50 protein-coding genes and 6 tRNA genes (1 of these 56 cut by a window edge) are annotated in these 50,418 nt (G+C 63.5%); 23 read left to right on the top strand and 33 right to left on the bottom strand.

Annotated features, from left to right (window positions below; all coding sequences use genetic code 11):
- Window positions 1–192: 192 nt before the first annotated feature.
- Window positions 193–1,002 (bottom strand): tetratricopeptide repeat protein, encoded by an 810-nt coding sequence (locus ASD80_RS04740; RefSeq protein ID WP_162247317.1) that lies wholly within the window; start codon window positions 1,000–1,002, stop codon window positions 193–195.
- A gap of 378 nt (window positions 1,003–1,380) precedes the next feature.
- A complete protein-coding gene (locus ASD80_RS19000) occupies window positions 1,381–1,560 on the bottom strand; it encodes a hypothetical protein (protein ID WP_210168426.1) in 180 nt (59 codons plus the stop codon).
- 112 nt (window positions 1,561–1,672) lie between these two features.
- Here ASD80_RS19000 and ASD80_RS04735 point away from each other — a divergent pair, with 112 nt between their 5' ends.
- Window positions 1,673–3,409 carry an ABC transporter ATP-binding protein gene (locus tag ASD80_RS04735; RefSeq protein WP_244488936.1) on the top strand — a complete coding sequence of 579 codons (1,737 nt, stop codon included), beginning with the start codon at window positions 1,673–1,675 and terminating at the stop codon, window positions 3,407–3,409.
- Window positions 3,410–3,558: 149 nt separating this feature from the next.
- Here the strand turns inward: ASD80_RS04735 and ASD80_RS04730 are convergent, their stop codons facing one another.
- From ASD80_RS04730 to ASD80_RS04700, 7 genes are all read right to left on the bottom strand, one after another.
- Entirely contained in the window at window positions 3,559–6,474 is a 2,916-nt protein-coding gene (locus ASD80_RS04730; RefSeq protein ID WP_056229667.1) for a valine--tRNA ligase, read from the bottom strand.
- Window positions 6,475–6,639: 165 nt separating this feature from the next.
- Window positions 6,640–6,927 carry a GIY-YIG nuclease family protein gene (locus ASD80_RS04725; protein ID WP_082555056.1) on the bottom strand — a complete coding sequence of 96 codons (288 nt, stop codon included), beginning with the start codon at window positions 6,925–6,927 and terminating at the stop codon, window positions 6,640–6,642.
- A gap of 94 nt (window positions 6,928–7,021) precedes the next feature.
- Complete coding sequence (locus tag ASD80_RS04720; protein ID WP_056229662.1) at window positions 7,022–7,729, bottom strand: PopZ family protein; 708 nt, start codon at window positions 7,727–7,729, stop codon at window positions 7,022–7,024.
- A 259-nt stretch (window positions 7,730–7,988) separates the two neighbouring features.
- Complete coding sequence (locus ASD80_RS04715; protein WP_162247316.1) at window positions 7,989–9,344, bottom strand: TolC family outer membrane protein; 1,356 nt, start codon at window positions 9,342–9,344, stop codon at window positions 7,989–7,991.
- A 136-nt stretch (window positions 9,345–9,480) separates the two neighbouring features.
- A complete protein-coding gene (locus ASD80_RS04710) occupies window positions 9,481–10,137 on the bottom strand; it encodes a protein-L-isoaspartate O-methyltransferase family protein (RefSeq protein WP_056229657.1) in 657 nt (218 codons plus the stop codon).
- Window positions 10,138–10,267: 130 nt separating this feature from the next.
- Entirely contained in the window at window positions 10,268–10,825 is a 558-nt protein-coding gene (locus ASD80_RS04705) for an SH3 domain-containing protein (protein WP_162247315.1), read from the bottom strand.
- A 51-nt stretch (window positions 10,826–10,876) separates the two neighbouring features.
- Window positions 10,877–10,950, bottom strand: a tRNA-Cys gene (locus tag ASD80_RS04700).
- Window positions 10,951–11,113: 163 nt separating this feature from the next.
- Between ASD80_RS04700 and ASD80_RS04695 the strand changes: the two genes are divergently transcribed.
- From ASD80_RS04695 to ASD80_RS04685, 3 genes are all read left to right on the top strand, one after another.
- Window positions 11,114–12,325: a benzoate/H(+) symporter BenE family transporter gene (locus ASD80_RS04695; RefSeq protein WP_244488934.1), complete on the top strand. Its 1,212-nt coding sequence runs from the start codon at window positions 11,114–11,116 to the stop codon at window positions 12,323–12,325.
- Window positions 12,322–12,927 carry a molybdenum cofactor guanylyltransferase gene (locus ASD80_RS04690; RefSeq protein WP_056229652.1) on the top strand — a complete coding sequence of 202 codons (606 nt, stop codon included), beginning with the start codon at window positions 12,322–12,324 and terminating at the stop codon, window positions 12,925–12,927. The genes ASD80_RS04695 and ASD80_RS04690 overlap by 4 nt, the downstream gene beginning before the upstream one ends.
- Window positions 12,928–13,025: 98 nt before the next feature.
- Window positions 13,026–13,101: transfer RNA gene (locus ASD80_RS04685), tRNA-Asn, on the top strand.
- A 34-nt stretch (window positions 13,102–13,135) separates the two neighbouring features.
- Here ASD80_RS04685 and ASD80_RS04680 read toward each other — a convergent pair.
- Window positions 13,136–13,399, bottom strand: a complete 264-nt coding sequence (locus ASD80_RS04680; RefSeq protein ID WP_056229649.1) for a hypothetical protein — start codon at window positions 13,397–13,399, stop codon at window positions 13,136–13,138.
- A gap of 123 nt (window positions 13,400–13,522) precedes the next feature.
- Between ASD80_RS04680 and ASD80_RS04675 the strand changes: the two genes are divergently transcribed.
- The 5 genes from ASD80_RS04675 to ASD80_RS18685 all read left to right on the top strand — a co-directional run bounded on the left by ASD80_RS04675 (window position 13,523) and on the right by ASD80_RS18685 (window position 18,925).
- Window positions 13,523–14,737, top strand: coding sequence for an MFS transporter (locus ASD80_RS04675; RefSeq protein WP_056229646.1), 1,215 nt, complete (start codon window positions 13,523–13,525; stop codon window positions 14,735–14,737).
- A complete protein-coding gene (locus tag ASD80_RS04670; RefSeq protein ID WP_056229643.1) occupies window positions 14,734–15,204 on the top strand; it encodes an SRPBCC family protein in 471 nt (156 codons plus the stop codon). The genes ASD80_RS04675 and ASD80_RS04670 overlap by 4 nt, the downstream gene beginning before the upstream one ends.
- A gap of 270 nt (window positions 15,205–15,474) precedes the next feature.
- Window positions 15,475–16,518: a cysteine synthase A gene (locus ASD80_RS04665; protein WP_056229641.1), complete on the top strand. Its 1,044-nt coding sequence runs from the start codon at window positions 15,475–15,477 to the stop codon at window positions 16,516–16,518.
- A gap of 223 nt (window positions 16,519–16,741) precedes the next feature.
- A complete protein-coding gene (gene cls / locus ASD80_RS04660) occupies window positions 16,742–18,196 on the top strand; it encodes a cardiolipin synthase (RefSeq protein WP_056229638.1) in 1,455 nt (484 codons plus the stop codon).
- A gap of 12 nt (window positions 18,197–18,208) precedes the next feature.
- Window positions 18,209–18,925 carry an alanyl-tRNA editing protein gene (locus tag ASD80_RS18685; protein WP_056229635.1) on the top strand — a complete coding sequence of 239 codons (717 nt, stop codon included), beginning with the start codon at window positions 18,209–18,211 and terminating at the stop codon, window positions 18,923–18,925.
- On the opposite strand, the gene ASD80_RS04650 is transcribed toward ASD80_RS18685, so the two are convergent.
- The 5 genes from ASD80_RS04650 to ASD80_RS04630 all read right to left on the bottom strand — a co-directional run bounded on the left by ASD80_RS04650 (window position 18,926) and on the right by ASD80_RS04630 (window position 24,433).
- Complete coding sequence (locus ASD80_RS04650; RefSeq protein WP_200950231.1) at window positions 18,926–19,957, bottom strand: amino acid ABC transporter substrate-binding protein; 1,032 nt, start codon at window positions 19,955–19,957, stop codon at window positions 18,926–18,928.
- Window positions 19,958–20,172: 215 nt separating this feature from the next.
- Window positions 20,173–20,973 carry an amino acid ABC transporter ATP-binding protein gene (locus tag ASD80_RS04645; protein WP_056229633.1) on the bottom strand — a complete coding sequence of 267 codons (801 nt, stop codon included), beginning with the start codon at window positions 20,971–20,973 and terminating at the stop codon, window positions 20,173–20,175.
- A gap of 5 nt (window positions 20,974–20,978) precedes the next feature.
- Window positions 20,979–22,106, bottom strand: coding sequence for an amino acid ABC transporter permease (locus tag ASD80_RS04640; protein WP_056229630.1), 1,128 nt, complete (start codon window positions 22,104–22,106; stop codon window positions 20,979–20,981).
- Window positions 22,107–22,114: 8 nt separating this feature from the next.
- The gene (locus tag ASD80_RS04635) at window positions 22,115–23,305 is read right to left on the bottom strand and encodes an amino acid ABC transporter permease (protein WP_056229627.1); all 1,191 of its coding nucleotides are present in this window, start codon (window positions 23,303–23,305) and stop codon (window positions 22,115–22,117) included.
- Window positions 23,306–23,416: 111 nt separating this feature from the next.
- Window positions 23,417–24,433 carry an amino acid ABC transporter substrate-binding protein gene (locus ASD80_RS04630; protein WP_056229623.1) on the bottom strand — a complete coding sequence of 339 codons (1,017 nt, stop codon included), beginning with the start codon at window positions 24,431–24,433 and terminating at the stop codon, window positions 23,417–23,419.
- A 221-nt stretch (window positions 24,434–24,654) separates the two neighbouring features.
- Here ASD80_RS04630 and metC point away from each other — a divergent pair, with 221 nt between their 5' ends.
- Window positions 24,655–25,842, top strand: a complete 1,188-nt coding sequence (gene metC, locus ASD80_RS04625; RefSeq protein WP_056229620.1) for a cystathionine beta-lyase — start codon at window positions 24,655–24,657, stop codon at window positions 25,840–25,842.
- On the opposite strand, the gene ASD80_RS04620 is transcribed toward metC, so the two are convergent.
- On the bottom strand, window positions 25,824–26,561 hold the full coding sequence (locus ASD80_RS04620) for a phosphatase PAP2 family protein (protein ID WP_056229618.1): 738 nt from the start codon (window positions 26,559–26,561) through the stop codon (window positions 25,824–25,826). The genes metC and ASD80_RS04620 overlap by 19 nt on opposite strands.
- A gap of 103 nt (window positions 26,562–26,664) precedes the next feature.
- Here ASD80_RS04620 and ASD80_RS04615 point away from each other — a divergent pair.
- The 3 genes from ASD80_RS04615 (at window position 26,665) to ASD80_RS04605 (ending at window position 27,902) form a co-directional block, all read left to right on the top strand.
- A tRNA-Pro gene (locus ASD80_RS04615) sits at window positions 26,665–26,741 on the top strand.
- 41 nt (window positions 26,742–26,782) lie between these two features.
- Window positions 26,783–27,088, top strand: a complete 306-nt coding sequence (locus ASD80_RS04610; RefSeq protein ID WP_056229615.1) for an ETC complex I subunit — start codon at window positions 26,783–26,785, stop codon at window positions 27,086–27,088.
- Window positions 27,089–27,158: 70 nt separating this feature from the next.
- Complete coding sequence (locus ASD80_RS04605; RefSeq protein ID WP_056229612.1) at window positions 27,159–27,902, top strand: sulfite exporter TauE/SafE family protein; 744 nt, start codon at window positions 27,159–27,161, stop codon at window positions 27,900–27,902.
- 106 nt (window positions 27,903–28,008) lie between these two features.
- On the opposite strand, the gene ASD80_RS04600 is transcribed toward ASD80_RS04605, so the two are convergent.
- The 8 genes from ASD80_RS04600 to ASD80_RS04565 all read right to left on the bottom strand — a co-directional run bounded on the left by ASD80_RS04600 (window position 28,009) and on the right by ASD80_RS04565 (window position 36,908).
- A complete protein-coding gene (locus ASD80_RS04600; RefSeq protein ID WP_056229611.1) occupies window positions 28,009–29,160 on the bottom strand; it encodes a Gfo/Idh/MocA family protein in 1,152 nt (383 codons plus the stop codon).
- A 166-nt stretch (window positions 29,161–29,326) separates the two neighbouring features.
- Complete coding sequence (locus tag ASD80_RS04595; RefSeq protein WP_056229608.1) at window positions 29,327–30,382, bottom strand: sugar phosphate isomerase/epimerase family protein; 1,056 nt, start codon at window positions 30,380–30,382, stop codon at window positions 29,327–29,329.
- Window positions 30,383–30,532: 150 nt separating this feature from the next.
- Window positions 30,533–31,672, bottom strand: coding sequence for a Gfo/Idh/MocA family protein (locus tag ASD80_RS04590; protein WP_056229605.1), 1,140 nt, complete (start codon window positions 31,670–31,672; stop codon window positions 30,533–30,535).
- A 5-nt stretch (window positions 31,673–31,677) separates the two neighbouring features.
- Window positions 31,678–32,427, bottom strand: a complete 750-nt coding sequence (locus ASD80_RS04585) for a sugar phosphate isomerase/epimerase family protein (protein ID WP_056229603.1) — start codon at window positions 32,425–32,427, stop codon at window positions 31,678–31,680.
- 190 nt (window positions 32,428–32,617) lie between these two features.
- A complete protein-coding gene (locus ASD80_RS04580) occupies window positions 32,618–33,700 on the bottom strand; it encodes an ABC transporter ATP-binding protein (RefSeq protein WP_056229600.1) in 1,083 nt (360 codons plus the stop codon).
- 4 nt (window positions 33,701–33,704) lie between these two features.
- Window positions 33,705–34,634 carry a carbohydrate ABC transporter permease gene (locus tag ASD80_RS04575; protein ID WP_056229597.1) on the bottom strand — a complete coding sequence of 310 codons (930 nt, stop codon included), beginning with the start codon at window positions 34,632–34,634 and terminating at the stop codon, window positions 33,705–33,707.
- A complete protein-coding gene (locus ASD80_RS04570; protein WP_082555059.1) occupies window positions 34,631–35,572 on the bottom strand; it encodes a carbohydrate ABC transporter permease in 942 nt (313 codons plus the stop codon). Before ASD80_RS04570 ends, ASD80_RS04575 begins: the two co-directional genes overlap by 4 nt.
- Window positions 35,573–35,666: 94 nt before the next feature.
- A complete protein-coding gene (locus ASD80_RS04565) occupies window positions 35,667–36,908 on the bottom strand; it encodes an ABC transporter substrate-binding protein (protein WP_056229595.1) in 1,242 nt (413 codons plus the stop codon).
- Window positions 36,909–37,136: 228 nt separating this feature from the next.
- Here ASD80_RS04565 and ASD80_RS04560 point away from each other — a divergent pair, with 228 nt between their 5' ends.
- From ASD80_RS04560 to ASD80_RS04550, 3 genes are all read left to right on the top strand, one after another.
- Window positions 37,137–38,213, top strand: coding sequence for a LacI family DNA-binding transcriptional regulator (locus ASD80_RS04560; RefSeq protein ID WP_082555053.1), 1,077 nt, complete (start codon window positions 37,137–37,139; stop codon window positions 38,211–38,213).
- A 56-nt stretch (window positions 38,214–38,269) separates the two neighbouring features.
- Window positions 38,270–38,346 (top strand) — tRNA-Arg (locus ASD80_RS04555).
- 105 nt (window positions 38,347–38,451) lie between these two features.
- Window positions 38,452–38,733 carry a PilZ domain-containing protein gene (locus tag ASD80_RS04550; protein WP_056229590.1) on the top strand — a complete coding sequence of 94 codons (282 nt, stop codon included), beginning with the start codon at window positions 38,452–38,454 and terminating at the stop codon, window positions 38,731–38,733.
- On the opposite strand, the gene ASD80_RS04545 is transcribed toward ASD80_RS04550, so the two are convergent.
- Window positions 38,730–39,122, bottom strand: a complete 393-nt coding sequence (locus ASD80_RS04545) for an ArsR/SmtB family transcription factor (RefSeq protein ID WP_056229587.1) — start codon at window positions 39,120–39,122, stop codon at window positions 38,730–38,732. The genes ASD80_RS04550 and ASD80_RS04545 overlap by 4 nt on opposite strands.
- A 203-nt stretch (window positions 39,123–39,325) precedes the next feature.
- On the opposite strand from ASD80_RS04545, the gene trhA reads away from it, so the two are divergent.
- Window positions 39,326–39,997, top strand: a complete 672-nt coding sequence (gene trhA / locus ASD80_RS04540) for a PAQR family membrane homeostasis protein TrhA (RefSeq protein ID WP_244488933.1) — start codon at window positions 39,326–39,328, stop codon at window positions 39,995–39,997.
- Here trhA and ASD80_RS04535 read toward each other — a convergent pair whose 3' ends face one another.
- Both ASD80_RS04535 and ASD80_RS04530 read right to left on the bottom strand, forming a co-directional pair.
- Window positions 39,998–40,480: a DUF192 domain-containing protein gene (locus tag ASD80_RS04535; RefSeq protein ID WP_056229582.1), complete on the bottom strand. Its 483-nt coding sequence runs from the start codon at window positions 40,478–40,480 to the stop codon at window positions 39,998–40,000.
- Window positions 40,481–40,490: 10 nt separating this feature from the next.
- Window positions 40,491–41,111 carry a cold-shock protein gene (locus ASD80_RS04530; RefSeq protein ID WP_082555051.1) on the bottom strand — a complete coding sequence of 207 codons (621 nt, stop codon included), beginning with the start codon at window positions 41,109–41,111 and terminating at the stop codon, window positions 40,491–40,493.
- Window positions 41,112–41,285: 174 nt separating this feature from the next.
- On the opposite strand from ASD80_RS04530, the gene ASD80_RS04525 reads away from it, so the two are divergent.
- The 4 genes from ASD80_RS04525 (at window position 41,286) to ASD80_RS04510 (ending at window position 42,590) form a co-directional block, all read left to right on the top strand.
- Window positions 41,286–41,702 carry a VOC family protein gene (locus tag ASD80_RS04525; protein ID WP_056229579.1) on the top strand — a complete coding sequence of 139 codons (417 nt, stop codon included), beginning with the start codon at window positions 41,286–41,288 and terminating at the stop codon, window positions 41,700–41,702.
- A gap of 140 nt (window positions 41,703–41,842) precedes the next feature.
- Window positions 41,843–42,319 (top strand): YcbK family protein, encoded by a 477-nt coding sequence (locus tag ASD80_RS04520; RefSeq protein ID WP_162247314.1) that lies wholly within the window; start codon window positions 41,843–41,845, stop codon window positions 42,317–42,319.
- A gap of 72 nt (window positions 42,320–42,391) precedes the next feature.
- Window positions 42,392–42,466 (top strand) — tRNA-Glu (locus ASD80_RS04515).
- A gap of 49 nt (window positions 42,467–42,515) precedes the next feature.
- Window positions 42,516–42,590 (top strand) — tRNA-Glu (locus ASD80_RS04510).
- Window positions 42,591–42,733: 143 nt separating this feature from the next.
- Here the strand turns inward: ASD80_RS04510 and ASD80_RS04505 are convergent.
- Window positions 42,734–43,483 (bottom strand): GntR family transcriptional regulator, encoded by a 750-nt coding sequence (locus ASD80_RS04505; RefSeq protein WP_156460325.1) that lies wholly within the window; start codon window positions 43,481–43,483, stop codon window positions 42,734–42,736.
- Between the two features lie 126 nt (window positions 43,484–43,609).
- Between ASD80_RS04505 and ASD80_RS04500 the strand changes: the two genes are divergently transcribed.
- Window positions 43,610–44,578: a tripartite tricarboxylate transporter substrate-binding protein gene (locus tag ASD80_RS04500; protein WP_056229574.1), complete on the top strand. Its 969-nt coding sequence runs from the start codon at window positions 43,610–43,612 to the stop codon at window positions 44,576–44,578.
- A 54-nt stretch (window positions 44,579–44,632) separates the two neighbouring features.
- Entirely contained in the window at window positions 44,633–45,709 is a 1,077-nt protein-coding gene (locus ASD80_RS04495; RefSeq protein WP_056229571.1) for a tartrate dehydrogenase, read from the top strand.
- Between the two features lie 136 nt (window positions 45,710–45,845).
- Here ASD80_RS04495 and ASD80_RS04490 read toward each other — a convergent pair whose 3' ends face one another.
- The 5 genes from ASD80_RS04490 to ASD80_RS04470 form a co-directional block, all read right to left on the bottom strand.
- Window positions 45,846–46,661: an ABC transporter ATP-binding protein gene (locus tag ASD80_RS04490; protein WP_056229569.1), complete on the bottom strand. Its 816-nt coding sequence runs from the start codon at window positions 46,659–46,661 to the stop codon at window positions 45,846–45,848.
- Between the two features lie 17 nt (window positions 46,662–46,678).
- Window positions 46,679–47,731: a FecCD family ABC transporter permease gene (locus ASD80_RS04485; RefSeq protein WP_056229566.1), complete on the bottom strand. Its 1,053-nt coding sequence runs from the start codon at window positions 47,729–47,731 to the stop codon at window positions 46,679–46,681.
- On the bottom strand, window positions 47,731–48,762 hold the full coding sequence (locus ASD80_RS04480) for a FecCD family ABC transporter permease (protein ID WP_056229563.1): 1,032 nt from the start codon (window positions 48,760–48,762) through the stop codon (window positions 47,731–47,733). Before ASD80_RS04480 ends, ASD80_RS04485 begins: the two co-directional genes overlap by 1 nt.
- Window positions 48,763–48,764: 2 nt before the next feature.
- A complete protein-coding gene (locus ASD80_RS04475) occupies window positions 48,765–49,715 on the bottom strand; it encodes an ABC transporter substrate-binding protein (RefSeq protein WP_056229560.1) in 951 nt (316 codons plus the stop codon).
- 383 nt (window positions 49,716–50,098) lie between these two features.
- Window positions 50,099–50,418, bottom strand: partial view of an SAM-dependent methyltransferase gene (locus ASD80_RS04470; protein WP_082555050.1) — the 3' portion only. Its footprint extends 916 nt past the window's final position; only the last 320 of its 1,236 coding nucleotides appear in the window; its start codon lies off the right edge, out of view — the gene reads right to left on this strand; its stop codon occupies window positions 50,099–50,101.

Raw genomic sequence — 50,418 nt, 5'->3', positions numbered from 1 at the left:
GAGGACGGTCGATGTCTGCCCGGGAGCGCGGATGCGACCGCCTCCCGGGACATCTTAATCAGATTTCGTCGATACAAGCCCGAGGGTGACGGCCGGTGGGTGGGGAATTCTCCTGCCCGCCACTCGACCGTAGGTCTCGTGGCCTTCTTCGCTCAAATCGCTCCACTGGAGCGATTTGTCCCTGCGGGCCGCTCAGAAGCCAGCGAATTGCGGGGCGATGCTGTCGGCCAGGGCGAAGGCTTCGGTGCGCTGTTCGGGCGTGGCTATGGAAACGGCGCGGTTGAGCAGTTCATCGACCCAGGCGGCATCGGCGGTGCCAGCGCAACGTTCATGGGCAACGGCGAGCCACATCAGGCCCTCGACCGGCTGAGCTTCGATGCCTTCGACGCCGTTGAACACCATATCGCCGAGATGGGCCTGGGCTGGGCAATGGCCCTTGCGGGCGGCCAGCGAGAACCAGCGGGCGCTTTGCAGAGGGTTCACGCCCATTTCGTTTTCCTGGGTATAGAGCAGGCCGACGCGATATTGCGCATCGGCATCGCCGAAATAGGTGGCGGCATGCAGCAGCAAAGCGTGCGAGCGCTCGGCATCAGCAGGAATGCCGGCATCGGGCAGGCCTTCCTTGTAGTAATCGCCGACCTTGACGAAGGACTGGGCCACGATGTCGGCCTCGACGCCCCGCGGCGCGGCATCGGCATGTTGATTGGCAATCTGGGCGAAATAGCCGAAGGCCTTGACCGGGTCCTTGTCGACGCCTTCGCCATTCTCATACATCGTGCCGAGCTGCCACATGGCCATGGGCTGGCCGGCGCTGGCGGCATCTTCAAGCGCCAGAAGCAGATCGTCGCCGGACACACCGCCACCTGCCCCATCGAGCATATTGGCCATGTTCAGCGCCGCATCGGCTGCCGTCTGGGCGTGTACGGGCATCGCCGCCGCCGCGAGGGCGAAGATCGCTGCCGTCGTAACGGAAATCAGGGAATGGTCCCTAATGGTCCGCATCTTGCTCCTTCTTGCCCGCGCGGTGGCGGGCGAACCGTGTCGTCCGGTTCTCCCGGATCGGCTGATCGGGACGGCGGACGTTAAGATTTCGGTAAACCCCGTTTGTGACCGCATTCGGCCGACCGCGTGGCGATCGAGAGGTATGATGCGGGCACGGCGTCGTTCACCCCGAGAGAGCCAAGCCAAGAGCTTCGCCGTCGGTTCGACATTTAGAGGGAGAAAACGCGCAAGCGTGCAGGCCAACGCCCACCACTTACAGGTCATCCGCCCCCAGATGCCTATGCCGTCTCGTTTAGGGTGAGATTGTGGCGACAAATATCGCCAAATCGTTGCGATGGCCGGCGGTGAAATCGATTCACACGCGCTGTTGCGGAATCGTCACAGAGTCGCCGCCAAAATGTTTCCCAACAGCAACGGATTGCCGCCGTTTGCCTGCGGGGCGGTTGTTCCCGATCGCTCTATCGGCATACTCGGCGCCATCGCGAATCCAAGGAGCGCAGAATGAAAGCCCTGTCCAACGTGAAAGGAAACAAACATCAACAGGACGTGATCATTCATGCAGTCTCAACATTCGTGGACGGAGCAGCGCAGCGACGCCGGCCGTAACCACCGCTTCTTCAAACTTCTCGCCAGGCTGACGGGAAACCGGGATAGCGATCCCGGTCGCGCGATGGCGCGCGCCCGAAAGTTCGTCGGCTATTATCGCCCCTATGTGCCGCTGCTGCTGGCGGACCTGGCCTGTGCGATGCTGGTCGCGGCCAGTGCAATCGCCCTGCCGCTTTGCGCCAGCTACATCACCACGCGCCTGCCGGCGCTGGCCGAGGCCGACGACGCGCTGACGCAAATCCTGGGCATGGGCAGCATCATGCTCGCCGTGTTCCTCGTGCAGTCGCTGGCCACCTATTTCGTCGACTACCGGGGCCACGTGATGGGCGCGCGGATCGAGGCCGATGTGCGCAAGGAACTGTTCGAGCACTGCCAGAAGCTGTCGTTCAGCTTCTATGACCGGCAGCGCGTGGGGCAATTGATGAGCCGCATCAGCAACGATTCGCTGTGGCTGGGCGAATTGTTCCACCACGGCCCGGAAGACCTTGCCATCAGCGTGCTGAAATTCGGCGGCGCGATGACGGTGCTGACGATCATCGATCCGGTGCTGGCAGGGCTGATCGCGCTGCTGGTGCCGCCGGCCGTGCTCTATGCGCGGCATTTCAACCGGCGGATGAATGTGGCGCTCAAGACCACCAAGGAGCGGATAGCGGCAATCAACGAGCGGGTAGAGGGTGCGCTGGGCGGAGTGCGCGTGGTGCAATCCTTCGCCAACGAGTCGATGGAACTGGAGCGGTTCGAGGTCGAGAACCGGAACTTCCTGCGCAGCCGCAGCGACGGCTATCGCAGCGAGGCCCTGCTCTGGGTCGGCATGGACGGCTTTGCCCAATTGGTGACTATCATGGTCATCGTGGGCGGGGCCATTCGCATCCTGCATGCCGAATTGACGGTGGCGGAGATGCTGACCTTCCTGCTCTGCGTGGGGGTTTTGGTCGACCCGGTGCGGCGGCTGGATAACTTCATCCGGCTCTGGCAGGAGGGGGCAACCGGCTTCGTACGCGCCATGGAGTTGCTGGAGGAGCAGCCCGACATTGCCGACGCGCCTGATGCGTTGGATATCGGCCCGGTTCGCGGGGCGATTTCGTTCCGCGATGTGGATTTCGGCTATGGCGATGGGGGAGCGCCGGTGTTCGCCGGGCTGTCGCTCGATATCAAGCCGGGGGAATTCGTGGCCCTGGTGGGATCATCGGGCGTCGGCAAGAGCACGCTTTGTGCGCTGATCCCGCGGTTTTACGAGGTGAGCGGCGGGGCCATCAGTATCGACGGCAAGGATGTGCGCGATGTGACGCTGGACTCGTTGCGGCGCAGCGTCGGCGTGGTGCAGCAGGATGTGTATCTGTTCAGCGGCACGGTGGCGGAAAACCTGCGCTATGGGCGGCCGGAGGCCAGCGACGCGGCGCTGGTCGCTGCCGCGAAGGCGGCCAATGCGCATGAGTTCATCATGGACCTGCCGGATGGATATGACACCGATATCGGGCAACGCGGGGTGAAGCTGTCGGGCGGGCAGAAGCAGCGGCTGACTATCGCAAGAGCGTTTCTCAAGAACCCGGCGGTGCTGATCTTCGACGAGGCGACCAGCGCGCTGGACAATGAGAGCGAGCGGGCGGTGCAGCAGGCGCTGCTGACGCTGGCGGCGGGGCGGACGACATTGGTGATTGCCCATCGGCTGTCGACGGTGCGCCATGCGGACCGGATTCTGGTGCTGACGCCGGAGGGGATCGGCGAGGAAGGGACGCATGAGGCGCTGATGGCGGCGGATGGGCTTTATGCCGGGCTGCATCGGGTGCAGGGGCGTATTTGAGCGGCGGGAGGGGTGGACGCGATGGCGCCCACCCACCACACGTCACCCTCGGGCTTGACCCGAGGGCTCTATACTTGCTGTGCTATCGTCAAGTGCAGCGCCCTCGGGTCAAGCCCGAGGGTGACGATCGCGTTTGGGGAAACTCGCCCTCAGCTCAGGCGCTTCAGCGCTTCGAGAATATGATGCCGCCGTTCCACGGCGGCTTCGCGGCGGGCTTTTTGTTCCTCGATGACCTCTTCGGGGGCCTTGGCGACGAATTGCTCGTTGCCGAGCTTCTTGTCGATCTGGGCGATTTCGGCGTCGAGCTTGGTCACTTCCTTTTCGAGGCGGACCTTTTCGGCAGCGATGTCGATGACGCCCGCCAGCGGCAGGGCAAAGGTGGCTTCGCCGACGACGAACTGGGCGGATTCGCCGGGGACCTCTGATTGCGGCGAGATTTCCTCGAGGCGGGCTAGGCGCGTGATCAGCGAGGTGCCGGCGACGAGGCGGCGCAGGGTCTCTTCCCCTGCCCCGACGACGACCATTTGCAGCTTGGCGCCGGCGGGAACGTTCATCTCCGAGCGGACCGAGCGGACATTGGTGATGACGTCGATGAGCCAGGTGAGGTCGGCATCGGCGGCAGCATCTTCGAGGCCGGACAGGTCGGGCCAGGAGCTCAGGATCAGCATGGACTGGCGCGGGGCGCCGAATTTGCCGGTTTCGGCCCACAGCTCTTCGGTGACGAAGGGCATGAAGGGGTGGAGGATGGCGAGGATCTGGTCGAGGGCCCAGGCCGCGGTGGCGCGGGTTTCGGCCTTGGCGGCCTCGTCCTCGCCCATCAGCACAGGCTTGGCGAATTCGACATACCAGTCGCAGAAGGTGCCCCAGGTGAAATCATAGGCGGCATTGGCGGCTTCGTTGAACTTGTAGTCGACAATGCCCTGGGTGACGGCGGCGGCGCCACGCGCGGTGGCGCCAACGATCCAGCGATTGAGCGGGAGCTTGTTGGTCTTGGGATCGTACCCCTCGACGCGGCGGCACTCGTTCATTTCGAGGAAGCGGGCGGCGTTCCAGATCTTGGTGACGAAGTTGCGATAGCCTTCCACACGCTGGATCGAGAGCTTGAGATCGCGGCCCTGTGCGGCCATGGCGGCGAGGGTGAAGCGGGTGGCGTCGGCGCCGTATTGATCGATGAGCTGGAGCGGGTCGATGACGTTGCCCTTGGTCTTGCTCATCTTCTGGCCCTTCTCGTCGCGGACCAGAGCATGCATGTAGACCGTGTGGAACGGCTCTTCATCCAGAAATTCAAGACCCATCATCATCATCCTGGCAACCCAGAAGAAAATGATGTCGAAGCCGGTGACGAGAACGTCGGTCGGATAGTAGCGGCGGAGCGCCTCGGTATCGTCCGGCCAGCCCAGAGTGGAGAAGGGCCAGAGGGCGGAGGAGAACCAGGTGTCGAGCACGTCTTCGTCGCGCCAGAGAGCGATGGTTGTGTCGGGGCGTCCAACTCGTAACGATGCAGCCCGATCCCCACCGCCGCCGAAGAGAGGTGAAGACGAACCAACGATGACGTCTGCACCGGGCGCATATTTGGCATAATACTGACGTGCTTCAGCCAAAGCCTCGTCTGCACTATGAGCGACGAATGGCTTTGTCTTCATCTGCAAGCCCCCGGAGCCTAGCGACTCCAACGTTTGCATACCGTCCTCAAGGTCCGGCCCGTACCAGGCCGGAATCTGGTGGCCCCACCAGAGCTGGCGGGAAATGCACCATGGCTTGATGTTTTCCAGCCAGGCGAAATAGGTGTTCTGGTATTGCTCGGGCACGAATTTGGTGCGGCCTTCGCGGACGGCGGCGAGGGCCGGCTGGGCGAGGACGTCGGCCTTGACCCACCACTGGTCGGTGAGGAAGGGCTCGATGACGACGAGTTTGGACTTCTCGTCATGCGGGACCATGATCTTCTTGTCCTCGATGTGATCGAGGCCGCGGGTGGGTTCGGCTTCTGCCAGGGCGGTCAGGTCAGCGACGATGGCCTTGCGGGCGGCGAAGCGGTCGAGGCCGCGATAGGCCTCGGGGATGAAATCGGCCGAGATGATGGCGCCGCCGGTTGTGAAGACGTTGATCTGGTCGAGATTGTTGCGGGTGCCGACTTCGAAGTCGTTGAAATCGTGGGCCGGCGTGATCTTGACGGCGCCGGTGCCCAGGGTGGGGTCGGCATATTCGTCGGCGACGATGGGGATGCGGCGACCGACCAGCGGCAGGGTGACGAACTTGCCGACCAGCGGGGCGTAGCGCTCGTCTTCGGGGTGAACGGCGATGCCGCTGTCGCCCAGCATGGTTTCGGGGCGGGTGGTGGCGACGATGATGTAATCGCGGGTCTCCCACTCGGTGGGCTTGCCGTCTTCATCATGGGCGATGGGGAACTGGTAGGTGACGCCATCGGCGAGCGGATAGCGCAGGTGCCACATGTGGCCCTTGATCTCGATATTCTCGACTTCGAGGTCGGAAATGGCGGTTTCGAGGCCGGGATGCCAGTTGACCAGGCGCTTGGCACGATAGATCAGGCCGCGCTGGTGCAGCTCGACGAAGACCTTGGTGACGGCGCGGACCATCTGGTCGTCGGCAGCGCCGTTCTGGCCCATAGTGAAGCGTTCGCGGCTGAAATCAGCCGAGGCGCCGAGGCGCTTGAGCTGGTTCATGATGGTGCCGCCGCTTTCGGCCTTCCATTCCCACACGCGCTCGACGAATTTCTCGCGGCCCATCTCGCGGCGGCCCGGCTGCTGGCGCTCCATCAACTGGCGTTCGACGATCATCTGGGTGGCGATGCCGGCATGGTCGGTGCCGGGCTGCCAGAGCACGTCCTTCTTCAGCATGCGATTGAAGCGGACGAGAATGTCCTGGATCGTGTTGTTCAGCGCGTGGCCGATATGGAGCGAGCCGGTGACATTGGGCGGGGGAATGACGATGGTGAAGGTCTCGGCGCCGGGCGCGGCCCCTGCCCCGGCGGCAAAGGCATTGGCCTTGAGCCAATCGGCATAGACGCGGTTCTCAACCGCGCCGGGCTCATAGGACTTTTCAAGCATTGGTCACTCGCAACAGCAGCAGCCCGCCGAGAGGTATCTGGCGGGCCGGATAGACAGGTTGGCAGACTTCAAGCAAATGCGGGATGCGGGGTCAACTGGAACTGCGCATGGCAGATGGGCGGGACAACCACTACACGTCACCCTCGGGCTCGACCCGAGGGTTCTTCACTTGACGATTTCGTCCCAAAGGTCGCGCCAGTCCGGATTGTTCTCCTCGATCAGGGCTTCCTTCCACGGCCAATACCAGCGTTTGAGTGTCTTCTCGCGCTGAATCGCGAGCTCGATACCGTCATGGGTCTCGAAATAGACCAAGCGTTTGATGTTATTTTTCTTGGTGTAGCCTTCCACAACGCCTTCGCGATGTTCGTGGACACGACGAACGAGGTCATTGGTGACCCCGATATAGGTTCGGCCACGCCGCATATCTACAAGAATATAGGTGTATCCGCCCACGGGGCGAGATTGAAAGTGCAGAGCCCTCGGGTCAAGCCCGAGGGTGACGATCGGTAAGTGGGGAGCAACGAGTGACAGTCAAACTCCCGGACGCCTATTCCCCGCGGGAGACGCGGGTGATTTCGCGTTCCACCATGCGCTCGACGACGGAAGGCAGGTTTTCGTCCAGCCATTCCTTGAGCATGGGGCGGAGCATGTCGCGCATCAGCGACTCGATGGTGGCGCCGGCATTGCCGAGGCCCAGGCCATTGAGCTTGGTGATGGAGCTGCGCACGGCGGCTTGGGTGGCGGGGCCGAGCAATTGGTCGGCCATATCGCTGGACAGGGACGGATCGGGCAGCGGCGCGGCCTGGGCGACGCTGGCCTGCACACGCGGCTCGGGCTCCCGAACGGCCATCGGCGGCGGGTCGAAGGCGGGCAACTCTTCTTCCTCGGCCGGCTCGGCGATGTCGAAGGTGATATCGTCCGGCTCGACCAGTTGCGGCGCGGCGGCGGCGGAAGGCTCCTCGGTCTCGGTATCGGCCAGGATGGAGTCGAAGCTGAAACCGCCGATATCGTCCTCGCCCTTGTCGACGATCTGGTTGGGCGAGAGCGCCAGCGGCTCGATATCGTCGAGCATGTCACTCAGATCACGATCCAGCGAGTCCGCCATGGGGCGGGCCGGAGTGGCCTGCATCGGGGGGGGCGCGGCCTGAATTGTCGGACGGCGCGGCACCCCGGCGGCATCGTCATCGGCAATGATCTGCCTGATGGACGACAGGATTTCGTCCATGGAGGGTTCTTTGGGTGCCGGCTTGTTCATCAGTGCCTCTTACTCGTGCGCCCGAACCGACCGCAGCATCCGCCGGTGCCGCCAACCTGATTCGTCACCAACACCTTAGCGCCAGCCGTCGCAATTAGGAATCGCCACAGCATGGCTCAAGCCGGTCTTCCACTAAAAGTTGTGGCCAGGCATGACCCGACCACCACGGCTCGATAATGACGCTGGATGCAAGAGATTGCAGAACAGCAAAGACAGCGGACGCAGTTTACCGAAAAAACGGCCTGCGCGAAGCGCTCGATCAGTCGGCGACGGTGCGCAATTCCTGCCAGACGTCATCGACGGCCTGATTATACTGCACGGCCGACTTGACCTGAACATTCAGCGCCAGATCGGTCGCGGTCAGGTGACCCATGGCCGAGAGCAGCGAGAAAGTGGCCATGACCTTGTTGGTCGAGGCGTTGATTAGGCTTTCGCGCGCCGTGGTCAATTCGGCCTGGGCATTGAGCACGTCCAGCGTGGTCCGCGTGCCGAGGTCGCGCTCCTGGATGACGCCGTCGAGCACGGTGCGGCCGGCGGAAACCGCGGCATTGGCCGCGGAAATCTGCGCGTCGGCGCTCTGGATGCCGGCCCAGGCGGAAATCACCGCCTCGCGAATCTTGTCATAGGTCGACATTGCTGTGACCTCGGACTTGATCTGCTCGATATTGGCCTTGCGCACATTGGCGCCGATGGCGCCGCCATTGTAGAGTGGAATGCTGATCCGAAAACCAACAGATGCATTGAAACCGTCGCCCGGCGAGTCCTTCCAGCTGCTGCCGATCGAGCCGTTGATCGATGCGGTCGGGCCGAAGGCGGCCTGGGCCGTATCCGTATTGGCCTGGGCAGCGCGAATGGTCGCCTTGGAGAGCAGGATCGCCGGGTGATCGGTTTCGGCCGCGGAAATGGCAGCCTGCAGGCTGGCGGGGATCAGGCGACCATAATTATGCGAAGCATCCAGGTTCTGCGGCGCCGCACCGACATAGCGCTGGAACGTCGCCTGGCTGATTTCGAGACTGCTCACGGCGGCGCGATAGCTGGCGTCGCCCTGCGACAACCGGGCTTCGGCCTGCGCCACGTCGATACGGGTACCCTCGCCGACATCGAGCCGGTCCTTTGCCGACTGCAACTGCGCCTGGAAGAAGCTGACGTTTTCCTGCCGGAGGGCGACCAGTTGGCGGCCATTCAGCACCGACATATAGGCATCGACAACCGCAAGCAGCACCGTCTGCTCGGTATCGCGGATCTGGTATTCGGCGGCTTCGGCGCCGGCGCGCGCTGCCTCGATCTGCGCGTCGGTCTTGAAATTGTCAAAAATAACCTGGCCGTAGGTCAATTCGGTGGACAGGGAGTCCCCCTCGGTCACACTGCCGCCGACCAGGCTCCAGCCATGGCCACCGCTGATCGAAGCGTTGATCTGCGGCCGCTTGCCGGCCTGCGCCAGGGCCACATTTTCCGCCGCGGATTTGGCGCTGAGCAGTGCCGCCTGCAGATCGGGCGCGTGATCGTAGGCGATCGTCAGCGCCTGTGTGATCGACTGCGCCTGCGCGCCACCCACCGAAACGGCTGCAAGAGCCAAAGCCAGCGCACTGGCGACCAATTTAACGCGAAAACCCATTGCCCGCCTCCAAAACCCCGAAACTCTATGCGCGGCACATGGGGTAGACAACCGGCCGCGGCAATCCCTACGAAACATTAATGTGCGATTCATCCGGCCCCGTGCCTCAGCGGCAACACCGACCGGTAGCATCGCCTCAAAACACAAATTCCTCACTGGCCCGCGCCGCAAAGAGCGGCGGCAGGAAGGCATTGAACTCGGCCCGGGCCGTCACGCCCCTGCCCGACTTCACGAAAACATGGGCCACAGAAACCGCCCCGGCGCGAATGAGCGCCACGAGGCGCCCTCCGTCGGCCAATGCGGCAAAAAAAGCGTCCGGCACGCGATCGAGCGCGCCCTGCACCAGAACGACATCGAAGCGGGCTGCGCCGAGACGCTCGATTTCGCCAGCGACAATCGCGGCATTGGCCAGACCGAGCGCGACGAGATTGGTGGAAGCCGCTGCCGCGAGCTCTGCATCGGGCTCGAGGCCGACGACGGAGGCGGCAAGGCCGGCAATGACCGCGGTGGAATAGCCGGTGCCGGCACCAATATCGAGTACGGTTTCGCTTTCGGTGATTTCAGCGAGCTTGAGCAATTTCGCCAGGGTGGCGGGCGCGGCCATGAAGCGGCCGGAGGCCTTGTCACCAAGCCATTGGATCGCGTCGAGATAAGCCACGTCGCGACGATCGGGCGCGACGAAATTCTCGCGCGGAATGGCACGCATGCGGGCAAGGATGGGCGCGCTGGTGACGCCGCCGCCGCGCAACTGGCTTTCCACCATCTGCGCCCGCGCGCGCTCGAAATCGACCATTGAAACCACCCGCCCCGGGCAAGACTATATGCCGGCCGTGAATATAGTCGGGCATGGCCCATGGCAAGGGGCGAGCGTGTGATGCGGCAAAAATCGCGGTGCATGGCGGGTATGCGGGCCGGGGCAGACGTCAGGAGCAGGTGGTCACCTGGTTTGAGCAGGTCCGGGTCGCCCAGCCGGTCAAGGGGGTGCCAAAGAACGTGCCTTCGACCTCGACCCAGTCTCCCTGGCAGGTGAGCAAGCTGGTAACGCCAAACGAATCCGCCCCCGACACGTTTCCGTTTGCATCCTCGTGGAACAGACGAGCCACGACCGGGCTGTCGTCCGAGGGGGCGGCATGTAAATCGTCATGCAGGACAAGGCCGAGCATCCGCCCGGAAACCCAGCCCTCGCCGGCAAAAACGTCGGTGGTGTCGTCTGTTTCGTAGTCGATCAGCACGGCGTGATCGATCCTGAACCAGCCATCCTTCTCCCCTGTGATCGAGACTTCGCCGCCGACAGGGATCTGGCCGATGATCGCGGTATCGCTTCCGGCGCCGGCCCGGATATTGAGCCCGTTCGTGTCTGTATCGTTCGACCAGGCGGAGAGTGTGCAGGCGGCAATTTCGGACGCCGCGGCGGGGACCGATGCGGCGCAGAGCGCGAGCAAGACCGCGGCGGTGCGCGTGCAGGACAAGGGGTGGCTCACGACGTCCTCCCAGAACGATCGACAATCACCTGACACTATCTGGAAAATCATTGGAGGCCACGTCCGGAATTGAACCGGAGTACGCGGATTTGCAATCCGCTGCGTAACCACTCCGCCACGTGGCCTCTGGCGCGGGGTTCTAGTCCAGCGCCCCTTCTTATGCAAGGCATCGGGTTGCCAAAGGGTTATTTTCTCACGGCGCCGTGAACGGTGCGGCCGATGCCGTTTTGCGCTTCACCCGAACCCCGTGCTTGCATAGGTTGCTGGCGCACGAAGCGGGGAAAAGCGGTGAGCGATCGAATGGAAGCCGGCGGCGGCCGGCGCGAGTATCTGCAGCCGGTGATGGCCGGGGCGCTGGCCGCGATTGTGGGCTATGCCAGCACCTTCACGCTGGTCCTGGCGGCGCTGACCGCCACCGGCGCCTCGCCGCAGCAGGCCGGCTCCGGGCTGATGAGCGTGTGTATCGCCATCGGCATCCTCAATATCGTGGCCAGCGCGCGGGTGAAGCTGCCGGTGAGCTTCGCCTGGTCGACGCCGGGCGTGGCCTTTATCCTGACGGTGGGCGAGCCGGTGGGCGGATTTCCGGCGGTGGCGGGGGCATTTCTCGTGGCGGCGGCGCTGATCGTGCTGACCGGGCTGATCAAGCCGCTGGCCCGGCTGATCGCGGCAATTCCGGCGCCACTGGCCAATGGCATGCTGGCGGGCATGCTGTTCACGCTGTGCCTCGCCCCGATCACCGCGGTCGCCGAAATGCCGATGCTGGCGCTGCCGATCCTGCTCGCCTGGGTGATCGGGCTGCGCTTTGCCAAGCGCTATGCGGTGCCGATTGCGGTGGTGGTGACGGGGATCGTGCTGGCGACGACCACGCACCTGCCGGCGGGGGCGCTGGACGGGAGCTGGCCGAGCCTGGTGCCGGTCATGCCGGTCTTTACGCTGGACGCCATATTGCGGATCGGCTTGCCGCTCTATGTCGTTACCATGGCCTCGCAGAACCTGCCGGGCCTAGCCGTGATGAAGGCCAATGGCTACGAGCTGAAGCCGGCGCCGCTCTTTATCATCACCGGCATTGCCAGCGCGGCGACGGCCTTCTTCGGTGGGCATAGCAGCAATCTGGCGGCCATTACCGCGGCGATCTGCGCCGGTCCCGAGGCGCATCCCGACAAGGCGAAGCGCTGGCCGGCGCCGGTCTCGGCGGGCGTCGTCTATCTGCTGCTGGCGCCGGCCGCGAGCCTGGCCGCCGCCTTCATCGCCGCCTCACCGCCGTTACTGATCCAGGCCGTGGCGGGGCTGGCGCTGCTGTCGAGCCTGGCGGCGGCGCTATCGGGCGCGCTGGTGATCGAGGAAACGCGGCTGCCGGCAGCACTGACCTTCATCACCACGGCGTCGGGAATCACCATTATCGGGGTCGGCGCCCCGTTCTGGGGGCTGGTGGCGGGCATCGGCATGATGGTGGTGCTGCGTTTGGGCACCCGGCCCGAACCGGAGACGACCGGCAAGTGAGCTTGCCGCATGGTGTGATCATCGCGGGGGGCAGAGGCGAGCGTCTGGGCGGCGTGCGCAAGGCGGACTTGCGGATCGGCGGACGACGGCTGGTCGATCGTGTCGCCGAGGCGCTGGGGACGGTCGCGGCTCCTGTGATGATCGCGGTGGGACCAGTCGATGACGGGCGGGGGCGGCGGGATGACGCGGTGGCCGTGACCGACCTCGATGCGCCGGTGGGCGGGCCGCTGGCGGGGCTGGCGGCGGCGGTTGCGGCCCTGCGGGTCCGGGGAATCAGGGAGGGACTGCTGATCTCGGCGGCGGTGGATACGCCGTTCCTGCCGGACGATTTCGCGACAATGATGCTCGACGAATTGCGCGATGCCCCAGCGGCCTTTGCCGGCTGGGGCGCGGGCTTTTATCCGCCCAACGCGATCTGGCGGATCGAGGCGCTGGCCGAGCTGCCGGGACGGGTCACGGCCGGCACGGCGCCGGGCAGTCTCAAGGCCTTGCAGGCCAGCATGGGGGCACGGCTGGCAGACTGGACCAGCCGGCATGCAGCCGACCCGTTCCTCAACGTCAATACGTTGGCGGACCTGCTGGCGCTGGAGCGGCGCGAATAGCCCCCTCACCCGACTTTTACACATCGGGGCAAAAGGGCTTGGCAAACCAAAACAAGTCCGTTACATGGACCTCGCTTCCGCTGAGGAGGCATCGATGTTCCGCGATAGCTCAGTTGGTAGAGCGTTCGACTGTTAATCGAATGGTCGCTGGTTCGAGTCCAGCTCGCGGAGCCATTTCCTTCCATCCCCGATAGTCCGATGGGCGTCGTCAGGCATCCCTGTCGCGCTCGATATCGGCCGCCAGGCGCTCGGATTCGTGTGCGCTGAGATCGGCCTGGCCGCTGCGCCAGATCGTCTCGCTATGCACATCGCCGTCCCGCAGGACCACTTCGGAATCCGCGACCTTGCCGGCCTCGGCGATGGCGGCATCGATGGCGGCCTTCCTGCCGGCGAAAGGCGCGGTAACATCGCCCCTGAAGCTGAACTGCCAAACGCTGTCGCGCTGAGATACGACGAAATGATTGATGGTCATGGTATCCTCCCTGCGACAAAACGCAGGCGCGTCATTGTTGTTGCAAAGATGGCAGCCATTGCCAGCGCCGGTGGGGCGGGGTACGGGTGCCTGCTCATATTCTAGGCATTTTGGACTTCTCTCATGGACGCCGTTTCGGCCAAGACTGCACCGGCGGTGCAGCGGACATCAGTCATCATCATCCTGGCGGTCAGCGCCTCGCATCTGCTCAACGACCTGATGCAGTTCCTGCTGCCGGCGCTCTATCCGCTGCTCAAGGACGCCTATGGGCTGGATTATGTGCAGATCGGGCTGATCACGCTGGCGCAGCAGATGACGGCGTCGCTGCTGCAGCCGCTGGTGGGCTATTACACCGACAAGAATCCGATGCCTTATGCGCTGGCGCTGTCCATGGTGTTCGCCGTGGCCGGCGTTGTGCTGATCGCCACGGCCAACAGTTTCGGCCTGCTGGTGCTGGCGGCCATGGTCGGCGGCGTCGGTTCGGCCATCTTCCACCCCGAAGCCTCGCGCGTGGCGCGGCTGGCATCGGGTGGGCGGCTGGGCTTCGCACAATCGCTGTTCCAGGTGGGCGGCAATATCGGCACGTCCATCGGGCCGTTGGCGGCAGCCTATTTCCTGTTGCCGCGCGGACAGGGCAGCACGATCTGGTTTGCATTGGTCGCCATCACGGCCCTGGTGATCCTGAGCGCGGTGGGCCGCTGGTATGCGGCCCATCAACGGGCCCATTCGGGCAAGCCGGTGCTCAAGGCGGCGCGGCAAATCCTGTCGCGGCGGCGGCTGACGGTGGCGTTCCTCGTCATCGGCGCGTTGCTGCTGAGCAAGTATGTCTATATTTCCTCGATCACCAGCTATTACAGCTTCTTCCTGATCGAGAAATTCGGGCTCTCCGCCGAGGAGGCGCAGCTCTACCTGTTCCTGTTCCTCGGGGCCATCGCGGCCGGCACCTTTATCGGCGGGCCGGTGGGCGACCGGTTCGGGCGGCTGACGGTGATCTGGTGCTCCATCGTGGGCGCCCTGCCCTTCACGCTGCTGCTGCCGCATATGAACCTGATGGGGACCGCCATCGTCAGCGTGGCCGTGGGGCTGATCCTATCGTCGGCCTTTTCGGCCATCGTGGTCTATGCGCAGGAACTGGTGCCGGGCAAGGTCGGCATGGTCGCGGGTTTCGTGTTCGGCTTTGCCTTCGGCATCGGCGCCATCGGCGCGGCGGTGCTGGGCCTGCTGGCCGACCATATCGGCATCGTCGCCACATTCGGCCTCTGTGCCTTCTTGCCGTTCCTCGGTTTCCTCACCATCTTCCTGCCGCGACACGCGGAACTGCACAAGGAGCCGGCATGAGCAACACCGACGGCAACGGCATGGATATCGATGGCGAAAGCCAGATCACCCTGACCCGGACCATCGACGCCCATATCGACGACGTGTTCGCGGCCTGGACCGACCCGGCGCTGATCGAGCAATGGCAGGCCGACGCGGCGGAACTCGATGCCTTCGAGGGCGGGGAATATACATTCACCACCTTCGGCGACGACGAGGACCCCGAAGATCATGTGGTCAGCGGGGAAATCCTGCAATTCAAGGAAAACGAAAAGCTCGTCATGAGCTGGGTCCACAAGGATGGCGACGACGACGATGCCGAAGAGCTGATCTTCGTGCTCGAAATCGCCTTCAAGGCCCTGGGCGAGGACCAGACGCAGGTGACGCTCACCGAACGCGGCCTGGCCCATGCCGATCCGGAATCGCGCATCTTTTCGATGGAAGCCTGGAGCGCGGCGCTGGAGCATCTGGCCGAGGTGATGGAATAGAAGCGGGCGCATGGCTCCAGCATTACACTGTCATCCCCGCGAAAGCGGGAACCGCGGTTGCAGGACAATCCACATAAACGGATGTTTCCACTTTCGCGGGAATGACCCGGTGAAGCCAGGAATGAAATTGCGTCGGGGAGCCATTGGCGCACGGACGTTGCGTGGCGCCGCTGCGTGGCGAAAAGCCTTGCCGCCAGAGGCGGTTAAGGCTTGCCGGGGGACAGTCGGGCACCTAGCATAAGTCTTTCCTAGACCTTCCAGATTGACCCCATGTCCAAGCACGAAGACCTGATTTCCGCCATCGGCAACACGCCGCTGATCCGTCTCAACCGGGTGTCCGAGCTGACGGGATGCGAAATCTGGGGCAAGGCGGAATTCCTCAATCCGGGCCAGTCGGTGAAGGATCGGGCGGCGCTCTTCATCATCCACGATGCGGTGAAATCGGGCGCGCTCAAGCCGGGCGGCACCATTGTCGAGGGCACGGCCGGCAATACCGGCATCGGGCTGACGCTGGTCGCCAATTCGCTGGGCTTCAAATCGGTGATCGTCATCCCCGAGACGCAGAGCCAGGAAAAGAAGGATGCGCTGCGGCTGTATGGCGCCGAGTTGATCGAGGTTCCGGCCAAGCCCTACAAGAACCCCAATAACTTTATCAAGATTTCGGGCCGCCTGGCCGAAAAGCTCAACCGGGAACTGCCGGGCGGGGCCATCTGGGCCAACCAGTTCGACAATGTCGCCAACAAGCGCGCCCATGTGGAAACCACCGGGCCCGAAATCTGGCAACAGACGGGTGGGCGCATCGACGGCTTCATCTGCGCCGTGGGATCGGGCGGGACGCTGGCCGGCGTGGCCGAGGCGCTGCGCGCGCGCAGCAAGGACGTGAAGATCGGGCTGGCCGACCCGGAGGGCGCGGCGCTCTACAATTTCTATGCCCATGGGGAGCTGAAATCCGCGGGCGGTTCGATCACCGAGGGCATCGGCCAGGGTCGTATCACGGCGAACCTCGAAGGGTTGACAGTCGACAACCCCTATCAAATCCCGGACGCCGAGGCCCTGCCCTACATTTTCGACCTGCTCGAACATGAAGGCCTGTGCCTGGGCGGATCGAGCGCCATCAACATCGCCGGCGCAGTGCGCATGGCGCGCGACCTAGGGCCGGGCAAGACCATCGTCACGGTGCTGTGCGACTATGGCAACCGTTATGCCAGCAAGATATTCAACCCCGCCTTCCTGCACGAAAAAGGCCTGCCGGTTCCGAGCTGGCTGGAGGGGCGCGCACCGATCGACATTTCGGATGTGATCGAGGCGGAATAGCGGGACTCCCCCTTCTCCCCTTGCGGGAGAAGGTGCCCGAAGGGCGGATGAGGGGTAGCTTCCTCAGGCATTGAAGCATGGGGGAGTGCGAACCCCTCACCCAGCTTTTCTGCTGAACGCAGAAAAGCATCCCTCCCTCAAGGGGAGAGGAAAGGACAAGGCACGCCGGCATTGTTCAATCATGGCACGCTGATAGAGTGACGCCCTCACGACTCCGGGGCACATGTTGATCGGTATCGAGTATTATCTGGGTACGCTACTGGCCGAGCTGCATGTCGTGGCGGCCATCCTGGCGGCGATCTATGTGCTGGCCTTTGTCTGCGCGGTGCGCGAAATCATGAATTCGCGGACCTCGCAGGGGTCCATTGCCTGGATCCTCGCGCTGGCGCTACTGCCTCTGCCGACGGTGGTGCTTTATCTGCTGTTCGGCTGGAAGGCGTTCGACGATTATGCCACCGATCGCATCCGCAATGGCCGCGCGGCCCGACCGCTGCGCGCCAAGGACCTGGCGCTGATCGACCGGGAAACCAGCCATAGGTGGCCGGTACAGGTGAAGGTGTCGGAAGTGCCGTTTCTCAACGGCAATGACGTGGAATTGCTGGTGGATGGGCGGGCGACGTTCGACTCGATCTTCGAGGGCATCGAGAAGGCAAAAGACTACCTGCTGGTGCAGTTCTACATCGTGCGGGACGATGCGCTGGGGCAGGAGCTGGCGGAGCGGCTGATCGAGCGGGCCAATGCAGGGGTGAAGGTCTATCTGCTCTATGACGATATCGGCAGCACCGGCATGCCCAAGCGCTACCGGGCCGAATTGCGCAAGGCGGGGATCAAGGTGGCCGGCTTCAACCAGCGCCACAAATTCCTGCGCTTCTACGGGCCGACCCGGATCAACTATCGCAACCACCGCAAGATCGTGGTGGTGGACGGCGAGCATGCCTGGGTGGGCGGGCATAATGTGGGCGTGGAATATCTCGGCGAGGATCCGCGCTTCGGGCGCTGGCGCGATACGCATGTGCGGGTTTCGGGGCCGGCGGCCCTGGGCTGCGCACTGCTGTTCCGCGAGGACTGGGAATGGGCGACCGGCGAAGTATTGCCGGCCACGCCGCCCGAAACGGTAGCCACACCGGGCGACCAGTCGGTGCTGGTGATGGGGAGCGGGCCGGCGGACAAGCTGGAAGAATGCGCCATTGCCTTTACCGACATTATCGGGCGGGCGCGGGAACGGGTATGGATCGTCAGCCCCTATTTCGTGCCCGACACCGATATCCGCACGGCGCTGTATGCGGCCAAGCTGCGCGGTGTCGATGTGCGGGTGATGCTGCCCAACGAGCCGGACCACAAGCTGGTGTGGCTGGCCAGCATTGCCCATGCCGATGCGATGATCGAGCATGGCGTTGCCATCTACCGCTACCAGGACGGGTTCCTGCACCAGAAGGTGGTGCTGATGGACGACCAGATCGCCTCGATCGGCAGCGTCAATTTCGACAACCGCTCCTTTGCCATCAATTTCGAGATCACCCTGTGGTTTGCCGATCAGCAGACCATTGCCAATGTCGAGACCATGCTGGTGGAGGATTTCAAGCTTTGCCGGCAGGTCGACATGGAGGAGGTCAAGGGCCGGACGCTGCCCATGCGCTTCCTGACCCAGGCCGCCAAACTGCTCTCCCCCCTGCTCTGAGAATTTTTCACCATGACCGACTTCCTGTTCCGCGACGACAGCTACCTGCAATCCACGCCGGCCAGGGTGGTCGATGTGACCGCGGATGGCGGGATCGTGCTGGACCGAACGGTGTTCTATGCCGCCTCGGGCGGCCAGCCGGGCGACAGTGGGACGATCACGCTGGCGGATGGGTCGGTCATATCCATTGCGACGGCGATCCATCCGGAGGGTGACAAGACGCGGATCGTGCATATGCCGGTGGAGGGACAGGGTTCGGTGGTGGTGGGCGATGCGGTGACGGCCGGCATCGCCTGGGCGCGACGCTATCGGCTGATGCGGATGCACACGGCGCTGCATTTGCTGTCAGTGGTGTTTCCGTTTGCGGTGACCGGCGGCTCGGTGGGCGAGGACAAAGGGCGGCTCGATTTCGACATGCCCGAGGTGCCTGAGGACCTACCGACGCTGGAAGCGGCGCTCAATGCCATGGTCGAGGGCGATCATGCGGTGACGCAGGAATGGATCACCGATGCCGAAATGGCCGCCAATCCGGACCTGATCAAGACGATGAATGTGAAGCCGCCCATGGGCCAGGGGCGCGTACGGCTGATCCGCATCGGGGACGTGGATCTGCAGCCTTGCGGCGGGACGCATGTGCGCCAGACGGGCGAGATCGGCCGGCTGGCGCTGGGCAAGATCGAGAAGAAGGGCAAGCAGAACCGGCGCGTGAGCCTGGTTTTCGCGGAGTAGCTAGCGCACTGGCGGGGCGTAGAGCTGGCCGCCATTGGTCCAGAGGCCGTTCTGGCCGCGCAGCAGGGCGGCGCCGGTCTGGGGGCCGAAATGGCGGTCGTAGAGCTCGCCGTAATTGCCCACGGCACGCAGCACGTCGGCCATGAAGGACGGGCTGAGGCCGAGGGGCGTGCCGAAATCGCCCTCGACGCCGAGAATGCGGCGCACGGCCGGGGTGCGGGCGGCGAGCAGGGAATCGACATTGGCCTGGGTGATGCCGACCTCCTCGGCATTGATCAGGGTGAACAGTGTCCAGCGGACGATATTGAACCACTGCGAGTCACCTTCACGGACCACGGGGCCGAGCAATTCCTTGGAGATGCGCTCGGGCAGGATGCGGTGGGCCGACGGATCGGGCAACGCCCGGCGGATGGCCTGAAGCTGGCGGCCGGAGGCCGAGACAGCCTGGCAGAGGCCGGCCTGATAGGCGACGGCCAGGTCGGCGACATCCTCGTAGGGAACCTCGGTATAACTGGCCTGGTTGGTGAAGAAGAAGTCCTGGATACGCTCCAGTTCCTCGCCGCCATCGAGGACGCAGACGCTGACATTGTCGAGTTCGAAGGCCGAGACGGCGCCAAGCGACTGCGGCACGAGGAAGGCCTGGCCGTCAAAGAAGGCGGTGCCGACATAGGCGGCGCCATAGAGGGTGTCGCGACGCTCGGTCCAGGGACCGTTGCGGGTCAGCACGTCGACCATTCCGGTCTGCAGCGGCGCGAAGCGGGTTTCGCCACGCAGGGGCCGGAATTCGATTTTTTCGGGATCACCGAATATGGCGGCGGCAATGCCGCGGCAGAGATCGACGTCAAAGCCCGACCAGCGGCCCTGGGCATCCTGCTGGGCAAAGCCGGGCAGCGGATTGGTGGCGCCGCAGATCAGAAAGCCGCGCTCGCGCACGGCATCGAGGGTTTGTGCGCTCGCCGGAGCGACGGCGAGCGTCAGCGCGCAGGCAAAGCCCGCTGCCAAAGACAGCAATCGCTTGAAAAATCTGATCAAACCGGCGGCTTCCCTTGCCTTGTGCCAGCATATTGGCAGGCGGAGGGATGTGGTCAAGCCGGGCGGTGGATTGCCCTGTGCATTATGCTGGATGTGAGCACCGCACGCGGCCAATCCAATGCCCTGCCCGGCGTCGAGAGATGGATCACCCGGACAAGCCGGGTGATGACGATGGAGGGGTTGGTTTCGAAGGCGACGCGCCCCTTGGCCGGCTCCTAGTGCAGGATCTGGCTGAGGAAGAGCTTGGTGCGCTCGTGCTGCGGGTTCGAGAAGAAGGCCTCGGGCTCGTTCTGCTCGATGATCTGGCCCTGATCCATGAAGATGACGCGGTTGGCCACCTGGCGGGCAAAGCCCATTTCGTGGGTCACGCAGATCATGGTCATGCCGTCTTCGGCCAGCGAGATCATCACTTCGAGCACCTCCTTGACCATTTCGGGGTCGAGGGCGGAAGTCGGCTCGTCGAACAGCATGATGCGCGGCTGCATGCAGAGCGAGCGGGCAATGGCCACGCGCTGCTGCTGGCCACCCGAGAGCTGGCCGGGGAACTTCAGGGCCTGTTCCGGAATCTTGACCCGCTCGAGATAATGCATCGCCGTATCCTCGGCCTCGGCCTTGGGGATGCCGCGCACCCAGATGGGGGCCAAAGTCAGGTTCTGCAGAATAGTGAGATGGGGGAACAGGTTGAAATGCTGGAACACCATGCCCACTTCGCGGCGCACCTCATCGATGCGCTTGAGGTCGGCGGTCAGTTCCGTGCCATTGACGATGATCTGGCCTTCCTGGTGCTCCTCCAGCCGGTTGATGCAGCGGATGAGCGTCGACTTGCCGGAGCCCGAGGGCCCGGCAATGACGATGCGCTCGCCCTCCATCACCTTGAGGTTGATGTCGCGCAGCACATGGAAGTCGGCGTACCATTTGTGCATGCCGATGACCTCGATGGCCACATTGGTCGAGGACACCTGCATATGAGAGGTGTTGACCGGGCGATCCACGGTAGTTTCGGAAACCTGAGACATTTGAACTACCTCTTGTAGCCAGTATTGAGACGGCGCTCCATGAAGATGGAATAGCGCGACATGCCGAAGCAGAAGACCCAGAAGACCATGGCGGCAAACAGATAGCCGGTGGTGGCCGTATTGGCGGACTGCCATTCGAGTGCGGTGTCGTTCTTGGTCTTCACCGCCTCGAGCAGGTCTTTCATGCCCACGATGTAGACAAGCGACGTATCCTTGAAGAGCGCGATGAAGCTGTTCACGATGCCGGGGATCACATGCTTGAGCGCCTGGGGCAGGATGATGAAATACATCCTCTGCCAGTAGCCCAGGCCAAGCGAGGCACCGGCTTCATATTGTCCGCGTGGAATGGCCTGGAGGCCTCCGCGCACCACTTCGGCCATATAGGCAGAGGTGAAGAGGGTGACGCCCACCAGAGCCCGCAGCAATTTGTCGATGGTCATGCCCTGGGGCATGAACAGCGGCAGCATGATCGAGGCCATGAACAGCACGCTGATCAGCGGCACGGCGCGCACCAGCTCGATGAAGCCGATACACAGCGTCTTGATGACCGGCATCTTGGACTGGCGCCCGAGCGCCAGGACGATGCCGATGGGGAAGGACAAAGTGATGCCCACCACCGAAATGATCAGGGTGACCAGCAGGCCGCCCCACTTTTCGGTCGGCATCGGCTTGAGGCCGAAGACGCCACCGGCCAGCAGGTAGTAGCTGACGATGGGGTAGACGAAGAGGAAGAGCACCGCATTGGTGCGCTTGAACGGCACTTTGGGCATCAACAGCGGAATGAACAGCAGCGCGCCCAGGGCGAAGACGATATTGGGACGCCAGTGTTCGGGGATGTCGTAGAAGCCGTAGATGAAGAACTCCATCTCGCTGCTGATATAGGCCCAGCAGGCGCCGGCTGTTTCCATGCGGCACTCTTCGACGGTGCCGTTGGGACCAACGGCGTGACCGATGAAGAAATTGTAGATCGGCGGCACCACCCAGAGCAGGAAGAGGATGCCCAGCACGGTGAGAAGCGTGTCGAGCGGGGTGGCGAACAGGTTCTTCTGTGCCCAGGCCCACGCGCCGCTGGTGCGGTGCGGTGGCGGCTTGGCATCAACCAGATCGGAGCGGACGAATGCAAGGTCGGTCATGGCGGCTCCTACCTTTCCACCAGGCTGACGCGGGCATTGTACCAGTTCATAATCACCGAGGTCAGGAGAGAGAAGATGAGATAGACCAGCATGGTCAGCGCAATACATTCGATGGCGCGGCCGGTCTGGTTCAGGGCCGTCCCCGCGAAGACGTTGACCAGCTCGGGATAGCCGATGGCGGCGCCGAGCGAGGAGTTCTTCGTGAGGTTGAGATACTGGCTGGTCAGTGGCGGGATGATGACCCGCATGGCCTGGGGCACGATGACCAGGCGCAGCCGGTCACCCTCCTTGAGGCCGAGCGACTGGGCCGCCTCGGTCTGCCCCTTGTTGACGGCCTGAATGCCGGCACGAACCGTTTCGGCAATGAAGGACGCCGTATAGATGGAGAGGCCGAACAGCAGGGCGACGAATTCGGGGGGCAGTTGGATGCCGCCCTTGAAGTTGAAGCGCTCCAGCACCGGCGGCTCGAAAGCGACGCTGGCGCCGCTGGCAAACCAGACGAGGCCCGGCAGGACGATCAGCAGGGCAACCGAGGACAGGAATACCGGGAAGCGCCGGCCGGTGGCTTCGAGGCGCTTTTTTGCCCAGAACCGCAGCGCGATGATGGCCAATATGGCCAGAGCCACCCCGATCCAGACGAAGCCGAACTGCTCGTCGGGCATGGGGCGCGGCACGAAGATACCACGCTGGTTGATGAAGGAATCGAAGGGCAGAAGGATCGACTCGCGCACCGAGGGCATCGCCTTGAGCACGGCGAAATACCAGAAGAACAGTTGCAGCAGCAGCGGGATGTTGCGGATGGTCTCGACATAGACCGTGGCCAGGCGCGACACGATGAAATTGCTGGAGAGGCGCGCTATGCCGATGGTGAAGCCCAGCATGGTGGCCAGAACGATGCCGATAAAGGCGACCAGCAGCGTATTGGTGATGCCAACCAGGAAGGCTTCCCAGTAAAAGGAGGCGCGCGACCAGGGGAACAGCGAGAAGCTGATGTCGAAGCCGGCCGTCTTCCAGAGGAAATCGAAACCGGTCGTCTTGTTTTGCGCGGCGAGGTTCGCAGCGGTGTTGCCGACGATCCAGACAATGAAGGCAATCAGCAGGCCGGCCACGACGACCTGGTAGATGATGCCGCGGATTACCGGATCGTTGAAAAACGAAACCCTGGGGGCCGCAGCGGGCCCCGTATCAAGTGTGGTCATGTGATAGGTGTCCCCAGGCCATGACGGCCGTTCCACGCGCCACCCCGAGGGGGCGGACGACGGAACAAAAGCATCCGGCGCCCCACAAGGGAGCGCCGGGCTTGTTCAGTTTTAGCGGATCGGCGCGGCGTACTGGATGCCACCATCTTTCCACAGCGCGTTCAGGCCGCGCTCAAGCCCGATCGGGGTGGAGGGACCAACGTTGCGCTCGAAGGACTCGGCGTAGTTACCGACCAGCTTGACGATCTGGTAGGCCCAGTCCTTGGTCAGGCCGAGCGGGGTGCCGAAGTCACCTTCAACGCCGAGCAGGCGCTTGACGGCCGGGTTGTCCGAGCCAAGCATCTCATCGACATTGGCCTGCGAAACGCCGAGTTCCTCGGCTTCGAGCAAGGCGAAATAGGTCCAGCGGGCAATGTTGAACCAGGTGGTGTCACCGGCGCGGACCACGGGGCCGAGAGGCTCCTTGGAAATGATTTCCGGCAGGATGATGTGGTCGGCCGGGTTGGCGAACTTGGAACGTTCGGCAGCCAGGGCCGAGGAGTCCGTGGTGTACACGTCGCAGCGGCCGTCTTCATAGGCCTTCACCACTTCGTCCTGGTCGACGAAGACCACGGTGTTGAATTCCATGCCGTTGGCGGCGAAGTAATCTGCCGCGTTCAGCTCGGTGGTGGTGCCCGATTCGATGCAGATGGCGGCGCCGCTGAGGTCGAGAGCGGAGGCAATGCCATCGGCCTTGCGAACCATGAAGCCCTGGCCGTCATAGTACATGGTACCGACGAAGCTGATGCCGAGCTGGGTATCGCGGCTCATCGTCCAGGTGGTGGTGCGCGACAGCACGTCGATTTCACCGGCCGACAGCGCGGTGAAGCGTTCCTGGCTGGTCAGCGAGGTGTAGCGCACAGCATCGGCATCGTTGAAGATGGCAGCGGCCATGGCCCGGCAGAAATCGACTTCGAGCCCAGTCCAGACGTTGTTCGAATCCGGTGCGGAGAAGCCGGCGACGCCGCCCGTCACACCGCATTGCAGATAGCCCTTGGCTTTCACGTCATCGAGAATGGCCGCCTGTGCCGTCGTCGCTACGAGGCCGAGAGAGGCCGCCAGAGCGATCGTTGCGAGCGTTTTTTGCATTGTATTGCCTTTTTGTTTCCTGACCCTGTCCCGGAGCTCATCAGACTTGCGCCAGCGTCCCGGGTTGCACCACCGCCTTTGAATGGCGGTTGTGATGCTGTTAAGCATGCAAGCGTCTATTGCGTGTTGCGTCAAGGGCTGATGGCGGCTTGGGACAGCAAACCTGTCTCTTAATTAGCCATCCACCGCGAAATGATCCTATTTTGAGCACCGAGCCTAGTATGAATGACAACAAAAACGGCAGCTTTTCCGGCCATTCCATCGAGACGATACTGACTCACGAGGGTCGGAAGCCCGACGAGCAATACGGCTTTGTCAATACCCCGGTCTATCGGGGTTCGACCGTATTGTTCAAAACGCTCGCCGATATCGAGGCGCAGCAGCAACCCTATCTCTATGGGCGGGCCGGCAATCCGACAACCGATGGTGTCGAGGCCATCGTCACCGAACTGGAGGGGGCGTATCGCACGAGACTGGTGCCATCGGGGCTGGCGGCGATCACCATTGCGCTACTGAGCTGCGTCAAGGCGGGGGACGATATCCTGGTCAGCGACAGCGCCTATGAACCGGGGCGGGTGTTCAGCGACGGATTCCTGGCGCGCATGGGCGTGACCACCCGATATTACGACCCGCGCATCGGCGCAGGGTTGGGCGCGCTGATGCAGCCCAATACCAAGGCCGTGCTGGCCGAAAGCCCCGGTTCGCTGACCTTCGAGGTGCAGGATATTCCGGCGCTGGCCAAGGCCGCGCATGACGGGGGCGCCCGACTCATCGTCGATAACAGTTGGGCCAGCCCGCTCTATCACCAGCCGCTGGCGCTGGGGGCCGATCTGGTCGTGCATGCCGGCACCAAGATGTTCGTGGGGCACTCCGACGCCTTCGCCGGCACGATCTCGACCACAGAGGCGGCCTGGGGCGAGGTGGAGCGCACGCGGGCGCAGCTCGGCTTTTTCACCTCGGGGGACGAGGCTTTTCTGGTGGCGCGGGGTCTGCGCACGCTGGCGATCCGCATGAAGGAACACCAGCAGCGGGCGCTGGAGATTGCCCGCTGGCTGGAGGAACAGGACGAGGTGGTGCAGGTGCTGCACCCGGCGCTGCCGAGCCATCCCGATCATGCACTGTGGCAGCGCGATTTTACCGGCTCGGGCAGTCTTTTCGGCCTGTTGCTGGCCCCTGCCCCGCGTGCCTCGGTGGCGGCGTTTGTCGATGGATTGAACTTGTTCACGATGGGCTATTCATGGGGCGGCTATGAAAGCCTCTGCGTTCCGGTGAAGTTGGGCAGGAACCGCACGGCCAAGCCTTGGACCGCCGAGGGAAACCTGTTCCGGCTGCATATCGGGCTGGAAGGTGTCGAAGACCTCAAGGCCGATCTCAAGGCGGCAATCGAGCGCTATGCGCGGGCGCGTTGAAATGCGCGCCTGAGGGCAACGAATCGGCGGGGCACGATGCGGCCATCGGGGCGCGTCTCGAACAGCCAGCGGCGGCGGGCGAAAAGATTGCGCACCAGGTAGGCGCCAAGCATGCCGACGATCAGCCCCCCGAAAACGTCGGTGGGGTAGTGCATGCCCACAGGCACGCGCGACAGACCGACCAGGGCACCAACGACGAAGAACAGCGGAAACAGGCGCGGCCAGAGGAAGCCGATGGTGAAAGCCAGGGCGATGGCCGTGGTGGTATGGCCCGACGGGAAGCTCTGGAAACGCCAGTCGTTGACGAAATTCTGGAACGAGAAGGCGCCGGAAATTTCGAATTCACTGGGTCGGCCGCGGCCGACGAGGCGCTTAAGCAGATTGGCGATGAGCCCCGGTATGCCGACGCCGAGGAAGATGAAGCCGGACAGCAGGGCCACTTCGATGGCAGCGAGACGGGACAGGCGCCTGAGCAGCAGCGCCGCCGGCACGGCAAGGACGAACACCACCAGCGAGGGAATGAGCACCCAGTCCGACAGGCCGTAATCGGTGATGAAGAAGAACGGCGCGCGCCACTGGTCGGGCCAGCCGATGGCGCCGCGCGAAGCCCAGATATCGAGCTGCGACAGCAGCGCCACGCCGATGACGACACCGAGGCAGAACAAGGGCCAGCGCCGGCCATCGAGGCCCAGCGGCCAAGGCTTGGTAAGATCGGTCATGCCGATGGTTTTGCCGGGCGGCGGCCCCTCGCGTCAATAGTGCGGGTGGCCGCATCGGCTGCTTGCCCTTTGGAACCGAACACGGTAACGGAATGGGCGATCTCGGAGTGTAGCTCAGCCTGGTAGAGCACCGGTTTTGGGAACCGGGGGTCCAAAGTTCGAATCTTTGTACTCCGACCATCGCATCTGAAGCGTTTAGCGCATCGTGTTGAGGACCTTGCATGACCGCCCGTATCTACCGCCCGGCCCGTAACGCCATGCAGTCGGGAAAAGGGAAATCCAGGAACTGGGTGCTGGTTCACGAACTGGCAGAATCCAAGAGCATCGACCCGCTGATGGGCTATACGACCTCGGGCGATACCCGCCAGCAGGTGCGGCTGAGCTTCGAGACACAGGAAGAGGCGGAAGCCTATGCGCAGAAGAGCGGCATCGCCTATTCGGTGCAGCCGGCGCATGACGCCACGCCCAAGCGCGTGAGCTATCCCGACAATTTCAAATCCGACCGCAAGACGCCCTGGACGCATTAGAGGTCCTGGCAACAGGGATTATGCAACGCGCCACAAGTGATTGTGGCGTTTTGTTTTTTGGGGGGGCCGCATGGATAGCGTGCTGTTGATCGTGCTGGTTGGAGCCGCCGCAGCGGGGTTCGCCCAAGGCGTGTCCGGCTTTGCCTTTTCGCTGGTGGCCCTGTCGATCTGGGCCTGGGCCATCGACCCGCAACTGGCGGCCCCAATGGCGGTCTTCGGCTCGCTTGTCGGTCAATTGGTAGCACTGCCCTGGGTGTGGCGCGGATTTGATATCAGGCGCCTGCTGCCACTGGTGATCGGCGGCCTGATCGGCGTGCCATTCGGCGTGATGCTGCTGCAGTGGGTCGACCCTACGCTGTTCAAGTTCACGCTGGGCGTGTTCCTGCTGCTCTATTGCCCAGTCATGCTGCTGTTGCCGGCGGATTATGCCTGGCGGCATGGCGGGCGGATAGCCGATGGCACAGCCGGGTTTGCCGGCGGCATACTGGGCGGACTGGCGGGGATTTCGGGGCCGGTGCCGGCGCTATGGACCGCATTGCGGGGCTGGGACAAGGATACGCAGCGCGGCGTGCTGCAGGCGTTCAATATTGCCATGCACGTCATCACGCTCAGCGCCTATGCCCTGTCAGGCGGCATCACCGGCGAAGCGCTGGTGATGTTTGCGTGGATCGCGCCGGCACTTGCTATTCCAGCGGTGCTGGGCGTTTTGCTGTTCCGGCGGCTGGCAATGCAGACCTTCCGCCGCCTGATTCTGCTATTGCTGCTGGTCTCGGGACTAACCCTGGTCTGGGGCAGCGTCTTGCAATGGCTCTAGCCATCAAAAACCTAAGCGCCCAGGGGTTGGGCACTTCTGCGCGGCCTCATCCAACGGAGTCGTTCCGACCCCCGTGTCGGAGCTTTTGCGAAGCCTCCCGGAAAGCTCAGACCTCGCTGAGCTTGGTCCACTTGCCGTCGTTCTGGCTCGACTGCACCGAGGCGGTGATGAACTGCATACCTTCGACGCCATCGGCCATGGTGGGTAACAGGCCCTCATAGGCGGCGCCGTCGCCACGGATGATGGCGGCGAACTGACTGTAGAGCGTGGCGAAGGCTTCCAGATACCCTTCGGGGTGGCCCGAGGGAATGCGGACATTCATGGTCGAGGCGGCCGTGCCGGAAATGGCGCCGCCGCGCGTGAGAAGCTGCTTGGGTTTGCCGAATTCGGTGAACCACATGTAGTTCGGATTATCCTGGCGCCATTCGAGGCCGCCCTTGTCGCCATAGACGCGGAGCTGAAGGCCGTTTTCGTTGCCGACGGCGACCTGGCTGGCCCAGAGCATGCCCCTGGCGCCGCCTTCGAAGCGCAGCAGGATATGGACGTTGTCATCAAGCTGGCGGCCTGGCACGAAGCTGGTGAGATCGGCCGAAACCGAATCGGTCTTGAGGCCGGTGACGAAGCGGGCGAGGTTATAGGCGTGGGTGCCGATATCGCCGATGGCGCCGCCGGCGCCGGAGCGGGCCGGATCGGTGCGCCAGGAGGCCTGCTTGTTGTCTTCGCCGGCGGCTTCGGTCAGCCAATCCTGGGGATATTCGACCTGGGTAACGCGGATCTTGCCGAGACGGCCGGATTCCACCATTTCGCGGGCCTGCCGGATCAGCGGAAAGCCGGTGTAATTGTGGGTCAGCAGGAATTTGGCGCCGTTCTTCGGCTGGATGGCAGCCAGTTTGCGGGCATCTTCGAGCGTGCTCGTGAGCGGCTTGTCGCAGATGACGTGAATGCCGGCTTCGAGGAAGGCCTTGGCGGGACCATAGTGCATGTGGTTGGGCGTGACGATCGAGACCGCCTCGATGCCGTCCGGACGCGCGGCTTCGGCGCGGGCCATGTCCTCGTAGGAGGTGTAAATGCGGTCTTCTGCCAGGCCGATATTGCGGCCGGATTCCCTGGCTACATCGGGGCGTGACGACAGGGCGCCAGCCACCAGGTCGTAGTCGCCATCGATGCGGGACGCGACGCGGTGGACATAGCCGATAAAGGCTCCGGTGCCGCCGCCGACCATACCCAGACGAATGCGCTTTGCGCCGTTTTCAGCCATTGATGCCTCCTTTGTTTTGTGGCGTGGTCTGTACCACGCCCTCGTGGTTCGAGGCTCGCGAAGAACTCGCACCTCACCATGAGGGCTACTTTTAACTCAGTGTATCAGTAGCCCTCATGGTGAGGTGCGCTTCTTCAGCGCCTCGAACCACGAGGGCGTGGCAGCTTCAGGAGAGCCCGAGCATCTTGCGGTTTGCGGCCTTGTCGGTGCCCGACGAGGCGAAGTCGTCGAAGGCGTGTTCGGTGACGCGGATGATGTGATTCTTGATGAACTCGGCGCCTTCGCGCGCGCCGTCCTCGGGGTGCTTGATGGCGCATTCCCATTCGAGCACGGCCCAGCCGGCAAAGTCATACTGCGCCATCTTGGAGAAGATCGAGGCGAAATCGACCTGGCCATCGCCGAGCGAGCGGAAGCGCCCCGCCCGGTTGATCCAGCTCTGGTAGCCCGAATAGACGCCCTGGCGGCCGGTCGGATTGAACTCGGCATCCTTGACGTGGAACATCCGGATCCGCTCGTGGTAGATGTCGATGTAGTCGAGATAGTCGAGCTGCTGCAGCACGAAGTGGCTGGGATCGTAGAGCAGGTTGGCGCGCGGATGGTTGTTCACCCGCTCAAGGAACATCTCGTAGGTGACGCCGTCATGCAGGTCCTCGCCCGGATGGATCTCGTAGCAGACGTCGACGCCATTTTCGTCGAAGGCGTTGAGGATCGGGGTCCAGCGGCGCGCCAGTTCGTCGAAGGCTTCTTCGACCAGCCCGGCGGGGCGTTGCGGGAACGGATAGAGGAAGGGCCAGGCCAGCGCGCCCGAGAAGGTCGCGTGTTCGGTGAGGCCGAGATTCTTCGATGCCTTGGCCGCCCAGTGGAGCTGCTGCACTGCCCATTCCTGCCGCGCCTTGGGATTGCCGTGGACCGATGCCGGGGCGAAACCGTCGAGCATTGTGTCGTAGACCGGATGGGCGGCGACGAGCTGGCCCTGCAGGTGGGTCGACAACTCGGTGATCGCGAGGCCATGCTTTGCCGCGGTGCCGGCCAGTTCGTCGGCATAGGTCTTGGAGGTCGCGGCCTTTTCGAGGTCGATCAGGCTGCCGACCCAGGTCGGGACCTGCACACCCTTGTAGCCGTAATTGGCGGCCCAGCCACAGATGGCGTCGAAGGAATTGAACGGCGCCGCGTCGCCCGCGAACTGCGCCAGAAAAATAGCCGGCCCCTTGATGGTGCGCATGTCGTTTCTCCTCTTTCGGGCCCCTGCCTTTGGCGGCGCCTTGTCGTTGTCGACTCAACAGTAGACCTCACCCCGAGTTTGTCGAAGGGCGAGGTCCGTTAGAACATTGTTCGACAGGCCCATGGGCCTGTCAATGAGGTACGCACCTCATTATTTCAAAAGGGCCTGTGCCTCGACCGGGGTGAGTGCCTTGGGACGCTCGCAGGTGGTCGACAGGGTCAGCACCTGGCCGCTTTCGCCGGCCTTGAGCAGGCTGGTCATCACATCCACGGCATGCAGCGCCACATCGAGGCCACAGCGGGCATTATAGCCGCCATCGATGGAGGCCATCATGTCGGCGAGGCCCGCGGCGCGATAGTTGGCGCGCGGATGGTCCTTGTCGAGATCCTGGTTGGCCTTGCCGAAGGGGTGATCCCACGGGGTCACCTTGCTGCGGGTGCCGGCAATGTCGGCCGTGACCAGGTCGCCGCCGAAGAAGTTCGGATCGGGCACGAAGATGGAGCCGTCAGTGCCATAGAGTTCGATATTGTGGTGGCCATGCGCCGCCACGTCCCAGCTTGCGCCCATGGTGATGATGGCGCCGGAAACGAATTCGAGCACGCCATGGATGGTGGTGGGGGTGCCGACCTTGACGAAGGTGCCCTTATAGGGGCCTTCGGCGGTCACTTCGCGCTCGGTGCGGGCCATGTTGGTGAAGGCCGAGAGGCGCTTCACCGGTCCCAGCAGGTGGATCAGGTCGGTGACATAGTAAGGACCGAGATCGAGGATCGGGCCGGCGCCGGGCTGGAAGAAGAAGTCCGGATTGGGATGCCAATGCTCCATGCCGCGGCTCATGACATGCGTCGTGCCGCTCATGATCTTGCCGAGCTTGCCGCTGTCGATGATGTCGCGCGCCTGCTGGTGGGCGCCGCCGAGGAAGGTATCGGGGGCCGAGCCGACCTTGAGGCCGCGATCATCGGCGGCCTTTTTCAGCGCCATGCCCTCTTCGAGGCTGAGCACGAAGGGCTTTTCGGAATAGGCATGCTTGCCGGCCGAGACGATATCCATCGACACCGCATAGTGGGTCGCGGGGATCGTCAGGTTCACGATGACGTCGATTTCGCTGTTCTTGAGCAGCTCGTCGGGCGTCTGCGCCTTGACGCCGAATTCCTCGGCCCGCTTCTGGGCGGCCGCGGGAAGAATGTCGGCGACCGCCCGAACTTCGAGCCCCTTGAACAGAGGCGCCAAGCGCAGATAGGCGCTGGAGATATTGCCGGCACCCATGATGCCGACGCCAAAGGTCTTGGCCATTTGGATTACTTCCACTTCTTTGCGGCAGCGATGGAGCGCGTTGCGAAGCGCACGGCATCGGAAGGCTTGTCATGTTCGGCGACGAAATACTGCGCCTTGGTCTTGGCTTCCACCTTACCGATCAGGTTGTCCCAGTCGAGCACGCCGTGGCCCACATCGGCCCAGCCGTCTTCATCGAGATTCTGCCCTGCGGGGGCGATATCCTTGACGTGGACGGCGGTGATGCGGCTGCCATAGCGGTCGAACCAGGCGATCGGATCGGCCTTGCCGCGCACCACCCAGGCCACATCGCATTCCCATTCGATCTTGGGCGCGGTTTCGAGGATGATTTCCATCGGCGTGCGGCCGGTGGTGGTCGGCTTGAATTCGAAATCGTGGTTGTGCCAGCCGAAGCCGTAACCTTCCCTGGTGTAGGTCTCGGCGGCCTTGGCCAGCGTCTCGGCCAGTTCGAGCCACTTGGACTCGTCCTCGCTGCGACCCTCGGGCCCGATATGGGGAACGATGATCTTCTTCATGCCGAGGGTTTCTGCGGTCTTGAGCGTCGTGGACACGTCGGCAACCTGGGCCGGGCCGAAATGACCGGTCGGCATGGAGAGGCCGTTCTTCCTGAGATTGGCGGCCAGGCCGGCGGCGTCGGCATAGAGCCCACCAAAACCTTCGGTCTGGGTGTAGCCCAGCTTGCCGAGCGTAACGAGGAAGTCCTCTAGCGAGGGAACATTGCGGGCGCTGTAGAGCTGGAATGACAGTTCGGTCATCGTGGCCTCTTTGTAACGTTGGAATGACAGGTGGCATCGTATTGGCGATGCACGGGTAGCCTTGTTCAGGAATGTTGTCGCGCCCGCCGGACAGGCCAATCACCGCAAAAGTAATATCTGGCCAGGAGGCGGCGGCGAGACGGGAGCGGGGCGCCCGGAGGCGCCGCCGCGGCGTGGCAAAAGGCCGGTGCTACAGACGCTCGGTGGTGTCGGAGCTGAAGAACGAGCCGCGGGCCGGATCGAAGCCGACGACCAGCTTCTGGCCCGCTTCGAGATGGACGTCGCTGGCAGCGCGGAAGGTCACGGGACGGCCCGCGATCTTGGTCCAGGCCAGCGTGTCCGAGCCCATGGGCTCGACGATCTCGATCTCGACTTCGGCATTGTACGGCATCCTGGCCGCTTCTTCGCCGAGCAGGATGTGCTCGGGGCGAACGCCCAGCACGGCCTTGCCGGCTGCCTTGGACTTGTCGGCAAAGTCGTAGGTCGCGACGGGAATTGCCGTGCCGTCCTCGGCGGTGAAGGACGAGCCGTCCAGCGTGCCCTCGATAAAATTCATCGACGGGGAACCGATGAAGCCGGCGACGTAGAGATTGACCGGCTTGTTGTAGATGGTGTGCGGATCGGCGAGCTGCTGGATCACGCCATTCTTCATGATGGCGATGCGATCGGCCAGCGTGAGGGCCTCGATCTGGTCGTGGGTCACGTAGATCATCGTGTTCTTGAGCCGCGCATGCAGCCGCTTGATTTCGACGCGCAGGTCCGAACGGAGCTTGGCATCGAGGTTGGACAGCGGCTCGTCGAACAGGAACACGTCCACGTCGCGCACCAGGGCACGGCCGATGGCGACGCGCTGGCGCTGGCCACCGGACAGGTTGGCCGGCTTGCGGCCGAGCAGCGGCTGAATCTGGAGGATTTCGGCGGCGCGGGCGACGCGGCGCTCGATCTCTTCCTTCTTCATGCCGGCGACGCGCAGGCCGAAGCTGAGGTTCCGCTCCACCGTCATCTGCGGGTAGAGCGCGTAGGACTGGAACACCATGCCGATGCCACGGTCCTTGGGCTCTTCCCAGGTAACGTTCTTGCCATTGATGAAGATCTGGCCGGCAGAGACGTCGAGCAGGCCGGCGATGCAGTTGAGCAGCGTGGACTTGCCGCAACCCGAGGGCCCGAGCAGGACGATGAACTCGCCCTGCTCGATGTCGAGATTGAGAGTCTCGAGCACCTTCACGTTGCCGAAGTTGAGCGAGAGATCGCGGATGGAAACGCTATGTTGCATGAGATTATCCCTTCACGGCGCCGGCGGCGACGCCGCGAACAAACAGCTTGCCGGACACAAAGTAGATGATCAGGGGGACCAGACCCGTCAGCACGGTCGCAGCCATGTTGACGTTGTATTCGGGCGTACCCTGAGCCGAATTGACGATGTTGTTGAGCTGGACGGTCATCGGCAGGTTCTTCGTGCCGGCGAAAACCACGCCGAACAGGAAGTCGTTCCAGATGCCGGTCACCTGCAGGATCAATGCGACCACGAAGATCGGCAGCGACATGGGCAGCATGATCTCGAAGAAGATGCGCCAGAACCCTGCCCCATCGACGCGGGCAGCCTTGAACAGCTCCTGCGGCAGCGAACCGAAATAGTTGCGGAACAGCAGTGTCAGGATCGGCATGCCGAAGATGGTGTGCACGATGATGACAGCCTGCAGCGTGCCGAAAATGCCCATTTCACGGGTGATCATCACCAGCGGATACAGGAACACCTGGTAGGGGATGAACGAACCGAAGATGAGGATGGCGAAGAAGAGTTCCGAACCCTTGAAGCGCCAGTTGATCAGGGCATAGCCGTTTACCGCCGCGATGAAGATCGAAACGATGGTGCTCGGAATGGTGATCTTGACCGAATTCCAGAAGCCGGGCGACAGGCCCTCGCAGGTCAAGCCGGTACAGGCGCTGGTCCATGCCTTGATCCAGGCATCGAAATTGATCTGATTGGGGAAGGCGAAGATGTTGCCGAAACGGATTTCCGGCATCGTCTTGAACGACGTCACCACCATCACGTAGAGCGGAAACAGGAAGTAGAGGGTGAAGAAGACCAAGACCGAATAAATGATGATCTTGGTCGGGGTGAAGAACGGCTTGGGCCGGGGGCCACGCGGTTCGACGCCGACGGAGGTGTCCGGAGCGGAGCCGGCCATGGTTGCGGTCTGGCTCATGACTGACGTCCCTTTCCGCCAAATTCGAGGTACGCCCAGGGGATCATGATGATGACGACGGTCAGCAGCATCATGCTTGCCGCGGCCAGGCCCTGGCCGATATTGCCGCCCGAGAACATGTAATTATAGACGTATTTGGCGGGCACTTCCGACGAAATGCCGGGCCCGCCATTGGTCAGCGCCACGACGAGGTCGTAAAGGCGGACGATGCCTGAGCCGATCAGCACCACGGCCGTCACCAGCACGCCGCGCATCATGGGCAAAACGATCGAGACATAGGTGCGCCAGGTGGGGATGCCGTCAACGCGGGCGGCTTTCCAAATCTCGTCATCGACGCCGCGCAGGCCGGCGAGCATGAGGACCATGCAGAAGCCAACGCCCTGCCACAGCCCGGCGATCAGCAGCGCAAATAGCACCATGCGCGGATTGGCGATCCAGTCGAAGCTGAACCCGGTCCAGCCCAGATTGCGGATCGTGGTCTGCAGGCCCAGCGTGGGGTTCATGATCCACTGCCAGACGAGACCCGTCACGATGAAGCTGAGGGCGAAAGGGTAGAGCATGATGGTGCGGAAGGCGCTTTCGAAGCGGATCTTCTGGTCCATCAGCACGGCGAGCAGGAAGCCCAGGACCAGGGTAAACACCAGCGACATGGCGCCGTAGCTGATCAGGTTGGTGACCGAGACATTCCAGCGCGAGGTGCCGAACAGGCGTTCATACTGATCGAAGCCGACAAACTTGCCGGTCGGCAGGAGCTTGGAGTTGGTGAACGAATAATAGATGGTCCAGAGTGTGCAGCCGACAAAGACGATCAGCACGGTGGCGATCATCGGCAGGGCCGCAATCTTGGCGGGCAGGTTGTGAACGAAGGTTTTTCGAAGGAAGCCGCGCTGACCGGATATTCCGGCGCCCTCTACCCTCTGAACGGCTGTATCCGCCATCAGTCTCTCCATAAGAAAGTGGTCGACCTTGCCAATCAAGGCCGACCACCGCTTTCAACGATGAGAACTCAATCCCATCCAAGTCGCCGGAGGATTAATCCGCCGACTCGATGATCGAGGCGTAGCGCTCGATGTAGTCATCGACGGTGATGCTGTCGTCGTCGAGGAACTCGGTGTTGAGATCCTGCATCTGCTGCTGGGTATCGCTGGAGAGCGCGAAGTCGCCAGAAGGCAGCAGACCGTTGTCGAGCAGCTTCAGTGCCTTGGCCATGCACGCATTGGCACCCGACAGGTCGATGTCGGTGCGGATCGGCATGGAGCCCTTCTTCAGGTTGAAGGCGAGCTGGGCTTCAGGCGAGATCAGGATCTTGGCCAGATCGGTCTGGGCCTGGATCACTGCCGGGTCGGTGCCTTCAGGCAGGACCGGGAAGTAGAACGAGTCGCCGCCACCGGTCAGCTGATCGCCGAGGCCGAGAGCCGGGAGACATTCATAGTCCACGCCGGGAACGCCGCCGGCCACCTGCAGGTCACCCTGCAGCCAGTCGCCGTGGATGTTGCCGGCAGCAGTGCCTTCAAGCAGCTGGTTGCCAACGTCACCGAAGGACGGGACCATCATGTCAGGCGAGATCACGCTGCGCAGGTGGTCAAGAGCCTCGGCAACCTTGCGGAATTCGGGGCCACGAACAGCGTCGGCGCTCTTGTCGCGGTTGATGGCGAGGACGAGGTCCGAACCACCCAGACCCGACATCAGCACGCCCGGGATACCCGAGAACGGCCAGCCGGTGGCCAGGCCGAACGGCAGGATGCCGGCTTCTTCGAGAGCAGGCCAGGAGGCGACATACTCATTCCAGTCCTTGGGAACCGGCTGACCAATCGTCTCATAGGCCTTGGTGGAGAGCCACAGCCAATCCCACGAGTGGATGTTGACCGGGAAGCAGTAGATCTTGCCGTCATAGGTGCACGGAGCAAGCAGCGACTGATCGACGTAGAAGTCGAGGCCGCCCATTTCTTCGACGATCGGCGTCAGGTCGCGGATCAGGCCAGCCTGAATCAGCTCCTCGGCGTCACGGCCGGTATTCATCTGGGTCGCGCCCATCGGGTCACCGCCGATGATACGGCTGATGATGACGGGGTTGGCACCAGTGCCCGAGCCAGCAAGGGCGCTATCCACCCAATGATTGCCGGTCTGCTCTTCGAACACGCGAGCAAATTCGGCCACGGCGGCGGCTTCACCAGCCGACGTCCACCAGTGCGTCACTTCGAGGTCTGCCGCCATAACAGCAGTCGACCCGAGCAAAGCGGTCGCCATAGCGGCAACCACTGCAAACTTCTTCATAGAATGTCCTCCCAACGATCACTTGGAGCGAAGCGCTCCCGCGAAGCTGCCAGCCGCAAGGTTGCCTTCTTGCGAAGCATCCCGTGCTGGCGGCGTGTAATCGATTGCATCGTTCGGCTCCCGAAACCTCTGCAATCGATTGCATTAGTTTCGTACACGCCTTGCGCACCTGTCAATACCGATTTAGACAGTTTGGGTTACTGACAGCGAGAGGGGGCGCTGCCAGGCATGACTCTGGTAAAGAAAACGCCGACAATTCAAGACGTTGCGCGTTTCGCAAATGTGTCCACGGCGACTGTGAGCCGCGCCCTTTCAAGCCCGGAACGGGTGAGCGAGCAAACCCGCGCGCGTATTTCCGAGGCCGTTCGCGTCACCGGCTACACACCCAACCAGTCGGCCCGCTCATTGCGCCAGCGAACCGCCCGGACGATCCTCGTCGCGCTGCCCGATATCGGCAATTCCTTCTTCTCGGTTATCCTCGATGCGGTGGAGCGCGAGGCGGCATCGCGCGGCTATGGCGTGCTGGTGGCCAATCGTTTTCCGCGCATGGATTCCGGCCTGCGCATGCGGGACTATTTCCTCTCCAATCGCGTCGACGGCCTGCTGCTGCTCGACGGCTCGGTGGACCTCGAACAACTGATGATGCTCACCGGTGACCCCACGCCGGTCCCGCTGATCGTGGCCTGCGAAGAAATCCCCAATGCGCCCTTCCATACGGTCAAGACCGACAATGGCTATGCCGCCGAACGGGCCACGCGCCACCTCATCGACCTCGGCCATCGCCGAATCGGTCACATCAGGGGGCCGGATGGCAATGTGCTGACTGGCGAGCGGGAACAGGGATATGCCCGCGCCATGCAGGCGGCGGGCCTCGATATATGCCCCGAATGGCTGCTGCCCGGAGGGTTCGAGATGGAGGTCGGCCGGGCGGCGGCGGGGCGTTTCATTGCCATTGCCGACCGGCCGACGGCGATTTTCGCGGCCAATGACGAAAGCGCCATCGGCTTTATCTCCGGCTTGCGCCAGCACGGGCTGGACTGCCCCGGCGACGTCTCGGTCGTGGGGTTCGACGACCTGGTGCTGGCGGCGCATGTCTGGCCTCCGCTCACCACCATGCGGCAGCCCCGCGCGGCTTTGGGGCGGATCGCTGCTGGCGCGCTGATCGACCTGATCGAGGGGGAACGCCGCAGCCGGGTGCCAATGCATATGGTGCTGAGTTCGGAAATGATCGTGCGCGGGACCACCGCTCGCCCCCCTGCCCCCACGGCACCGGCTTCGCCGTCATCGGCCCAGGTTGTGCGATAGCGCCGCACAAGGGCATTTCCTTTGCGCGAAAATGCGTTAAATGGGGCCATTGCGCTGGTCCCGTAGCTCAGCTGGATAGAGCAGCAGCCTTCTAAGCTGTTGGTCGGAGGTTCGAGTCCTCCCGGGATCGCCAATTTCCTTACAAGTGTACCGGATGGGTAGAGACGCGGGTAACGGCGTCGCGTGGTGACCGGCGAACCTTAAGGTTTCGGCAATGCCGCTATCGGTAGCTAACCGTATGCGCGACCTGTCCAAACTCCATGCCGGCAAATCGGCCCTGCTGCTCGAACGCAGGATAGCTCCCCGTCGAAATACCAATATCGAAGCCCTGATCAGTTTCGGCAAAACCAGCCTGCCCTGCATCATCCGCAACGTCTCCGATACCGGGGCGAAGCTGGAAGTGGCCAGGGTTGCCGGGATTCCCGACGTGTTCCTGCTGCATGCACCGGGCCATCGCCCGCAGACCTGCCGCGTGGCCTGGCGAGCGCTCAAGGAACTGGGCGTGGAATACCGGAGCTAGAAGTCGAAGCCCATCTGCGAAACGGCTTTTTCGCGGGCCGGCTTCGGCATCGTGGCCACAGGCGCGGGCCTGGGCGCTGCGATGGGCACCGGCTTTGCTGCCGGTTCCGGCTTGCGCACGGCCTTTTCGGCCGGCGCGACCGCATCGAGCCAGTCACGTACCGGCTTGAGGCGACCGGCATGAAGCGCGTAGCGGTTTTCCCGTCCTGATTTCTTCTCGCTGATCAGCTTAGCCTGCTTGAGCACCCGCAGGTGCCGCGAAATGGCAGGGCGACTGATGGCGAAATGGCTCGTGAGCACATGCACCGGCTGCGGACCGTCATGCAGGATTTCGATGATGCGGCAACGTGTTGGGTCGGCCAGGGCGATCAGGACGGGTAGAGGGGGCATGCGCGTTCCATAGCGGTTCGCCGATGCAGTAGTAACACTGGCGTTACCCGTCAAGCAAGAGCCTTGCCGGGCAACGGGTTATTCACCAGATGCGTTGAGCGGGGCTTTACGATGCCGCACGATGACCGCTTTGCCGCAATAATCTGGTCACTTCCCTGCGCCAGGGTCGGTGTTCAAACGGAGGACGATACGTGCAGAAACCAGTGGCAAGATATTCATGGTGGAGCCGCGAACAGCGGCCGTTCACCCTTGCCGAACTGGTGGTGGACGGCATCGTGCATGTGCTGGGGCTGATCGTCGCCATTGCAGCCGGCTCGGTGCTGCTGGCCTATGCCATTGTGGAGACGGCGCCGGAGATTGCGCCGGCCCTGGTGGTCTATGTCGGATCGCTGGTGGCGGTGCTGGGCGTATCGCTGGCCTATAATCTGTGGCCGGTATCGCCGATCAAGAAGCTGCTGGCGCGCTTCGACCAGGCCGCCATATTCCTGTTCATCGCCGGCTCCTATACGCCATTCCTGGCCGTTATCGGCGGCACCACGACTGGTGTGCTGATGACCACATTCGTCTGGGGGGCGTCGCTGATCGGGGTGGCGCTCAAGCTGATCGTGCCGGAGCGCTTCGGGCGGCTGGCCATCGTGCTCTACCTGGCGATCGGCTGGAGCGGTGTCCTGGTGTTCCAGTCGCTGGCGCAGACGCTGCCGGCCACCACCATGTGGCTGCTGCTGGCGGGCGGGATCACCTATTCACTGGGGATCGTTTTCCACCTGTGGGAAAGGCTCAAGTTCCAGAACGCCCTGTGGCATGTCTTCGTGGTGGCGGGCGCCAGCCTGCATCTCTGGGCGGTGATCGACTGCATGGTCGTCAACCGCCTGTAATCACCTGGTCTGGGCGCCGACCCGCTCATGGTCCATCGTATCGCCGGGCTTCAGCCCGATCTTGACCGAGCGTCCGCCGGGGATTTCCAGCACGAACTGTACCGGCACTTCCGAGGGAATGGAGGTGATGTCGTGCGGGCGGGCGTTGACATGGATGGTTTTCACCACCCCGTCGGCGCCGACAAAGACCATGTCGAGCGGGATGAAGGTGTTGCGCATCCAGAACGATACCGGGCGTTCTTCCTTGAAGTCGAACAGCATGCCGGCATCCTCGGCCAGCTCGGTGCGATACATCAGTCCCTGGGCCCGGCTTTCCGGCGTATCGACCACTTCGACGTTGAAACTGTAATCGCCGGTCGAGGAATGCAGCACCAGCTTGCCCTCATCGCTGCAGGCGGCCAGCGGCAGCGCCACGACACCAATCGCCATTGCCACCACGGCACGGCGCAGCACCGGGGCGAGGCCTTGGGCAAATATCTGCATAGCGGATTTCCTAGTGCGAGGACGGTGCGTCGCCCCAACCATCAGGCCGGATTTCGGCGACCATAAGGCCCTTGGGGCCATTGCCGTAGCGCACCAGTACATACTGGCCGGGGCGCAATTCGGTGATGCCGAAGCGGCGCAGGGTTTCCATGTGGACGAACACATCGGGCGTCCCCTCGCCGGCCGACAGGAAGCCGAAGCCACGGATGCGGTTAAACCACTTCACTTCCAGCCGAACCATGCCCGAGGTCGGTTCCACAACGACGTGGGTACGGGGCGCCGGCATCTGGGTTGGGTGGCGGGCAGTCGATTCGTCCATCGAGACGATGCGGAAAGCCTGCAGCCCCCCTGGGCGATTGAGCGCTTCGACGACGATGCGGGCGCCCTCATAGGCGGTCTGGTAACCGTCGCGGCGCAGGCAGGTCACATGCAGCAGCACGTCGGGCATGCCATTGTCGGGCACGATGAAGCCGAAGCCCTTGCCGGCATCGAACCACTTGATGGCGCCGGAAACCTCGATCGTGGCATCCCGCCCGCCATCCTGGGACAGCGCGTCATTGCGGGCAAACGACCCTGTCTCGCTCGACAGGCCCGTGCCCTCTTCGCCATCGCCAGTAAACTTGGCCCCCATGCTCCCCAAGCCCTTCGTACTCGCCTCGCCGCCGCGAGGTACTCCACAAGACAGGGGGACACTCTGTCCGATTCAAAGGCAATTGTTAAGAGTCTGTTTCGAATTGCACCGGTTGCGGCGCGGACGCGCGCTTGCTAGGCCATCTGCAACGATTTCGCCAAGGAGAAGCGCGCCATGAAGTACCTGCACACCATGGTCCGGGTGACCAATGTCGAGGACAGCCTGCGGTTTTATTGCGAGGGCCTGGGGCTGGAGGAAGTGCGGCGGAACGAGAACGAGAAAGGTCGCTATACGCTGATTTTCCTGCGCGCACCGGGCGATGCCGGGGGCGAGGTGGAGCTGACTTACAACTGGGACCCCGAGGAATATACGGGTGGGCGCAATTTCGGGCACCTGGCCTATCGCACGCAGGATATCTACAAGCTCTGCCAGCACCTTAGCGATATGGGGATCACCATCAACCGGCCGCCGCGCGACGGGCATATGGCGTTTGTGCGTTCGCCGGATGGCATTTCGGTGGAGCTGATCCAGGACGGATCGCTGCCGCCGCAGGAGCCGTGGCTGTCGATGGCGAACAGTGGCAAGTGGTAGCATTTGGTTAGCGTACTGTTAGCATTTCGCTAACCGTCGCGCTTAGCGCGGGGTTAGCGAAAAGACTCGTATTTTAGCGGCTTCACAGAATGGACCATTGCCTGTTGCACCAACGCAACAGGCGGTTTCCGGAAGCCGCCATGCAGAGCAAAACCCGTTCCATCGCCGCCCTGCTGGTCACCGCGCTGGCGTTAGCAGCTTGTGCCCCGATGGCGATGTTCGCCAGTTCGAGCGGCGCCGGCTATGCCGGCAAACGCAGCGACTGGGGCACCTTCGTCTCCAGCCGCGAGGTCAATGCGCTGTGCATTGCCCCCAAGCTGCGCTTCCTCATCTGGGAATTCGAGGGGCATTTCGGCCGCAAGGTGATCATGAATTCGGGCTATCGCGACGGCCAGCATAACAGCGCGGCGGGCGGAGCGGACAACTCCTACCATACCAAGTGCATGGCCGCCGATTTCTACATTCCGGGCGTCGACAAGAGCCAGCTCATCGCCTTCGCCATGCAGACCGGCAGCGTGGGCGGGCTGGGCTGCTATCCGGGCAAGAGCTTCATCCATGTCGACGTGCGCGACCGGCCGCGCGGCTACAGCCGGCCGGTGACCTTCTCGGGCTGTTAAAAAAATCCGCTTTGGGCGTACAGGGGGTTGCACATCCGACATCCCCCAACTATACGGTCCACCAGCGCTCAGGCGCCCTTCGTCTATCGGTTAGGACGGCACCCTTTCACGGTGCAGAGAGGGGTTCGACTCCCCTAGGGCGTACCATTCCCTCCTTGGCGGGAATGACATAGAGTAGCTAGACGTTTCCAGGTCCGCGGCCATCGTCTATCGGTTAGGACGGCACCCTCTCACGGTGCAGAGCGGGGTTCGATTCCCCGTGGCCGTACCAGGAACTCTTCCCAATATTTGCCGCATGTGACGGCATTCCGTTGAACGCGGAGCTTCCTCGCGCCAGGGCTAGCCGACTGTTGGCGACCCTATGCGGACCCGAACTCGATTGCGCAGCCCGCTGCGGGCAATGCGCCTCCGAAGCTAGAGATTGTTGAGGTTGAGGCGGGCGATCAGCGGCAGCAACTGGTCGCGGGCGTGGGTGCGATGCAGGCGGGCAGCCACGCTGGCGGTTTCGGAGTCGCCGGCCGCGATGGCGGCAATGAGCGTGCGGTGCTCCTGGCCCGAGGTGACAGGCAGCGGGCGCAGGTTGAGCGTGAACATGCGCGCGCGGTGCAACTGGTCCTTCACAGTGCCGACGATCCTTTGCAGGCGCCGGTTGCCGCAATTGGCCACGACAAGATCGTGGAAGGTTTCGTCGGCCACGGCCCATTGCTTGAGATGGTCGCCTTCGAGCGCGAGTTGCATGGCCGATGTCTGCGCTTCAAGCGCCGCGACCAGTCTATGTCGCTCCCCGTCGCCAAGTTGCGCCAGGCGAGCGGCGGCCGCCCCTTCGAGGGCGATAATGACGTCGTAAATCTCCTGCACATCTTCAGCGGTCAGGCCGCGCACCAGGATGCCGCGCCGTGGCTGGATGCGGACCAGCCCCTCTTCCTGCAGGCGCGCCATGGCTTCGTGAACCGGCGTGCGGCTCATCTCCAGCCGCTTGGCTATGTCGACTTCGGCGGCCTGGAACCCGGGGGGGAAGACGTTGTCGAGGATGGCGCGCTTGATTTCGGCATAGGCCAGATCGACCAGATTCTGCTTGCCATCGTCCGCTTCGATCTCCGGCTCGGCGGACAGGCGCGACGCATTCTCCTGCGTGGACGTGGACCGAAGTTGGATAGAACGCATGATGCCCTCCGCAATACGACGCCAGCCTATCGTGCCGATTTCCGGTTGACAAACCGTAGCGTTCATCAACACATTCATGCTTGCATGCAAGATGACATACATAACATGCTGCAAGGGAGGATTTCCATGATCACCAAAATAGCGGCCGTCGCGGCCCTGATGGCCGGCCTCAGCGTTTCAACGCTGGCGACAGCGCAGGACTTTCCCGACCATCCGATCACCATCCTGGTGCCGGCTGCGGCTGGTGGTCCCAGCGATACGGTGGCGCGCCTGGTGGCGGATGCGCTGGGCAAGGAACTCGGCCAGCAGGTGCTGGTGCAAAACCAAGGCGGCGCAGGCGGCTCGCTGGGCTCGGGCACCGTCGCCGAGGCAGAGCCCGACGGCTATACGCTGCTGCTCTACCATATCGGCGTGGCGACCTTTTCCGCTCTCTATCCCGCCCTGCCCTATGTTCCAGCCGATTTTACATCGGTAGGCCTGATTACCGAGGTGCCGATGACCATCGTCGGTCGCAGGGACCTGCCGCCGACCGATATCACCGAACTGCTCGCCTATCTCAAGGACGATGCCAATCAGGTCACCTTCGGCACAGCCGGGGTCGGCGCTGTGTCCCACCTGTGCGGCATGCTGTTGCAGGAAGCCATCGGCACCACGCTGACCAACGTGCCCTACAAGGGTTCGGGGCCGGCCATGACCGACCTGATCGGCGGTCGCATCGACCTGATGTGCGACCAGACCACCAATACCACTACCCAGATCAAGGCCGGAGAAATCAAGCCCTATGCCGTGACCACCCGCGAGCGTATCGCCGTGCTGCCTGACCTGCCCACCCTGGCCGAAAGCGGCCTCGACGGCTTCGAGATTTCCGCCTGGCATGCCCTGTGGGCACCCGCCGGAACCCCGGAAGATATCAGGCTGAAGCTGTCGGCGGCATTGCAGGTCGCCCTGACCGACCCGACGCTGATCGAGCGCTTTGCCGGGCTCGGCACCGCGCCGGTGCCCGCCGAGATGGCGACGCCCGCGGCGCTGGACGAGCGCTTCAAGAGCGAGCTGGAGCGCCTGGGCGCCCTGATCGCCACGCTGCCCAAAGACTGACCTCCCCGGGCGCGGCGCTGTTGCCGCGCCCACCTTCTTCATACGGACATCATCATGCGCGAATATCGTATCGCCGCCATCCCGGCCGACGGCATCGGCCCTGAAGTCATCGCCGCCGGCCTGCAGGTGCTCGAAGCCCTGGAGAAGCGCGCCGGCGATTTCAAAATCCACGCCCAGACCTTCGACTGGGGTTCGGACTACTACAAGCGACATGGCGTGATGATGCCGGATGACGGGATCGAGACACTCAAGCCGTTCGATGCCATTTTCTTCGGAGCCGTTGGCGCGCCCGACGTGCCGGACCACATCACGCTCTGGGGCCTGCGGCTGCCGATCTGCCAGGGCTTTGACCAGTATGCCAATGTGCGGCCAACGCGCATCCTGCCGGGCATCAAGTCACCCCTGGCCAATGTCGGGACTGGCGATCTCGACTGGGTGATCATCCGGGAAAATTCCGAAGGCGAATATTCCGGCCATGGCGGAAGGGCGCATCGCGGCCTGCCGGAGGAAGTGGGCACCGAGGTCGCCATCTTTACCCGCGTGGGCGTGACGCGCATCATGCGCTACGCGTTCCGCACGGCCCAATCGCGGCCGCGCAAGCTGCTAACGGTCGTCACCAAGTCCAATGCGCAGCGCCACGGCATGGTGATGTGGGACGAGATTGCCGCCGAGGTATCGAGGGAATTCCCCGACGTCACCTGGGACAAGATGCTGGTCGATGCGATGACCGTGCGCATGACGCTCAAGCCGCAGAGCCTCGACACCATTGTCGCCACCAACCTGCATGCCGATATCCTGTCGGACCTGGCGGGGGCGCTGGCCGGCAGCCTGGGCGTTGCCCCAACCGCCAATATCGATCCGGAACGGCGCTTTCCCTCGATGTTCGAGCCCATCCACGGGTCGGCCTTCGATATCACCGGCAAGGGCATCGCCAATCCGGTCGCCACTTTCTGGACGGCGGTGCAGATGCTCGAGCATCTCGGCGAAACCAAAGCGGCCAAGGTCCTGATGAATGCGGTGGAGCGCGTCACCGGCGAAGGCGTGCTGACGCCTGACGTCGGCGGGAAGGCCACGACACGCGAGGTGACCGAAGCGGTGTGCCGGGCGATCGAGGGCGCGAACATCATTTAGGGAGGTCCACCGACGCAGCCGAAGCGAGCGGCAATATGGCGTTTGCCGGCCTTGCGGAGAGACCCCCTTACCTGGTTTTCCGCTGAACGCGGAAAACCGCCCTCTCCCACAAGGGGCGAGGAGCGCCACTCCCAGGCTAGGCGATGACCCCTGCCCCGATATGGTGGCGGCCGATCGGCACGATCATCGGCGTGTCCGAGATGGGGTCGATGACCACGCGTGACGCCATGCCGAACACATCCGCGACGACGGCTTCGGTCATGACCTCGGACGGACGCCCCTCCGCCACCAGCCTGCCCGCTTTCATCGCCACGATGTGGTCGGCGTAGCGGCAGGCGAGGTTGAGGTCGTGGAGGACGACGACGACGGTGCGGCCGTTGTGCTTGACCAGGTCGGTCAGCAGGTCGAGGACTTCGACCTGGTGGTTGATGTCGAGGAAGGTGGTGGGCTCGTCGAGCAGCAGGACATCGGTTTGCTGGGCCAGGGCCATGGCGATCCAGACGCGCTGGCGCTGGCCGCCGGAGAGTTCATCGACCGGGCGGTCGGCAATATCGAGCGTGTCGGTGGCACGCAGGGCTTCGGCGACGGCGGCATCGTCCTCGGGGGTCCAACGGCGGAACCAGCCCTGATGCGGATAGCGGCCACGACCGACGAGATCGGCGACGACAATGGCATCGGGGGCGATGGGCGATTGCGGCAGCACGCCAAGGATGGTGGCGACCTCGCGGGTCGACATCTGGTGGATGGGCTTGCCATCGAGGTAGACGGCGCCGCGGGCGGGCGCCAGGAGGCGCGCCAGGCCGCGCAATACGGTGGACTTGCCGCAGGCATTGGCGCCAACGATGACGGTGAGCTTGCCGGGCGGAATGGTGAGGCTGAGGTCGTCCACGACCTTGCGGTCGCCATAGCCGAGATCGATGCCGGCGGCGAGAAGCTGGTGGTCAATGGTCATGGCAGTCTCCAGACATATCAGTTCACCTTCCCGGCCCGGTTGGACACGACCAGCAGCCAGAGGAGGAACCCGGCACCGAAGACGCCGGTGACGACGCCGACGGGCAATTGTACTGCCGGGAGAGCGTGCTGGGCGACCAAATCCGAGCCCAGCATGACCAATGCGCCGACCAGTGCCGCCTGCACGAAGCCCTTGCCGCTGCCGGCCAGCAGGTTACGCGCGATGGGACCGGCGACGAAGGCCACGAAGGTCACCGGGCCGACGGCAGCGGTGGCGAAGGCCGCATAGGCGACGCCGACCAGCATGAGGCCAAGCCGCACGGCTTCGACGCGGGCACCGAGGGCGGTGGCGGTGTCGTCGCCCAATTGCATGGCATCGAGCGCGCGGGCCAGCAAAGCAGTCAGCGGCAGCAGCAGGGCCAGGGCGATGGCCATGCCGATGATATCGTCGCTGCCCGAAGCGTTGAGGCTGCCGATCAGCCAACCCAGCGCCTGCTGCACCTCGAACAGGCGGGCGCGGGTGAACAGGTAGGATATGATCGCCGACATCATGGCGGCCATGCCGATGCCGATCAGCACGACGCGATAGGCGGTGACGCCGCCGCGCCAGGACAGGCCGTAGATGACCAGGGCCGTCAGGACGGCGCCGAGCAGCGCGCCCAGCGAGACCGAAATGCCCGACAGGCCCAGCGCGATGATGCAGAACACAGCCGAGGCGCTGGCGCCATGCGAAATCCCGATAATATCGGGACTGGCCAAGGGGTTACGCAGCAACGTCTGGAAAATGATTCCGCTGAGCGCGAAGGAAATCCCGGTCAGCACGGCCAGCGTGGCGCGCGGCAGGCGGACATTGAGGACGATGAAATCGACGCCCTTGTCGACCAGGCCGGTCAAGGGCGAGAGCAGCGAGCGCAGCACTTCGGATGGCGGCACCGGGTAGTCGCCAAGATAGAGCGCCAGGGCAAAGGCCAGGACCAGCAGGACGAGCAGGCCCAGCGTCACCAGACGCCGGCGGGTGGCGAGGCGGTGGCGGATATGGCGGACGGTGCCTGCGGCGTCGAGAGTGGTCATCACAGGCTCGCCAGCTTGCGACGGCGGACCAGCGCGATGAAGAAGGGCGCGCCGACAAAGGCGGTGACAATACCGACCTGCACCTCGCCGGGCGGGGCAATGACGCGGCCGATGACGTCGGCACCCAGCAGCAGGATGGGCGCCAGCAGCATGGAATAGGGCAAAATCCAGCGGTAGTTGGGGCCGGTGACGGCGCGCGCCACATGCGGCACCGTGAGGCCGACAAAGGTGATGGGACCGGCCGCGGCGGTGGCCGCGCCAGCCAGGATCACCGCGGCGAGTCCGGCCAGGGCGCGCGAGCGGCCGACATTCTGGCCCAGCGAGCGGGCCACGTCCTCGCCCATGGAGAGCCCGTCGAGCAGGCGGCCGGAGGCTAGCGCCAGGAGGATGCCGACGGCCAAAAACGGGGCAACCTGGACGAAGATATCCATGTCACGGCCCACCAGCGACCCCACCTGCCAGAAGCGGATTTCATCGAGGGTGCGCGGGCTGGTGAGCAGGATGGCGTTGGTGACCGACTGCATCGCGGCGGTCATGGCGGCGCCGGCCAGTGCCAGCTTGACGGGGGTGGCCCCTTCCCGACCCAACGAGGCCACTGCGTAGACGACGAGCATGGCGATGCCGGCGCCGATAAAGGCCAGCCAGACATAGGCACTGAGCTGGGTGATGCCGAAGACGGCGATGCCCAGAACCACAAAAACCGCGGCGCCGGCATTGATGCCCAGGATGGATGGATCGGCCAGCGGATTACGCGTGGCGCCTTGCAACACCGCGCCGGAGAGGCCAAGCGCCGCGCCCACGGCAAGGCCGATGACGGTGCGCGGCAGGCGCAGCTCCCAGATGATGCGGTGATCGGTCGAGTCCGGATCGAAGGCGGTCAGCGCCGTCCAGACGGCTTCGAGGGTGATCGGGCGCGCGCCCACGGTGATGGAGAGGAAGGCGACCAGCAGCACGGCCACGGCAAGGCAAAGGAGGCCGAGCGCGAGCGCGGCCCCCCTGGTCGTGACGATGGTGGCTGGTGCCTCGGCCATGCCTATTCGCTGAGGTTCTCGTCGGCGGCGTTGATGGCGGCTGTGACCTTGTCGAGCTCGCTGGCATAAGCGCCGTAGTTGCGCAGCCAGAAGGCGGGCCACTCGGTGACGGCGCCGGCCTCGGCAGCCTTCATCAGGGTCCAGGTCGGCTGGGCCAAGGCGGTTTCCAGGGTCGAGGCCTGGCGATTGTCGACCAGGATCAGGTCGGGCTGGTACTTGTCGGTGTTTTCCCAGGAGAGGGTTTCCCAATAGCCGCGGTCGTCGGCGACCTCGGGGTCGATGAGGTTGAGACCCCAGGCGTGGAAATCCATGAGTTCGGCGGCGCCGCCGGTGGCGGCGACATAGAGGGCGTCGGTGCCGGCCCAGACGGCCAGCGCGGTGAGGTTCGGCTTGGCAGCGGTGGCGGCCTGGAATGCGGCCCTGGAGGCTTCGAAGGCGGCCTTGTCGGCGGCAATTTCGGGCTTGCTCAGGTCGGCACCGAGGCTGGTGGCCAGGGCTTCATAATCCTCGATCAGGGTGACGATGGAATCGCCCTGGGTGACGCCGGTGATCGGGGCCAGCGGGCTCAGCGCCTTGACCACGGCCTCGCCGCCGCTCCAGGCGGTGTCGAGCGGCCAGTATTCGGCAATGACCACCTGCGGATCGAGCGCGGCGGCCTTTTCGATATCCACCTCGCCCCAGGCCTGGCCGATGATTTCGATGCCTGTCAGATCGAGACCCTGAAGGGCCTTGGCATCGGCGATCGGGCTATCGGCATAGATAGCGACGGGGCGGATGCCGAGGGGGATGAGGCCGGCCGCAGCGTCCTGGCTGGCGATGATGCGGGTGGGGACTTCATCGAGGGTGACCGTGTTGCCGGTGCTGTCGGTGTAGGTCCAGGGCGCGGCATGGGCCATGAGGGGGTTCAGGGCGAAGGCGGCGACGGCGAGGGAAAGCAGGGTCCTGGACGGCATTTTCGGCTCATGCGCTGGTGGATGAAACTTGGCCGGTTCGTAAGGGAGGTAAGTTGAATGGTCAAGTCATGTTTAGCACGGGAGAGCGAGTGCTGCCCCTTTGTGAGACGACTGGCTCACCAAGGGGATGTTTATTTTGGATGTCTGGGCTTTCCCTTCTCCCTTCGTGGGAGAAGGTGCCCCTCCGGGTCGCTTCGCGCCCGAAGGCAGGCTCCGGGCGGATGAGGGGCGCCGAGTTTTCCCGCCTTCATTGAAGCATAGGTGAGCGCGGCCCCTCACCCGAAAATCCGCTGGACGCGGATTTTCACCCTCTCCCACGAGGGGAGAGGGTAAGACTGCGCTCCAGGTCAACACTCCCTAACGCCAGGGCTGCAGGGCGACGGTCAAGCCGGCTTGCGGTATTGGTAGATGCCGACGTCGATGGAGCCTTCGGTGAAGCCGGCTTCGCAATAGGAGAGGTAATAGACCCACTTGCGCTTGAACTCTTCGTCGTAGCCGAGCGGGGCGATCATGGGCCAGCGTTCGAGGAAGCGCTCGCGCCAGAGCTTGAGCGTCTTGGCGTAGCTGAGGCGGAAGGTCTCGACGTTTTCCAGCACCAGATTATACTTGTCGCCAAAATCCTTCATCACCGTCTTGGTCAGCAGCATGCCGCCGGGGAAGATGTAGCGCTGGATGAAATCGGGCCCGCTGCGATAGCCATCGA

It is taken from the genome of Devosia sp. Root635, from assembly GCF_001427605.1.
In the GTDB taxonomy this organism is placed as follows: Bacteria; Pseudomonadota; Alphaproteobacteria; order Rhizobiales; family Devosiaceae; genus Devosia.
This window is presented reverse-complemented; position numbering and strand designations above follow the sequence as displayed.

What these genes read in the sequence shown, in the direction of transcription:
- ASD80_RS04740 (WP_162247317.1), bottom strand. Translation starts at nt 1,002, where the DNA reads ATGCGGACCATTAGGGACCATTCCCTGATTTCCGTTACGACGGCAGCG.
- ASD80_RS19000 (WP_210168426.1), bottom strand. Translation starts at nt 1,560, where the DNA reads ATGAATGATCACGTCCTGTTGATGTTTGTTTCCTTTCACGTTGGACAG.
- ASD80_RS04735 (WP_244488936.1), top strand. Translation starts at nt 1,673, where the DNA reads ATGGCGCGCGCCCGAAAGTTCGTCGGCTATTATCGCCCCTATGTGCCG.
- ASD80_RS04730 (WP_056229667.1), bottom strand. Translation starts at nt 6,474, where the DNA reads ATGCTTGAAAAGTCCTATGAGCCCGGCGCGGTTGAGAACCGCGTCTAT.
- ASD80_RS04720 (WP_056229662.1), bottom strand. Translation starts at nt 7,729, where the DNA reads ATGAACAAGCCGGCACCCAAAGAACCCTCCATGGACGAAATCCTGTCG.
- ASD80_RS04715 (WP_162247316.1), bottom strand. Translation starts at nt 9,344, where the DNA reads ATGGGTTTTCGCGTTAAATTGGTCGCCAGTGCGCTGGCTTTGGCTCTT.
- ASD80_RS04710 (WP_056229657.1), bottom strand. Translation starts at nt 10,137, where the DNA reads ATGGTCGATTTCGAGCGCGCGCGGGCGCAGATGGTGGAAAGCCAGTTG.
- ASD80_RS04680 (WP_056229649.1), bottom strand. Translation starts at nt 13,399, where the DNA reads ATGACCATCAATCATTTCGTCGTATCTCAGCGCGACAGCGTTTGGCAG.
- ASD80_RS04675 (WP_056229646.1), top strand. Translation starts at nt 13,523, where the DNA reads ATGGACGCCGTTTCGGCCAAGACTGCACCGGCGGTGCAGCGGACATCA.
- ASD80_RS04670 (WP_056229643.1), top strand. Translation starts at nt 14,734, where the DNA reads ATGAGCAACACCGACGGCAACGGCATGGATATCGATGGCGAAAGCCAG.
- ASD80_RS04665 (WP_056229641.1), top strand. Translation starts at nt 15,475, where the DNA reads ATGTCCAAGCACGAAGACCTGATTTCCGCCATCGGCAACACGCCGCTG.
- cls (WP_056229638.1), top strand. Translation starts at nt 16,742, where the DNA reads ATGTTGATCGGTATCGAGTATTATCTGGGTACGCTACTGGCCGAGCTG.
- ASD80_RS18685 (WP_056229635.1), top strand. Translation starts at nt 18,209, where the DNA reads ATGACCGACTTCCTGTTCCGCGACGACAGCTACCTGCAATCCACGCCG.
- ASD80_RS04645 (WP_056229633.1), bottom strand. Translation starts at nt 20,973, where the DNA reads ATGTCTCAGGTTTCCGAAACTACCGTGGATCGCCCGGTCAACACCTCT.
- ASD80_RS04640 (WP_056229630.1), bottom strand. Translation starts at nt 22,106, where the DNA reads ATGACCGACCTTGCATTCGTCCGCTCCGATCTGGTTGATGCCAAGCCG.
- ASD80_RS04635 (WP_056229627.1), bottom strand. Translation starts at nt 23,305, where the DNA reads ATGACCACACTTGATACGGGGCCCGCTGCGGCCCCCAGGGTTTCGTTT.
- ASD80_RS04630 (WP_056229623.1), bottom strand. Translation starts at nt 24,433, where the DNA reads ATGCAAAAAACGCTCGCAACGATCGCTCTGGCGGCCTCTCTCGGCCTC.
- metC (WP_056229620.1), top strand. Translation starts at nt 24,655, where the DNA reads ATGAATGACAACAAAAACGGCAGCTTTTCCGGCCATTCCATCGAGACG.
- ASD80_RS04620 (WP_056229618.1), bottom strand. Translation starts at nt 26,561, where the DNA reads ATGACCGATCTTACCAAGCCTTGGCCGCTGGGCCTCGATGGCCGGCGC.
- ASD80_RS04610 (WP_056229615.1), top strand. Translation starts at nt 26,783, where the DNA reads ATGACCGCCCGTATCTACCGCCCGGCCCGTAACGCCATGCAGTCGGGA.
- ASD80_RS04605 (WP_056229612.1), top strand. Translation starts at nt 27,159, where the DNA reads ATGGATAGCGTGCTGTTGATCGTGCTGGTTGGAGCCGCCGCAGCGGGG.
- ASD80_RS04600 (WP_056229611.1), bottom strand. Translation starts at nt 29,160, where the DNA reads ATGGCTGAAAACGGCGCAAAGCGCATTCGTCTGGGTATGGTCGGCGGC.
- ASD80_RS04595 (WP_056229608.1), bottom strand. Translation starts at nt 30,382, where the DNA reads ATGCGCACCATCAAGGGGCCGGCTATTTTTCTGGCGCAGTTCGCGGGC.
- ASD80_RS04590 (WP_056229605.1), bottom strand. Translation starts at nt 31,672, where the DNA reads ATGGCCAAGACCTTTGGCGTCGGCATCATGGGTGCCGGCAATATCTCC.
- ASD80_RS04585 (WP_056229603.1), bottom strand. Translation starts at nt 32,427, where the DNA reads ATGACCGAACTGTCATTCCAGCTCTACAGCGCCCGCAATGTTCCCTCG.
- ASD80_RS04580 (WP_056229600.1), bottom strand. Translation starts at nt 33,700, where the DNA reads ATGCAACATAGCGTTTCCATCCGCGATCTCTCGCTCAACTTCGGCAAC.
- ASD80_RS04575 (WP_056229597.1), bottom strand. Translation starts at nt 34,634, where the DNA reads ATGAGCCAGACCGCAACCATGGCCGGCTCCGCTCCGGACACCTCCGTC.
- ASD80_RS04570 (WP_082555059.1), bottom strand. Translation starts at nt 35,572, where the DNA reads ATGGCGGATACAGCCGTTCAGAGGGTAGAGGGCGCCGGAATATCCGGT.
- ASD80_RS04565 (WP_056229595.1), bottom strand. Translation starts at nt 36,908, where the DNA reads ATGAAGAAGTTTGCAGTGGTTGCCGCTATGGCGACCGCTTTGCTCGGG.
- ASD80_RS04560 (WP_082555053.1), top strand. Translation starts at nt 37,137, where the DNA reads ATGACTCTGGTAAAGAAAACGCCGACAATTCAAGACGTTGCGCGTTTC.
- ASD80_RS04550 (WP_056229590.1), top strand. Translation starts at nt 38,452, where the DNA reads ATGCGCGACCTGTCCAAACTCCATGCCGGCAAATCGGCCCTGCTGCTC.
- ASD80_RS04545 (WP_056229587.1), bottom strand. Translation starts at nt 39,122, where the DNA reads ATGCCCCCTCTACCCGTCCTGATCGCCCTGGCCGACCCAACACGTTGC.
- ASD80_RS04535 (WP_056229582.1), bottom strand. Translation starts at nt 40,480, where the DNA reads ATGCAGATATTTGCCCAAGGCCTCGCCCCGGTGCTGCGCCGTGCCGTG.
- ASD80_RS04530 (WP_082555051.1), bottom strand. Translation starts at nt 41,111, where the DNA reads ATGGGGGCCAAGTTTACTGGCGATGGCGAAGAGGGCACGGGCCTGTCG.
- ASD80_RS04525 (WP_056229579.1), top strand. Translation starts at nt 41,286, where the DNA reads ATGAAGTACCTGCACACCATGGTCCGGGTGACCAATGTCGAGGACAGC.
- ASD80_RS04520 (WP_162247314.1), top strand. Translation starts at nt 41,843, where the DNA reads ATGCAGAGCAAAACCCGTTCCATCGCCGCCCTGCTGGTCACCGCGCTG.
- ASD80_RS04505 (WP_156460325.1), bottom strand. Translation starts at nt 43,483, where the DNA reads ATGCGTTCTATCCAACTTCGGTCCACGTCCACGCAGGAGAATGCGTCG.
- ASD80_RS04500 (WP_056229574.1), top strand. Translation starts at nt 43,610, where the DNA reads ATGATCACCAAAATAGCGGCCGTCGCGGCCCTGATGGCCGGCCTCAGC.
- ASD80_RS04495 (WP_056229571.1), top strand. Translation starts at nt 44,633, where the DNA reads ATGCGCGAATATCGTATCGCCGCCATCCCGGCCGACGGCATCGGCCCT.
- ASD80_RS04490 (WP_056229569.1), bottom strand. Translation starts at nt 46,661, where the DNA reads ATGACCATTGACCACCAGCTTCTCGCCGCCGGCATCGATCTCGGCTAT.
- ASD80_RS04485 (WP_056229566.1), bottom strand. Translation starts at nt 47,731, where the DNA reads ATGACCACTCTCGACGCCGCAGGCACCGTCCGCCATATCCGCCACCGC.
- ASD80_RS04480 (WP_056229563.1), bottom strand. Translation starts at nt 48,762, where the DNA reads ATGGCCGAGGCACCAGCCACCATCGTCACGACCAGGGGGGCCGCGCTC.
- ASD80_RS04475 (WP_056229560.1), bottom strand. Translation starts at nt 49,715, where the DNA reads ATGCCGTCCAGGACCCTGCTTTCCCTCGCCGTCGCCGCCTTCGCCCTG.